Genomic DNA, 57,671 nt, shown 5'->3' on the forward strand with positions numbered 1-57,671 from the left:
AGACAGTATTGTATTTGCTTCTCGTTTTGCCACTATATCAGATAATCTTATTGATGTGGGGGTTTGTATTTGGGCAGTTTGATTTTTTCTGGGAAAAAGAAAAACAGTTTTTCAGGAGGATTTCAGGTAAAAGCAGTAAAAAGAAGGGGAAGTATCAGTAGTTTTTAGTTTCAGGTGTGAATTTTATCCAAAATTCCTGAATAAAATAAGCCCCAAGGAGGCGGATTGATTAAATTTGCGGATTGTACAGCAGTGAATAAGATTTAATAATGGCAAAAAAGAGAGGGACAGCCTTGGAGGAGCATGAGAAAAGAAAGCTCAACAAACAGAATCTGAGCAAATTGGGAGGTATTTTCAGGTTTGTGCTTCCATATAAATTCAATTTTTTTCTGGGGATGCTTTTTCTTGCATTTTCCAGCCTTACTTTACTCACCTTCCCTTTTGTAGCAGGTAAATTGATCGATGCGGCTTCAGGTGAAGAATGGCTTGTCACGGGGATCAACAACATAGCCTTTATCCTACTGGGAATTCTTTTGGTTCAGTCCATTTTCTCTTTTTTTAGGGTCTGGTTGTTCGCTAAGGTTTCCGAAAGGAGCATGCGCGATATCCGTATTGCCCTGTACAGACAGCTGGTCCAGCTGCCGATGACTTTCTTTGACAAAAGGCGAACAGGAGAGCTCATCAGCAGGATTACCGCTGACGTAAGTATGCTTCAGGATACTTTTTCCACTACTTTGGCAGAGCTTTTCAGACAGATCATAACACTGCTGGCAGGAGTTGTTTTCTTGATGTTTACCACTCCCAAGTTGACTTTGTTTATGTTGGCTACTTTTCCTGTTTTGGTCGTCATTGCGATGGTTTTCGGGAAGTTTATCAGGAAGCTCTCTAAAGAAACCCAGGATGAGCTTGCAGCTGCCAATGTAATCGTAGAGGAAACCTTACAGTCCATTATGACTGTAAAGTCATTTGCTGGTGAAGATTATGAATCCAACAGGTACAGTACTGGTCTCAACAGGGTGGTCAAAGTGGCCCTCAAGGCTGCTGGTTTCAGGGGAGCGTTTATATCATTTATTATTTTTGCGCTTTTTGGAGGTATCGTGGCAGTGATGTGGTACGGAGCCTCTCTTGTGGCTTCGGGTGAGATGAGTGTTGGAGACTTGGTGTCTTTCGTGCTATACACCACTTTCATTGGAGGGTCGATTGCAGGCTTGGGAGATATTTATGGGCAGATACAAAAAGCAATTGGTTCCTCAGAAAGATTACTCGAGATCTTGGATGAGGCGCCTGAGGTTTCTACAGCTGACTTTCAGCAAATACCGGTTGCAGGGGATATTGAGTTCAATAATGTAGCCTTTTCCTACCCCACCCGTCCTGAAGTGGAAGTATTGAAGTCGATCCAGCTGAAGATCAAGGCCGGTGAAAAGGTGGCTTTGGCCGGGCATAGTGGAGCAGGAAAGTCTACTATCGTCCAACTTTTACTGAAGTTCTATCCTGTATTGAAAGGGGAAGTGAAAGTAGACGGCAAACCTGTAAATGATTGGAATTTAAAACAACTGAGGTCCAATATTGGAATAGTTCCACAGGAAGTCCTCCTTTTTGGAGGAAGCATCCGCGAAAACATTGCCTATGCAAAACCCGATGCTACAGAAGAAGAGATAATTGAAGCTGCCAAAAAAGCCAATGCCTGGCAGTTTATCAGTCAGTTTCCTGAAGGTTTAGATACCAAAGTAGGGGAAAGAGGAATCAAGCTTTCCGGCGGTCAGCGTCAGCGTGTGGCCATTGCTAGAGCCATTTTGAAGGATCCTGCCATTTTGATTTTGGATGAGGCCACCTCTTCACTGGATGCTGAGTCAGAGGCTTTGGTTCAGGAAGCGCTGGATGAGCTTATGAAAAATAGAACTACCATCATCATAGCGCACAGATTGGCCACCATCAGAAAAGTGGACAGGATTTATGTCCTAAGCAATGGAGAGATAGTGGAGCAGGGAAGACACGAAGATCTGGCCATTCAGGAAGATGGGTTTTACGCGAACTTGGTCAAATTACAGTTTGCGGAGTAAATGTCGGGATTTAGCCTGTTCATCGTCTTAATTACTCATCTTATCTATCATGTTGATCGGAAGTAAATCAAATTTGCGTAGATCTTGTTTATAGAATTAATTCACCCACAAGTAATACAATGAATAGAATAAAACACCTTATGGAGGCCATAAGGCCTTACAGGGAGCAGCTGTTGGATCACCCGATTTACAAAGACATGACTTCGCTGGAGGATTTTCAGGTTTTTATGGAGCAGCACGTCTATGCCGTCTGGGATTTCATGAGTTTGCTTAAAGCCCTGCAGCTGAAATTGACAGGTATGTCCATGCCTTGGCGGCCTGCCGGAGATCCGAATGTAGCCAGACTTATCAATGATATCGTACTGGCCGAGGAAAGTGATGAAGATGGGAAAGGGGGATATTGCTCGCACTTTGAGCTTTACCTTAGGGCGATGAAAGAGGCAGGTGCAAGCACTTATGGAATTGATACAATATTGGAGCTTTTGTCCCAAGATTTGAGTCTTGAAGAAGCGATGGACAAAGTCAATATGCCTGCCGCTACTAAAGCTTTTCTGAAAGTAAATTTCTCATTAATTGAAAATGGAAAACCTCACCAGATCGCTGCTTCCTTTACCCTGGGAAGGGAAGACCTGATTCCTGATCTTTTCAGAAAACTGGTCAATGACCTCATTGCTTCGCAGCCTGAAGAGTTGAAGACCCTTGAATACTACTTTGAAAGACACATTCATTTGGATGAAGACCATCATGGCCCTTTGGCCATGCGTATGTTGGAATACCTCTGTGGTGAAGATCTGCAGAAATGGGAAGAGACACAAGCAGCTGCGATTGAAGCTTTGGAAGCAAGAAAGCAGCTTTGGGATGGGATTCATAAAGAAATACTGGTTGAAGTATCTTGAACAAAAAGAGGCTGTCTCATAAGACAATGCTTTAAAAAACCACCAAAATTTTATTTGTAATCAGTGAAACTTTGTGTCTTAGAGCCTTAGTGGCATTTTTAGCCACAAAGCCAATAAGTCACAAAGGAATTGACTCTTAAACAGAATTTTGTTTGGTTTATAAATCGGAAGATCAATTTATGATACAGCCTCCTTTTCTATTTAAAGGGTAGTTTTGCCAGATCTACGTTTCCGCCTGATAGAATGATACCCACCTTTTGGTCTTCGAAATGCTTTTTGTTTTTCAACAAAGCTGCTAAAGGCACAGCACAGCTGGGTTCAATGACGATCTTCATCCTTTCATAAATCAGACGCATGGCAGAGATGATTTCTTCATCTGATACGGTAACGATATCGTCTACATGCTTCAGGATAATTTCAAAATTCAGCTTCCCTAAAGAAGTCAATAAGCCATCCGCGATGGTTTTTGGGCCTTGCATAGGAATAAGCTTCTTGGCCTGAAATGACCTGAATGCATCATCTGCACCTTCTGGTTCACCAGCTATGATTTTAGTATCCGGCGAAAGGTAATGGGAAGTAAGCGCTGTTCCTCCCAGCAATCCCCCACCACCTACAGGAGCCATCAGGGCATCAAATGCGATACCCTCTTCCCACATTTCCAAAGCACAGGTAGCTTGCCCCTCTATCACATCATAATTGTCATAAGGATGTATAAAAGTGGCTCCGGTTTCCTTTACTACTTCATCCAGGGTAGTTTCCCTTGCCTGAAGGGTAGGTTCACATTCTATGATTTTTCCCCCGTATCCTTTTACAGCTTTTTTCTTGATTTCAGGGGCATTGGAAGGCATCACGATATAGGCTGGTATTCCGGCAACTGATGCCGCTCTGGCCAGTGCCGCGGCATGGTTGCCACTGGAATGGGTAGCTACACCGTTTTTCTTTGCCTCCTCTCCCAATTTGCTTACTGCATTGGCAGCCCCTCGGGCTTTAAAGGCCCCTACTTTCTGGAAGTTTTCACACTTAAAATACAGTTCTGCATCTGCGATTTCATTGATTGCTTGAGAGGTAAGTAGTGGGGTGCGGTGAATAAATGGCTGAATGCGGATGTGAGCCTGCTTTATTTCTATAAGGCTTGGATAATTAGTCATTGGATAAGGTTTAGCAGCACTAAGATAGGAAAATCAGGAGATGTTGAGGACATCAAATGGTTTTCCGGTTCAGCTTCTTTACTTATCTTGCGCACCATGCAAAATTCTCTTAGTAAGCTATTGGAAAATGTGGATACTTTCCCAGTGATGGGAGAGATTTTGGAAGAATACAATACATTGGTGTTGGATTTATCTCCCGCTAATCCTGATTTGGAAAAGCTGGACCTATCAGACACCAAAAAATTTGATGATTATGTTTTTGACCTGATCTCAAAAGCGAAAAAGAAATACGGAATTGGAGGTTATTTCGAACACAGGGCTATTTATAGCAGGAGTTCGGTTTTTGCTACTGATTTAGCAGACTTCCGGGATATTCACATGGGAGTGGACATTTGGGGACAAGCATGGACACCTGTTTTTGCTCCATTAGATGGGATTGTACACTCCTTTCAGGACAATGCAGGCTTCGGTAATTACGGCCCTACCATTATCTTGGAACATGAACTTGATGGTCAAAAGCTTTTTAGTCTATACGGGCATTTGGCCCTGGAAGACCTAAAGGATTTGCAAGTCGGCCAAAGCATCAGCAAAGGACAAAGGTTTTGTCATTTGGGGCCATTTCCAGAGAATGGAGATTGGCCACCACACCTTCATTTCCAATTGATGTGGGACATGATGGGGATGTTTGGGGATTTTCCCGGTGTTTGTTCCCATAGAGAAGTGGAAAAATTCCGCAAAATCTGTCCTGACCCTAATCTTCTTATACCTTTTTTGAGGTAAGGTTGGCCAAGGTGATCAGTCGGATTCCTTCCATAGTCAGATTTCGGTCTACTATTTCAAAAGTTCCTTCCAAAGATGTGAGGATAGTGGAAAGCCCACCTGTGGCGATGATACGGCAGGGAGTTCCGATTTCCTTTTGCATGGTCTCGAGCATTCCTTTTACCAGGCCTGTGTAGCCATAAAGGATGCCTGCCTGTATGGAATGAATGGTATTTCTTCCCAAGGCGGATTCCGGCAGCTTGAGCTCTACTTCCGGCAGTTTGGAAGTGTTCGAAAACAGCGCCTTGATGGCTGTTTTTAATCCAGGAACAATGTTTACTCCCATGATTTTTCCCTTTTTATCCACAGCGGTAAAAGTGAGGGCAGTACCAAAATCAACAATGATACAGGTGTCCGAAAAGCGTTCGAATGCAGCCGTGACATTGCACATAAGGTCGGTTCCTATTTCATTTGGTCGGGCTGTACTCACTTTTAGCTTATTGTAACTGGACCCCGAAATTAGAAAACCTTCTTTTTCTAAGTATTCCCTGCAAAATTTCTGTAGTGTGTTGTTGATCTCTGGAACTACTGAAGAGATTCCTATATGCTCGATTTCATCGATTTTAATATTGTTTTCGAGAAAAAAGAGCCTGATTTCTTTTTCAAGTTTGAGCAAGGAGAAGTCTTTGCTGGTCTCTATCCTGAATTCATGGATCCATGAATGAGCACTTTCATCATAAAAGCCAAAAACTATATTGGAATTGCCTGCATCTATGGCTAAAAACATAAAGTAGGATTTGAGTGGAAGCGGTTTGTAGTTTTCACCATTACCCAAATATAGAAATTGATTTTGTTTAACGCTTCTTAGGGCTACTCAAAACCTATATGAAATTTTTAAGATAAATATCCGTAATGGCTAACCAGGATTATGAAAATTCAATAAATCAGATTTTCATGCTCAACATTTCTTTATCAAATAAGACCGCTCAAACCATTCATTCAAGTAATTTTTGACAATTATTGATAATTTTAAAACATGTATACAATCAGAAAAGGAGAAATTGAAGACCTTCCAAGAGTATTGGAATTGGTCAATGAACTGGCAGTCTATGAAAAGGCGCCGGAAGAGGTTATCAACACAGTAGCAAAAATGGAGCAGGACGGATTCGGCCCAAATCCGGTTTTTGGGTTTTTTGTTGCCGAAAAGAATGAGTCGCGTGAAATAGTCGGGATATCCATTTACTATTACAGATACAGTACATGGAAAGGAAAAAGACTCTATCTCGAAGATATTGTGGTAACTGAATCAGAGAGAGGGAATGGGGCAGGTAAGTTGCTTTTTGATCAAACCATGCAAAAATGTCTGGATGAAGGGTGTTCTGGAATGACCTGGCAAGTGCTGGACTGGAATGAGCCAGCCATCAATTTTTATAAAAAATACGGGGCTGATCTGGATGGAGCATGGATCAACTGTAACCTGCAGGATTATCAGATTCGAGAAATACTCAAATGATTGCAAATGCAATAAAAAATATTTGTAATTAAAATAATCTTGTTAAATTTGTGTATGGTGTATTCATCTAAAAAATATTCATTTCCCTCACGACTTACCGAAAGTCAGGTTAACTCATCCTTTCAGGAGGGTAGTGAGGAGCAATATTTTTTCAAGCAAGATTTAGAATACGCTACAGTTGCAGAGCCGTCTTTGGTAGAGGAGCGATTTCGTCTATCTGAGACTATGGTTTTGTTTAATTACTTTCAATATACCCAAGCAGAAATTGCTGTATTGATGGAGGTAGATCCGAGTACATTGGTCCGCTGGAAAAAGGAAGATCGCTTATTGACTAAGTTGCTTACCAAAAGTATCAAAGACATGGACAAGATCGTTGCAAAAGGCATTCGCATATTTGGTACAGAAGAATTGTTTTCCACTTGGCTTCACACCATCAATGAGGCTTTAGGCGCTCAAAAGCCTGTGGATATCTTATTGCATCCACGGGGCATAGACTTAGTTGATCAAGCCTTGGATGCTATGTCTTGGGGGGCTGTATTTTGACTTATCCAAATTGAAATATTTCAGACTGATAGAAGATTTACCGGGAAGGATGCCATTGGGTTATGGTCCTGGGTCTGGCAGATGGAATCTTTATGGCACTCCAGTAATATATGCCTGCAGCTACACCTCTTTGAATTTCCTTGAATTACTGAGTATCAGAGGGCCGGTGGTGACACAAAGCCAATGGTCTTTGGTGGTTTTTGAAGTAAAAACTGAAGCTCCATTTGTGGATATCTCTGATCTTCCTGAAAACTGGGCACAAAAACCACATCCCAAAAGTACACAGCATTTGGGGAGCTACTGGGCACGCCAAATGGATACTGTAGCCCTTAAAGTTCCTTCATGCAGGACCCCTTTGGTCAATTACCCTCAGGAACACAACCTCCTTCTAAATCCATTGCATCCGGATTTTATGAAAAGGGTGGAATTATTGTCCATGGAGGCAGTAGGTTTTTTGGTTTGAAAATTTGATTTCAGCTCTTTGTGGATAACTATCTGCGGACGATGGTATTTTGTTTAAATTACCCCAAAAATTATAAACTTTATTGTCATGAAAATTTCATTGGAAAGACAGAGAATCTTGGTTACAGGTGCCTCAAGAGGTATTGGTAAAGGCATTGCTGAGCAGTTATCCACATCAGGTGCGGAGTTGTTGCTCCACTACAATCAAAACCATGCGGAGGCCAAAAAACTTCAGGAATCATTAGCTGGAAAGAGTAATCTGGTTCCCTGTGATCTTTCAGATCTGCAAAAAGTAAAAGGATGGCTAAAGGGACTGACTGAAACCTATGGCAAAATTGATGCAATTATCAACAATGCCGGTATAGCCATATCCATCCCTGACGATGCACCAACAGAGGATTGGACGGACGCTTGGTTGAAGACAATGAATGTCAATATCAATGCACTGGCCATCATTACTAAGGAGTTTATTGAACATGCTGTGAGTAATGGAAATGGAAGAGTTATCAACATTTCTTCTAGAGCAGCATTCCGAGGAGATACTCCGGACTACCTTGCTTATGCTGCCTCCAAAGCTGCGATAGTGAGTTATACACGATCAATTGCGCGGTACTACGGCAAAGCAGGAATCAAAGCATTTATCATAGCTCCAGGATTTACAAGGACAGATATGGCGCAGGATTTTATGGATCAGTACGGGGAAGCGTATGCGCTCAATGACATAGCCCTAAATGAGCTTACAGAGCCCAAAGATATCGCTCCTATGGTTGCTCTTCTCTGTTCGGGTCTGGCAGACCATGCTACTGGCAGTACCATAGATATCAATGCCGGTTCTTATGTACATTAATCTACAGGAGTAAATTTCCAAAGCCAAACCATATCCGGTAGATGTCTGTTATCTGTTTAAAAATATCACAGATGCCTTCAAGCAGTACGGACAGCTTTTCTCCCGAAATGATCCGGATTCTGAAAATCTTTGGAATCGGCTCCATACTTTTTGTGTTTGTCTTATCTTTTTTCAATGAGAAAAGAGCTGACAATAGTGGGGAGTTTGATTCAGTGCTTAGGGTTCCTGATTCCAACAGGATTTATTTCAAAAACCTGAGGGCACCGCAGTATGATAGAGAGGGGAGGGATGATGCCAAGATGAACCTGTACAGACATGGTAAAAGAACCAAGTCTGATCAGGCCCATTTTAATTTTATGATCTTGCTCAATAGGGTCAAAGATGAGGCTTATATTTTTGTTGAACCCTTTCCGGATGGGTTTCCTATTGTGATCAGGCACCGGCATCAGGAAACCGGAGAAGGCGGTGAAATAACCTTTTATGGTGGCGATAAGATGGCGCATTATGAATTTGCGCTGGAATTTTATCCGTTGGCGATAGAAAATACGTATTTTGAAATTAAAAGTGAGGAAGACTGGATTCCCCTTCTGGATAATGAAAAAGAAAGAGAGGCGCTAAGGGTGACTTTAGTAGACTTCTTCAGGCTCATCGATAACCCAAAATAACCGCTAAATGGAGCTTCGCAGAATAGATAATCTCTGGAAGTTTTTAGGCATCAAAAACAACCTTACTGTCAACTATAGCCTTCAGGAAGAGATGAGGTATACATTGATCAAAGGTGGCCTTGAACTTACCCATCAATTTAATCCCAAATTTTTAAAAAAATCCAACCTGATCATTCAGGAGAGAAACTTTAAGGAAAGCCTTCCACAGCAAAGGTTTCTAAGTCAAAAGCTGAGGTTTGGAATCAAGCCAAAGCTAAGCTCCCCGGTAAAGAATGCAGTTTTTTTCCCTAAAGAGCTATTGGATCTTCAGCACAGTTTTGACTTGGAAGTACAAAAGGATAAAAACGGTCATTTCAGGATTTCTCTTTCTCCTTTTGTTCCCAAAAATGTTTATGACATCCTGAATGCCGTCAATTTGATCAGTAGGACCTTGTGGGTCAAGAATTTTTTTGCAGAAGGTATCAGAAACTAAAAAAAGCCCCGGAAATAGATACACGGGGCCTTTTCGATTAAAACAGGATCTTCACGCCGGCAAGAAAGTTGGTTCCGGCCTGAGGATAGTAGAAGTTTTCCGTCACCAATTCTCTTCCAGTAGCACCCTCAGCCGGCAAAAAATAGCTGAAGGTATAGCCATTTGGTTCATACAACTGATTGAAAATATTGTTGATCAGTAAGGTGAATTCAAGATTTTTGACAAATCTCGGTCTCATGGCATAATTGAGTCTGAGGTCTGTGGTCCAGAAAGCGTCAAGCTTTCGATTTTCGTTCTGCGTATTATCCAAGTATTGGCTTCCTACGTATTTGTTGAGTAGACTGATTTCAAGATTTTTGATCGGTCGGTAGTCCAAGATAGCTGCACCGACGATGTTGGGAGAGAATGCGATATCTGTATCATTGTGGACAATTACCTCTTGAGTAAATGTTTCTGCGGCATAATCATCAAGATACTCCAAAAACTCCTCGATTTTATTTCTGCTGAAGGCAATGTTTCCACCTATGGTAAATTTACTGGAAAGTTGATAAGCACCTTCAAGCTCAATTCCTGCACGATAAGAGTTATCCACATTGTCTCTTACATAAGCACCTACATCGTTAAGTTGGCCTGTGAGTACAAGTTGGTCTCTGTAGTTCATGTAATAAAGATTGGCAGCATAAGTGAAGCCCGAACCTTGACCTCTATAGCCGGCCTCGATGTTCTGTAGGTTTTCTGACTGTGGAGCCCTGTCCACAATAGGGCTGTCAGTAAAGTCCCTTCTGACCGGCTCTCTGTTTGCTACGGCATAAGAAGCATACCAGGTTTTGTTGGGGTCTTTTTGATAGGTAAATCCAAATTTCGGATTGAAGAAGTTGAAATTCACTTCACCCGAGATATCCCTAAGGTCATTGTTGATTCCATCAAAGCTGTAGTCGATTCTTCGGTATTGGAGATCTCCAAAGAGGTAAAGTCCATCCAAGGCCTCATAAGTGGCTTTGGCGTAGATGTTATAGTCATCTTTGGTGGCTTTGTTGTCATAGTACCTGTCCCTGATATTCACATCGGCGGCATATTGCATCCAAATCAACTCTCCGAAATGGTCTCCATCATACCGATTGGCACCCCCTCCTATGACGGCATCCAGTTTTTTGTCGTCTGAGATGTAGTTAAGGGAGAAAACGGCACCATAGAAATCATTGTCCAGCCACCTTCTTCTGATGATGTCCATCCTGGCAATGCTTTGGTCTCCGATCACCACCGGCGGCAAGGCATAGTTGCTCAGTCTGTCATTTCTTCTAAACTGCTCATAAAATCCCCTTCCGTAGGTATAATGCAAAGCTGCATTGGCTTTCCAATTGGGGCCAAACTGCCCGGTATAAATGAGTTGATTATGTGTCTGCCTGTAGTTATCCACCTGATTGTCGTAGGTGTATGGGTTGAAAGTACGGTTGGTTTCAAGCAGTGCCTCAGGTACCCCTTCCCAGGCTTGATAGGTAACTTCGGCACCGGAAAAGACATTGAGTTTTACCACATGGTTTTCTCCATAGTAACCTCCGGAAAGAAAGTACGATCTCAAATCTGAAGAAGCACGGTCTATATAACCATCTGAAGTGATCTGTGAAAGACGGGCATCAAATGCCCATTTGTCATTGATTAGGCCTGAACCCACCTTGACCATGTGTCTTCTGGTATTGAATGAGCCAAATGAATTGTCCACTTCTCCATAAGCTTCTTCCTGTCTGGTGTCTGTCTGTATATTGAGGCTGGCACCAAAAGTAGCCGCACCATTGGTGGATGTTCCCACACCTCTTTGGATCTGAATGTTGTCCACAGAGGATGCAAAGTCGGGCATATTTACCCAAAAAACTCCATGTGATTCCGCGTCATTTAAAGGAATACCGTTGACTGTTACGTTGATTCTTGTCTGGTCGGAACCTCGGATTCTCAGTCCTGTATATCCAACACCGGCTCCTGCATCTGAAAAGCTGACCACAGAGGGTGTAAAATTCAGAAGAACAGGTATGTCCTGACCAAGGTTGAGCTTCGCTATATCCGACTTATCTACTTGGGTAAAAGTGGTAGGTGTCCTATCAGTCGCTCTGGTTGCGTATACGATAAATTCTTCCGTTAACAGACTACTTGACTGAAGTGTAATCTCTAGGTTTTCTGAGGCTGGGATGCTTACCTCTTTCGTGAAGGGTTCAAAACCCAAATAACTCACCCTAAGGGTGAAATTGCCGCTGGGGATATTTCTTATATTGAAATTACCATCCAGGTCTGTAGTAGATCCACGACCGGTTCCTGTAAGGATAACATTGGCTCCAACGAGGACTTCTCCGCTATTGTCTTTGACCACTCCTCGTAAATTGGATTGGGCTGTAGCAGTGAATGCCAATAGACAAAAGCTCAATAGGCATAAATAATGTTTCATGTTGATTTTTGATTCCGGAATTCCGGATTTCGGTTAAACATCAGAAAATCAAGGGGAGATTTTCGTTCATTGTTTACCCAAACCGAAGAATAAAGGAAAACAGAAGGCATGTAAAAGGGAGGATATATGCAACCCCAAAACTTGACTTTGAATTTCTTATACTTTGGTTACTCATTTCCCTTCGCCGGCACTACCCGGATCAGGTATTGTGGGTATGATCTCAGCCTGATGTATTAAGGCACCCCTCATGATCTTGGCCACAAAGGTAGTCTGAAAAGCGTATGAAGCAAAAAGTAAGGCCTCAGAAAATCTCTGTAAACAAAAAAAAGACCTGAATGGATTTTCAGGTCTTTTTGTGGGGGACTTAATTCAGTCCTAAATGTTTCAGGTGTCTTACATGCGAGGCGAATGCCAACCGCATTTTGGGATGCTCCAAGTAGTTGATATTATACTCTTCGCAGGTTTCTTTTATGATTTTACTGATGGCTGGATAATGGATGTGCGAAATGTTTGGGAAAAGGTGATGTTCTATCTGGAAATTCAAGCCTCCTATCATCCAAGAAAGGACTTTATTGTTTGTTGCAAAGTTGGCAGTGGTTTTCAGCTGATGTACCGCCCAGTCATTTTCCAATTTGTTGGTGGTTTCGTCAGGCATAGGAAATTCTGTTTCTTCTAAAGAGTGTGCAAGCTGAAAAACTACACTCAAACACAGGCCTGTCGCTATACCATAAGCCAAGAAGCCAATTAACCATGCAGAAAATCCAACTGTGTAAATGGGTATTGCCACGAATAAAACCAAATGAAGTGCTTTGAAACCCCAGAATACAAAATGTTCCTTAGCACTCATTTTGGCTATAGGAGTCTGGCCAACTTTTTTTGTAATGTATTTTTTGTAATCTGTAAAGAACACCCAATAGATGTAGAGGATGGAATAAACCATCAGAAAATACTTATGTTGGAATTTATGTATTTTATATTTTTTCTGGTTGGGACAAAGTCTCAGCAAGGGACGGGCATTCATGTCATCATCCACTTCATCTACATTGGTGAAGGAATGGTGTACTACATTGTGTTTGGTTTTCCACATGAAGACATTGGCACCAAGAAAATTAATCGTAACCCCTGCGAGTTCATTGACCCAGGATTTGCTGGAGAAACTTCCATGGGCACCATCATGCATCACATTGAAGCCAATTCCTGCTGCAAGTGCTCCAAGTAAGATGGCTTCAAGTAGGGCTATGGCCCAAAATGGTGTAAAAAAGACTAGATGAATGTACACTGCCATATAAAGCAGAACCATAAGAATGGCTTTGAAATACAAGTGGGTGTTTCCGGTGGGCTTGATGTTTTTCTGGGAAAAATAATCTTTTACCCTGCCTTTCAAATCTGAATGAAAGGAGGATGCTGCATTAAATCTGGGGGGACGCATTAAATGTAATTGTAATTTGAAATTTGATGATAATGAATGGAAAACAAGCTGGGCGATCGCTATACATTCTTATCAAAGATAGGGAATTATTTCCCATTCAAAGTTTTTTAACACTTATTCCATTGATTAGTAGATGTTAAATTACCTTAAAATTGTGTCGATAAAAGCAGTAGATGAGGTTTTTCTTTGTGTAGGATTGCCAGAAATGATTTTGAAAGGGATTCCAGTCTGTACAATGTGATTTTTATAAACCTCAAAAAAATACTTTCTCATTTGAGGATCAGGATGCTCCCGCTGTGGGTCGGCCTCCCATGGCATGTCAATGTCAGTCAGTAAATAGAGGTCATAACGTCTTTTTTGGATCTCTTCAAGTATCCATTCAGAGACTTTTTCATATTTGTGCTCACTCCAAACTTTGATCACCTGTAGGTTTGTATCACAGATCAATAAGCCTCTGGCATCTTTTGCTTTTTGGTCTTCAAGCTCTATTTGTCCTCTGCCTATCCTTTCCAGATCCGTGTATTCATATGGGCGATCCAGTTTCTCTATGTATTCCCGAGCAAATTCAGGGACACATGGACATCCATAATATTGGGCCAAATCCTTGGCTAAAGTGCTTTTCCCGGTAGATTCAGGGCCTATAATGCCCACTTTTCTAAGCATAGGCCTTTTCTTCTTTTTTGGCAGTTTTGACCCATTCTATTAGACCAATTGTAGCTAGGACTGTAAAAAACAAAAACTGGAAAGATGTCAAGGTAAGACCTTTGTAAAAATACAATGGTACAGAAACAATGTCAGTAATGATCCATGCAATCCAGTTTTCCACCTTTTTCTTAGCCATCAGCCACATCCCTACAAAGGCCGAAGCAGTGGTAAAGGAATCCCAATAAGGAACATCGCTGTCAGTAAAATTTTCTAAAACTAAATAGAGAGCAATATAGGACATGAAAAATAAGCCTATTGATTGAAAAATCCCTTTTTTGCTCAACCAAGTAACCGGTAATTCTTCCCTCTCGCCGGGAGGACGGCTCCACAAATACCAGCCATACACAGACATGCCAAAGTAGTAAGCATTGATGCCCATGTCTGCGTAAAGCCTATATTGGAAGCATAGGTACACATAAATCAGCGTGCTGACCATGCCTGTGGGAAAGACAAGGATATTTTTTTTGATGGAATATATCACACTGGCTATTCCAAAAAATACGGCCACACCTTCCATCCAGGTCATTTCTGCTATGCCTTCCTCAATCCCACTCCAAATCCAGTTCAAATCCATCTTATTACTTTACCTCTAATGACCTGCAATTTTACATTTTGTTTAGCTATCCTCTCTGGGTTTGGGGTATTTTTTGATTTCAAGTAGATTTTCAGGAATCAGAAATTCTCTGGCTACTTCCTGAATCCTAGCTTCATTGATGGCTTCAATGTGTTCGGATGCTGTATTGACTTTGTTCCAGTCAAGATCATGTTCACGAATGGCTATCATTTGTGCAAGCCAATAATTATTTCTTTTTAGATTTTCCTCCAGAGCTATTCTTCTTTTTTCTTTGACCTTTAGTAAATCATCTGTTTCAGGTCCGTTCTCAGCTATTTTCCTGATTTCCTTCCAGACCGCATCAGTAAGTTCTTCTACCATATCAGGGCTGCAAGGAAAGCTGACTGAAAAAGTGAATTGTCCTACAGGTACATGGCTAAGGCTGCCCCTTGCACCTACGCCATAGACCCCACCGAGCTCTTCTCTAAGGTTCTCAATAAGTTTGATCGTTAGGATCTCGCCCAAATAGGTGATGTCACGGGCTTTATCCCTTGAATAGTTTGTTTCCCCTGAAAAGAAAAGAATCACCTGGCTTTTTTCATCAGTACCGATATGCAAACTTTCAGACCTTCCACGTGGAGGCCTTATGCCGAGATCCTTGCTTTCACTCAGATGCACTGGGTCAGAAGGGAGTGTGGCAATATAGGTTTCCAAAAGTTGTTGAAATTCCTCGAGGTCAATGTTTCCGGCAAAAAAGAATTCAAAGTCAGCAGCATTGTTGAAGCGCTCCTGAAAGATTTCAAGCCCTCTATTGATGTTGATATTATCCAGTTCCTCCGGATCAAATATGCCCATGGCTCTTTTATTTCCATTGGCGATGATCATGTTCAGTTGCTTGGAGAATTGGAAGTCAGGATTCCCCTGAGCACTTTTAAGCTGCGTTTTTTGGTTGTTGAGGTAGATTTCGAAAAGCTCCGGATCTTTTCTTGGCTGGGTAAAATAGAGGTGAATCAACTGCATGGCCACTTCAGACTGTTTTGGGGAAAATGATCCGCTAATGTCCTGTTCGTAAGTGCCGATATTTGGAGTTACTGAAACTGTCTTTCCGGCCAGAATTTTTCTAAGGTCACTCGGTGAAAAATCTCCCACACCCATTATGTTGACCATTACGCCGGCATAGCTGGCTGAGTAATGGTCCTCATCAGGATATACAGAAACGCCCCCTTTGCCTCGAATCGAAAAAACAATTTCATCATTTTTGAAATCAGTGGGTTTTAAAAATACAGTAGCTCCATTGGAAAGCTGTATTTCATGTACTCCGGCTTCTTCTATATGTTTTTGGTTTTGAACAGGCTTCGGAGTAGGGGGTATTCCTATCAAAGATTCACTCAACTCTTTTTCTGTATAGGGCAAAAGCTCCATCCTATCCGCCTGCTTAAATAAATCCAAGACTGACTCCTCACTTGGGAGCTGGTCTTTTTGATCTTCCGGTGCGCTGATGATAATCACCCTGTTCTGCTCTGGGACCAATTCATCGGCAAGCGCATTGATGTCTTGCAATTGGATTTCTGGGAAGATTTCCTGATAAAATTCGTATTTCCAAGCTTCTCCCTCAGCAAAATTTCCTTTGAGAAAATGATTGACATATCGTCCTACAATACTTCTGGACTCGTTTTTGTCCATTTCCTTATAAGCCCTTTCGGAGGCATTGAGCAGGGCACGTTTGACCCTGTCCAACTCTGCTTGCGTAAAACCATGAAGGGCTACCCTTAGGTTTTCCTGAATCAAGGCCATGATACCATCTTCAATTTTATCTGGGGATACAGCTGCTGAAGCACTGAAATAGTCCATACTCCTTACATAGTTGCCATAGCTGGTACCTGCATAAATGAAGGGAGCATCAGGTTTTTGTCTGATCTCATCCAAGCGCTGGGTAAGCATTCCGGCATACATCAATCTGATTAGGTAAGCTTTGAAATCTGCTTTGGTCTCAAAACGGAGCGGAGGGTGCTTATAAAATAACTGTATTTGTATGCCCGGGGCTTCTTCATCGGTCACAATACTGACAAAGGTCTCCTCATGATCTGGAACCTCAAAAGTTTTCCGCTCCGGGTATCCAACCGGATTTTCAAGGTCTTCGAAGTATTCTTTTATCATAAGTTCTAACCTCTCGGGATCTGCATCGCCTACAGCCACTACCGCCATGTTGTTGGGGCGGTACCAGTCTCTGTAAAACTGTCTTAGCGTTTCATGCTCAAAATTTCTGATCACCTCCATATCACCTATGGGCAATCTTTCTGCATATTGACTTTGATATAGCAATTTGGGAAGGAATTGATCCCGTAGCCTTTGGGAATATCCCTGGCCGGTTCTCCACTCTTCTATAATGATGCTTCTCTCAGCATCTATGTCTTCTTCCAAAAGGGAAAGTCCTCCTGCCCAGTCCCGAAGAACCTGGAAACCACTTTTGAGCTTATCTTCGTCCTCAGAAGGAATGGGTAGGATATACACTGTTTCGTCAAAACCAGTATAGGCATTGAGGTCCGCTCCAAAGGAAACCCCTATGGATTGCAAGTATGAGATAAGCTCGTTTTTTTCGAAATGCTCACTTCCATTAAAGGCCATGTGTTCGGTGAAGTGTGCAAGGCCTCGTTGGTCTTCCTTTTCCAGTACTGAACCTGCATTTACAGCCAGCCTTAATTCCACCTTATTGGCAGGTTTGGGATTTTGTTGGATGTAGTAAATAAGTCCATTTGCCAAAGTCCCTTTTTTTACCCTAGGATCCAGAGGGACTTTTTGGGAGAGGTCGGTTTGGGGGAAGGTGAGAAAGGGGAGTAATAGAAGAAATAGGGAGGGGAGAATAATTTTTTTGTTGATTTTCATTTTCCGAAAGAACTGCTTGAAGCTAACAAATTAGTAAAAGCTGATTGATTGAATTTAGTTTTCTATGAGAATACCTGAACATCCTTTCTTCATGATCGCCTATCATTAAAAACCCTAAGTTGATCCGCTCTTGAGTAGCAGCGGAAATTGGAGAATAAACAATGAAGTAATAGGTGCTTTTCATAAGTATAATTTGGTAAACTAACCAAAACAAACATTCCTAATCGCTGCTTAATTCAAATTCCATATCCTCCTTAAACATATCTGAAATATTCAAGGTTGGTAGGATAAATTGTTCAAAACCGGATTTATCAAGTTTGGCATGAAGAATTCCCCTTGCTGTTCCAATTGTCAAAACAGTTAAGTGCGTTAAGAATCCTTTTGGGATAGTTATTGTGTTTCTTTCTTTGTTTTCGAATTTTAAAAAATCTTCTTCTTCTATTGAAAAACCACAAGATACTTTCATGATGATGAAAGGGTTTTCTTGGCATTTAAACATTAGGGAGAAATTCACAAATACTGCATGTTCAATAGGGTTTATTCCAAAACCATAACCAGTTTCTATTCCTACATTTTCTTGTTCCTTGTAGCAATTTTTTATAGTCGCAAACTCCTCAGTCGAGATAGACTTGATTGCAAATTTTATGGATGTGTTTGCCATAGTTATGCTGCCATTGAGAAACTACTTTCTCCAGTTACAACTTCACTTTTTTGATTCAATTGGTTTGGTCCAACCATTACTTTTTTGAATTCAGTAGAGATTGGGTGAAGTTGATTTATAATCTCCGACTTCTTAAATAAGAATTCATTTTGCTTCATGAAGTTGTTGTAAAAAACAGCCACTTGTTTTTTTACTTTAACTTCATCAGGTTTTAATACTTCAAAAAGGCTCTCACCTAAAACCGACTCTATCTTTGCGATACTTTTCAGTGTGAAGTTATGAGTTCCCTGCATCCATTTACTGATTTCGGATTCTTTTTTACCCATTAAAGAGGCAAGGTCTCTTTGGGTTTTGCCTTGCTTTTCCAATAGTTCATGGATTTTATTAGCCACATCGAATGAGTGGTCAACAAAGCGTTTCACTTCATCACTGATTTGGATTGATTCAAAGATCTTACTCATATTGGGTTTCATGGATTGATATAAAATGAAAGATCACCTTCTATTTCTTTTTCTCGGAAAGAGGTTTGGTCATTTTCATTCTTCATTTTTAAAATAAAAGCAACAAGATTCATCAAATTGAAATGAGGTAATGCATCTGGGCTATTTTGAACAAGCTTAGATGACTTAATGCCTCCATTACCGAGAATTACAATTGCATCTGATACACGTAAACAATATAATCTCAAATTAGATTTTGGTGGTGGTATTGGCAATGCGTTGGCTTTTCTTTCGGGTCTGAAATATCTTTCAAGCGCTCCAAATTCTCTTCCGATTTTTTCAATCCAATATTTAATGGTTTGAACATCTTCTAGGTATTCCTTTTCGTTTATGAATCGTAAAAAGAATTTATCAGTTTCGCAAAACTCTTCTCCAACTTCATGAATTGAATAGAATTTTGTTTTTTCAAAACTAATATATTCCTTTATTTCAAAGTAACGCTTCACTTTTAAGTTAAGTTTACAAATGTATGTTAAAAATATTTATCTAAGCAAATAATTTAGCCATTTATGATCAATGGTAAGTTTCATTAGATTCCGCTGCCATCCCCAATTCCTCTTTTTTATTTCGTTGCCCCATGCCTCAATTTCATGTTGCGTAATCTTCACATGATTTTCATGCAGAATGTTTGCTTTTGCTTCTTCATTGTCAAAAAATCTCCATTCTGCTTTTGTCTGCAGTTGATTTATTTTAATTCTTGAATGAGTTTCATTTTTCACATGATGAACTCAGGTTGAAATAAAAAATAGATTTACCTAAGGGTAATATAACAATAGTTTGTTATGATTAAAACTAAGGTTAATTTTTTAAATCTCAAAAACCTAATAACTCTTGTCAGCCGACCAAGCCACTTACAACTCCCCCAATTTCCTCCCTTTACTTGTTTTGGCTTTGAAGCTTTTGGGACTGCCAATTACCTGGGAATTATAGATCCCTGCATGTCCACTGAATATATAGGCTAGTACACAGGCCACTCCAATAAAAATCCCGGGCTCCGCGCCAAATAGCTCTATTCCCATCAGCGTACAGGCAAGAGGCGTATTGGTAGCTCCGGCAAAAACACCCACGAACCCCATTCCGGCCAATAAGGCCATAGGAAGCGGAATTACCCCGGAAAGGGCATTGCCCAAAGTCGCGCCTGTGTAAAACAATGGCGTTACTTCTCCTCCTTTAAATCCTGCCCCTAAAGTAAGGGAGGTCATGAAAATTTTTACAAATGAATCATACCAAGGGAGGTTTTCAGTAAAAGCATCCACGATGGTCGGGACACCAAGACCAATGTATTTGGTGGTGCCCATCGCCCAGACCAAGAGGGCTACCAGCACTCCACCGATTACAGGACGCAGAGGTGGGTATGAAATGTAGTTTTTGAATAATTTGGACCAGATATGTGTGGCTTTCGCAAAAATTCTTCCTGCCAATCCAAAACATATTCCTGCAGGAATAATCCACAGCAAGGTGGGGATGTCCAAACCTGGCACCGACAAAATTTCATAATGGGTGTGATGGACATTCCAAAATTCTGCGCAGGCATAATCGGCCACATAGGCTCCAAGAAAGGCAGGCAGGATAGATTCATAGCGTATTCGGCCGACGACCAGCCATTCCAAAGCAAAAACAGCTCCCGCCAATGGAGTTCCGAAAACTGAGGAAAATCCGGCAGCAACACCAATGGTGATCAGTATTTTCCGGTCTTCTTTGGTGAGTTTGAACCATTTGGTAAACTGATCTGCGATGGCGCCTCCCATCTGAACCGCTGTGCCTTCCCTTCCTGCCGAACCTCCAAAGAGGTGGGTGGCTATGGTTCCAAATAAAACCAAAGGAGCCATTCTCAGGGGGATTGTTTTTTGCGGGTTGTAAAATTCCTCCAAAAGCTGATTGTTTCCTTTCACCACAGATTCACCGAATTTGTGGTAAGTCCAACCGATTATCAGCCCTCCAAGGGGCAATAAAGCGATGATCCACAAGTTGGCTTCCCGGTAATTGGTCACGAAGTCCAGCGCGACTAGGAAAAAGGCTGAAGCCGAACCGGCCAGAAATCCCACCAAACTAGCAATAACCAACCATTTGACCGTGAAAATACCACTTGGAAAAAATTCTTTTTGAAAAAAATCTTTTGCTTTTAATTCTCCTAATATCCTCTTCAACATATACAGTAAAGGTCTAGATTTTGAAAATAATCCGTTGAAGTAGGAGTCATCAGCTTGTTCAAAAAAGCGGTTGAAGGTGGCACCCCATCACCTAATATCCTGACAAAAATAGCTTTTCTTGCCTAAAACCATAAAAAAACTGCGGTTTTTTATACATTCTCAAACAAAGCCATAACTTAAGGATTGTTATTAAATATGAAGAAAGCGATGAAGCATATTTTGATTACCGGTGGTTCAGGACTCATAGGAAGGAAAATCACCTCACTTTTAGAAAGAAAAGGATATGAAGTGGCTTGGCTGAGCCGAAGCGGGGGAGGTAAATCCCAAAAGACATTTGTCTGGGATATAGATAAACAGGAAATGGATGCTGAGGCCATAGATTGGGCAGATGCCGTTATCCACTTGGCGGGTACTAGTGTAGCCGATAAGAGATGGACTGCCAAAAGAAAAAGAGACATCCTGCAAAGCCGAACCATGTCCACGGCTTTGTTGAGAAATTACATTGAAAAATCAGGAAAGAGACCTGAAGTATTTGTTTCTGCATCTGCTGTAGGTTATTATGGATTCAATACCGGGGATAAATTGATGGAGGAGAATAGCCCGGCGGGTGATGATTTTTTGGCACAGGTGGTCATAGCCTGGGAAGATGAAGTGGAAAAAGTCAAGAAGTTGGGCTTGAGGACGGCCATGTTGCGGATAGGGATCGTGCTTGCTAAGGAAGGTGGGGCATTAGTAGAGATGCTTAAGCCTCCAGTTGCTGCTCCTCTTGGCTCGGGGCAACAATGGATGAGTTGGATTCAAGTGGAAGATTTGGCCAGAATGTTTGTTTTTGCCTGCGAAAGTGAACATGTAGAGGGGACTTTCAATGCAGTAGCTCCCAGCCCAAGTACCAATGCACAGGTCACAGAAAAGGCAGCAAAAAGAAAAGGGAAGCCTTTTGTCAATATAGGAGTGCCTTCATTTGCCCTAAAGATCATTTTAGGTGAAATGGCCAATATGGTCTTGGGAGGCAATAAAGTTTCGGCAAAGAAAATCAGGGAAACAGGATTCGAATTCCGGTATCCAAGTTTGGACGAAGCATTGGACAAAACATTTGCCCAAGGAGAGGACAAGCCTTCTTCACGCGATTCACTTGCCCATTGATCAGAGGTGGAAAATTGATAAAAGCTAGCCTAATACTGTCTAGCTGACCTTTTACCTACCAAAAACCAGAGCAAAGTACCTAAGAGGGGAAGGAAAATGACGACCAGGATCCAGACAATTTTCTCATTTCCGGGACCAAAATTACTGGTCAGCACATCATAAATGGTATATGCATAAATCAACAATCCAATAATGCCTAATCCAAACATGTTTGAGGGGTTTTAGTGTCTGTGAAATATAGTTTTTCTTTTAAGTTTTTTCGCAAAATGGAAATACAGAAAGGGGCCAAATGGGTGGAAAAATAAAACAATGGCCACTAAAAGCATCCGGTCAAATCTTTGGATAGCAGTATTTTTGGACAAGTCCAAAAGTGCCCAAATCGTAAGTAGGCTATAAAGTACAGCCAAAACCAATACCATACCCATCATAATAATTGTGTTGTGCTTCTTATCAAATTCCTGCTATTTTAGCAGTTATCGAAATTAACGGATTTTTTAAGTTAAATACAACCAAACGACATTAAAGCTATGAATACAAGACTATTTTCCTTAGTCACCTTGATGCTGCTGATCCTCGGACAGGCTAATGCACAGAACAAGTTGAGTGATTACTTGCCAGAGGGTTATACATATGACCCCAGTGTTCCTACACCAAAAGAAGTCCTAGGTTTTGAGGTAGGGGACTGGCATGCTACCCACGATCAGGTGGTCAACTATATGAAAGCAGTGGCAGAGGCTTCTGACAGGGTGACTTTTGAAATCATTGGGAGGACTTATGAAATGAGACCACAGACGGTTTTGACCATTACTTCCCCTGCAAATCATGGAAGGATTGATGAAATCAGGGAGGAAAGAAAAAAACTGAGAGATCCTGATGCATCAGTGGACTTGGAAAATATTCCTTTGGTGATGTGGGCGGGGTATTCTGTCCATGGCAATGAACCCAGCGCGGTCAACGCTGCCCTTTTGGCAGCATACCATTTTGCAGCAGCCAATGAGGTAGCAGATGATTTGGAAAACATTGTCATATTGCTGGATCCTGCCATGAATCCGGATGGGGTAAACCGCTTTGCTTCTTGGGTAAATACCCATAAAAGTTACACCTTAAATGCAGATCCTAACAGCAGGGAGTTCAATGAAGCTTGGCCTAGAGGAAGAACCAACCACTACTGGTTTGACCTCAACAGAGATTGGCTACCTGCACAACATCCGGAGTCCAGAAACCGGGTGGCCAAATTCCAGGATTGGTATCCCAATATCCAGTTGGATCACCATGAGATGGGCACCAATTCCACTTTTTTCTTTCAGCCCGGCATTCCGGCCCGAAACCATCCTTTGACACCCAAAAAGAACTTTACCTTGACTGAGAAAATCGGTCAGTATCATGCTAAGTTTTTGGACAAAATCGGCTCCCTGTACTACAGTCAGGAAAGCTTTGATGATTTTTATTACGGCAAAGGATCTACTTATCCTGACGTTCAGGGATCAATAGGGATTTTGTTTGAACAGGCTTCTTCAAGAGGGCATGTGCAGGAAAGTATTTACGGTCCTTTGACTTTTGCTTTTACTATCAAAAATCAGTTTGTGACCACACTTTCTTCCTTTGAGGCAGCAAAAGAAATGCGGGTGGAGTTGAATACCTATATGAAGGATTTTTACAGACAGGTAAAATCAGAGTATGAAGAAGATTCGAACAAGGCCTATATTTTTGGGGCCACTGAGGATGCAGGTAGGACATTTCACCTTGCAGATATGATACTTCAGCACGACACAGAAGTGTTTAGCCTTCAGGAAGACATTACAGTCAATGGAGTTGAATTCAAAAAGGACAAGGCTTTTATTGTTCCTCTCAATCAGCCACAGTACAGGTTGATCAAATCCATGTTTGAGACGAGGACAACTTTTGAAGACAGTCTTTTCTACGATGTGTCTGCCTGGACTATGCCTATGGCTTTCAATTTGGATTTTATGGCGCTGAGCAGTAGGATTTTGAACTTGGCTAGTGTGGAAAAAGTCTCCAAGGGGCTTCAGCTACAGGAAGGAAAAGTGATAGGGGAATCAGGAGCGTTCAGTTATATTTTTGCTTGGGGTGAGTATTATGCTCCCAAGGCACTTTATGCCTTAATGGATAAGGGTTACCTGACCAGAGTCGCCCATGAGGAAATCACCACACCCGAAGGGGTAAAGATGGGAAGAGGCAGTATTTTGGTTTCCAAAGGACAAAGTAAAGTCAGTGATGAAAGCTTCTTTGAGGATCTTCAAAGCATCGCCAAAGAAAGCGGAATAGAAATCCATGCCATCAGCACAGGGTATACCAAAGGGGTGAATGTGGGATCGCCCAGCATAGACGTGCTTGAAAAACCTGTTGTCGCTATTTTTGTGGAAGGTGGTGTCAGTAGCGCTGAAGCCGGAGAAACCTGGCATTTGCTGGATCAGCGTTTTGAGATTCCGGCTACCTTATTGCCTGTAGACAGGTCAGGGTCTGTAGACCTGAGTCGGTACAACGTCATCGTTATGCCCAATGGGAATTACAATTCTCTGGGAAAAAGCGGTGCTGATAAGTTGAAGGATTGGGTCAGCAGTGGAGGAACATTGATCGCCAGAGGATACGCTTTGACCTGGTTGAACAACAATGGAATTGGTTCTTTTTCTTTCAAAAACTCCAAAGAGGAAGACACAGATACCATTCAGAAAAGCTATGCAGATTACAGCAGGGCTACTGGCGCAAAAGTGACCGGAGGAGCCATTTTCAATGCCAAACTGGATATAACCCATCCCATAGGATACGGATACACCAAACCCGAGCTTTACACTTTCCGCAATGGAAACCTTTTTATGGAGCCGGCAGGGAATCCTTATGCCAATCCTATGGTCTATACTTCCTCTCCTTTGGCCAGTGGCTATGTCCATCCGACCAATCTTGAAGAACTTAAGGATACCGGAGCCATCAGATTGGCAGCGCAGGGCAGGGGTAAGGTCATTGGTTTTGTAGATAATCCAAATTTCAGGGCTTTCTGGTTTGGTACCAATAAGTTGTTTATGAATGCCATGTTTTTTGGACAGACGATCAATTCAGGAACTGCCAGGTAGTTAGGATTTATAGAAATGAAAAGCCCTGCAAAATCCATTTGCAGGGCTTTTTTTATGTTAACCTTGGTAATGTCTACTTTAAAACACTTCATCAACTATTCAGCTAGACCTTTTATTGATATCCCAAGCTTGCAATCAACCCAAGACCTGCATACTCTTTGGCATCTCTTTCGTTGAAAACAACTCTCTAATTTGAAAAAAATGGCCTGTGGAAGAACAGGCCATTTTAATTTTAAAATGTAAAATCAGGCAAAGGAATGATCTTGCCTCCCTCCATGGCAGATTCATGGGCCAGAATTCCCACACAAGTGATGTTGGCTGATTCTTTGGCATTAGGATAAGGATCCCTTTCATCTATCAGGGCACTCACAAATTCATGCACCAAGTGCGGATGTGACCCTCCATGTCCTGCTCCTTGTATAAAGGACAGGTGTTGGTTGTCATCAGAGTCGTACACTCCGGCGGTGGTGAATGATGCGATTTCATCTGGTAAAAGATGGGCATAATCAGGAACCTTCACCCGTTCTGGGGTTTCACCGGTATGAATGACAGGTTCTTCATGTTCGATCAAAGTCCATTCAAATGATTTTTTGGATCCATAGACGTCAAAGCTCTCTCTGTACTGTCGTGCTGTGTTAAAAAGTGAGCGGGTGACTTCTGCTGATAGATCTGAATCTTTCAGCTTGATATGACAGGTTTCTATGGCAAATGGAGATCCGTATTTTTCAATAAGGTTTTCGTCAATTCTTCCAGAGCCAAAGCAGGAGACGTATTCAGCCTTAGCTTTCGGCAGGGCCAAAACAGGGCCAACACAGTGGGTAGCATAATGCATAGGAGGCAGGCCTTCCCAATACCCAGGCCATCCGGCCATTTCTTGCTGATGGCTTCCTCTGAGGAACTGCAGCTTTCCGAGTTCTCCTTTTTCGTACATTTCCTTTACAAAAAGAAACTCACGGCTATATACCACAGTTTCCATCATCATGTAGGTGAGGCCAGTTTCCTGACAGGCTTCCACAATCTGACGGCATTCGTCTACTGTGGTGGCCATTGGTACCGTACAGGCTACGTGTTTTCCGGCCCTTAGTGCTTTGAGTGACTGTTCTGCATGTGCCTGAATGGGCGTATTGATGTGGACAGCATCAATGTTGGGGTCCTTTAACAGTTCGTCGTAATCTGTATACCTGACCTCTACTCCAAAGGCATCTCCGATTTCGTTGAGTTTTTGTTCGTTTCTTTGGCAGATGGCATACATGTTGGCATTGGGGTGCTTTTGGTAAATGGGGATAAATTCAGCCCCGAAACCCAGTCCAATGATGGCGATGTTGATTTGTTTTTTACTCATGTGTATTGTGGTTATTTTGATTAATGATCAGCCCAATTTTTCAAAAACTTCAGGCCTTCTTCCGCGAAATAGTCCTGGCTCTTGGCCAGTGGTTTCCAGATGCACACAGCATCGGCAAGTTCCTGTACATGTGGTGTAAAACTCTCTATAGAGACTACTCCCTGATAATTTACAGCTTCCAGCCCTTTTCTAAATGCCTTCCAATCGGTCATTCCGGTACCTGGTATTCCCCTGTGGTTTTCCGAAACCTGCACATGGATCAGTTTGTCTCCTACCATCTTGATGGCTTCTTCCAGGTTTTTTTCTTCAATACTCAGGTGAAATCCGTCCATCAGGACTTTAGCAGCAGGATGGTTGATGTCATGGACAAGATGCATGAGCTCCTCAGTGGTATTGATCAGATCTGATTCAAACCTATTGAGGGATTCAATGGCAATCACTTGTCCTTCAGCTTCAGCGATCTGACAGACTTTATGAAGATTGGTTACAGCCAGGTCCCATTCTTTTTTCTTCTGCTCTTCGGATACCTTTCGGGCTTTTCCTACAGCAGAATACATAGGGCCTGCTACAAATTTTGCCCCCAGGGTATTGCTGATATCAAAGCAATCCCTTAGGTAATCGAAGCAGTTTTGGTGAAAAGTGGAATCCTCGTGGGTAAAATCCCTGCTTGGTCCGAAAGCCCCACAGATGACAGCCTTGAGCTCCAATTTTTCCAAAGCATGCTTGACGTCTTTTATATCGATGAGTGCAGGATCTTCCACAGGTATTTCTACTGCTTCAAAACCCATTTTTTTGATTTTTTCAAAAAGGCTGATGGTGTCTTTTTGGAATGGAGAAGTCCACAGCCAGGTACTTACTCCAAAACTTACATTTAATGACATTAAACTAGGATTTATTCTACGATCATTTTTCCATTCATAATACTCCAGTGTCCCGGTACGGTACAGACAAAAGGATACTCTCCCGGTGTGGTAGGTGCAATAAACATCAGTGATTCCATATTGTCGGGATCCACCAATTTGGAGGAGGCAATGATTTCCGGAATTTCAGGAATATAATGCTTCTCCACTCCTCTTGGGTCTCTTGCCATTTCATCAGCAGCTTTCCCCAACTTCTCCAATGATCCCACTTTTCCGATCAGCAGGTTGTGTTGCATAAAGTCTCTGTTTTCAAAATCTATGATAACTGGCTGTCCGGCTTTGACCTTGAAGCTACTCACGTCATATTTCATCTCATGGGGAATGACTCCTACTTTTACGATGACAGCATTTTCTCTTGTGATACTTGGTTTCTCACCTTCATCCTCGGCTGCTGTTGGCCTGTCGAGTTCAAGTTCCGGATTGATAAAACTGATGAAGCTTTCTCTGGCCATTCTTCCTCGTAGCCAAGATGCTCCTTGATAGTCTCCTACCTGATTTTCTCCACCATAATCATTGCCCACACGTACATAGGATGGGTCGAGGTCCTCCGGAAAGAGCCCCTTGGTTTTTGTTTCCCCGATTTTTTCCCCAGCAATGAAGAGCTCCATTTTCCCGTCTTTGAGCAGGTTGGCATAGACTGCAAAAAGACCGCTTTGAAGCCCTTTTGGTGTAGCTACCTTAAAAGATCTTCCATCCTGTTTGATTACCCAATTCAGCACATCGTCTTTTGCATAAAGCACATATCCATTTTGCTTGTTCCCTTGGGCGACAATCACCCCCTCGAGTCCGTCAGGACCTTTGGCCAGTTCAGCTCTGATATGGATTTCTTTACCCTTGATACTTGGAGGGAATGCTATAGGCGCCCGTCTGTCGAGGTTGTATTCTTCTTCAACCAAGCTCTTTGCAATCCTATCCGTAAGAGTGAGAACAGAATCTGCTTTGCCACGAGGCATCAATTCTGCCAACCTTTCTTCAAAGTAGGAAGGGTTGTTAAGTACTCCTGCAAAAATCACCTGACGGAGGTAGCTGTCTTGGGCGTTGCTTTCATCTTTACTGGCGGTGAAAAGAAACTCCGCTGTTGATTTTGAATCTTTTATCAGGGCGATTTTCTGGAATGCGGCTTTTCTGACATTTAGATCTGTATCCTGGTGGATTTTGGAAGCCTCGATTTTCTTAACACTTTCTTCGGTTGCAGGCAATACATCAACTGCGGCTTTTCTCACTCCAGCAGAAGGGTGGTTTAGGGCTTTTTGAACAACCTGAATGCTTCCTCTATCAGAACCATCTAATTTTCCCAGTCCATGAAGGGTCCACAAAGCATGAATGGCAGGGGTATTCAGGCCAAGCTCGTCTGTTTTTCTATCTTCTATGAGTTTGTAAAGATCCTTTACAATTGAAGTGTTTTGGTTTTCCACGATCAGCCTTTGGGCGGTAAGCCTCCAAAACATGTTGTCACTTTTGAGTCCGGCTATCAGGTCTTTATTTTTGTCTGGGGATAAAGACATGCTTTTATAATCATCATTGCCTTTATAGACAAGTCTATAAATCCTGCCATGCTTGGCATCACGCAATGGGTTGATGTAGGCATTTCCAGGACCATTTTCAAAACCCTTTGGAGTGGGATTGTGCTGAATAATAAAATTATACCAATCAGCCACCCAAAGTGCACCGTCAGGACCGACCTCTGCATGTACTGGTGAAAACCATTCGTCTGAACTAGCGAGGATGTTGAATCCGTTTTTTTCTTTGAATCCCGAACCTTCTTTTTCTATGATTGCATTATGCAATACCCTGCCTGTGGGCTCGGCCACAAAGGCTATCCTATTCCAGTATTGTTTGGGGAAATTACGGGCTGTATAAAAATTGTGACCTGCAGCAGCTGTGTAGCCACCATGAAAATCCACTTGCCTGAGTGCAGGTGTTAGGTGTGGCATGTCATAGTGGCCGTCTATACCGTACACGGCATTGTTCATTCCTCCGCTGATGGGCCTTTTGATGTATTCATTGCTCATAGCCAAAAATGCACTGTGCTGTCCATTTGCGGTGGAAATGAAAACATTGAAGTCCTCTGTGAACCCAAGACCCCAGGTGTTGTTACTCGTGGACCCCATGTATTCCATATTTTTCCAATCAGGGTCAAATCTGTAAATTCCTTGTGAAAAACTGAATTCTTTACCGTCAACCTCACCTTTGAATCCAGCATACCCCAGTACTCCCCAGATTTTGTTATCAAATCCATATTTCAGATTGGAGGGCCCTGCATGGGTGTCACTTTTTCCCCATCCTGTAATGACTGTTTCTCTTAGGTCTGCTTTGCCATCCCCATTGGTGTCTTTGAGAAAAATAAAGTCAGGTGCCATGGAGATCAGAATGCCCCCGTTGACGGCAACCAGACTTGTAGGGATATTGAGCCCTTCAGCGAACACCGTGATTTTATCAGCCTTTCCATCTCCGTTGGTATCTTCCAGGATTTTGATTCGGTCATTTCCGCCTTCCTGCCTGACTTCATTGGGATAATCTTCTGTTTCGATGACATAAAGCCTGCCTTTTTCGTCCCAGCACATTGCCATAGGGTTGACGATATCCGGTTCAGAAGCAAATAGTTGTAGCTCAAAACCAACCGGTACCTGAACCAGTTTCATGGATTCTTCCGGTGAAAGTGGCAGCTGAAATCTTGGAGCAGGATCTCTTCTTTCATAATTTGGGATTTCGGCATCTCTGAATTCAGGCTGGGGAATATCAAATGAGGCTACCAAGTCTGCTGCCTTATCTCCAATGGCCCAGAGGATCCCATTGGTGAGCAGTGTGTGAAATTCCGGTTTGGACCATGTTCTTTCATCATGGCCATAAGCTGTATAAAATACCCTTCCTTCTCCTTCATTTCTGATCCAGGTCCAAGGTTCTCTGTGCCCATCTTCCTCCCTTTCCATCAGTACAGTCATGTCAGGATTGATCTGACTGTGGATGTAGGTTTCGTCCCATGTTTCAAAGACACCTACTCCTTCCATAATAGGATGATCAGGAGCAATGATATCCACTGTAAAATCGCCGGTGCCATGGGATTTGAACTGTCCGCCGACTGCCTGTACATACCAGTCCGAATTTCTGAAGCAAAAAGAAGCAGAATGGATGGGTATAAAACCTTTTCCACTCTGTACAAATTTTTTCAATGCCGCTTCCTGAGAAGGAGTGATATGGTCATGATTGGCATAAATGGCGACCCCATCATAATGCATAAGGTTGTCGTCATTGAGGTCATCCGGATCAGATGTATAGGTGAAGTTGATTCCTTTTTGAAAGAGAGGCCGTGCCAGATAAGGCAGGAGCTTTTCAGAATCATGGTGCTTGCTGTCATGACCTAGGAAAAGGATTTCAGCTCTTCTTGGTTCATCTTTTAGAAAGCTTTGTTTTTTTTCGGTACCACAACCGATCAGTGTGAGGGCAATCAGCAGGAACATTCCGGCTGTTTTGATGGACTTTGTCATTTGGGGTTTTTCAGTTAATCATTTGAGAACCTTAATTTCAGCCTTTTTACCTTCTTATTCTCCCTGTTTTTTGATGGATTATGACTGTATTTTGATATGTTTTCGATTTAAAGTGATTATTTTGGATAAAATTAGCTAAGTAATGAAGCATCCATTACAGAAATCAAGGATTCCGGAAAGCAGGGCATTCCTAGTAAAAGAACTCAAAGCCCCCTATTTTGACAAGGACTGGCACTTTCATCCTGAATATCAATTGTTTTGGGTGATGAAGGGAAAAGGGACCAGGTTTATAGGTGATCAGATGAAGCCTTTTAAGGAAGGAGATCTGGTCCTGACCGGGCCAAACCTTCCACATTTATGGAGAAATGACCAAGAGTATTTTGACAAATCATCCGGTCTGGAGACTCAAGGGATTGTGGTATATTTTCCTGATGATTTTCTGGGGGATACCCTTTGGGCAAAAGAGGAGTTTGAGGATGTCAGAAATTTGTTGTTGCGTTCTGCCAGAGGATTGGAGATCCATGGGAAGACCAACCGAAGGATTCAAGTGATGATGAAAGAATTGATCCGGGAAAGAGGAGCAAAAGGGATGGCCAAATTTTTGGAGATTTTGGACACCATTGCGCATTCGGAGGAATGTGAGGCGATTACCGCAGCCGGTTACATCAATACCAATAAAGAGTCCGAAAAGGACAGAATGAGTCAGGTGTATGAATTTGTGATGGAAAATTTCAGACAGAAAATCCTGCTGGCAGAAGTAGCCGCCATAGCCAATATGACCGAGAGTGCTTTTAGCCGGTACTTTACATCGAGGATGAACAAGTCCTTTTCAGAATTTTTAGCAGATGTGAGGATTGGGCATGCTTGTAAGCTGCTGCATGAAGCAGAAGCCAGTATCAGTCAGGTATCCTATGAGAGCGGTTTTCAGACCCTTTCCAATTTCAATAGGCAATTTAAGGAAAGGATGGGAGTGACACCGATGGTGTATAGAAGGGATTATTTGAAGACATTTAGTTAAAATACCTGCTTTGTCGGGTTAGAAAATGACAAGAAAAAACCTGCCAGGTTGTTTTTTTGAAATGATAAAAAACATATCTGTTTGGGCTTATAAACCTGGCAGGTTTGACCTAGTTTGCTAATTTGACAAAGTAGGAATAGAAATTTTGATTATGCACTTAGACCCGAAAGCACAAAGAAATCACAACGAGAAATAATGTTTTTAACCCGCTAGAGCACCAACATAAATCTCGGTTAGTGGAGACACTAACCGAGGCAGGGAAATCAGATAATCCTATCCTGGCCGCATTATTTCAGGCCAGATATTAGCCAAACTTGAGCCTGTTGGTGGAGACACCAACAGAGGTAGAAACACTGAGGACTATGTGAAAACTTTGTGGCCTTGAGTCTCTGTAATAAACATTAATCAGCAGTTCCTGATTTGATCAATGAGCCAAAGAAGATGGCATTGAGGTACAGTTTGTTGGTGCCTAGCCAAATAGCTCTGAAGTTGGGACTATCCACAAAAGCTATTACTTTTCCTTGCCCTAAGGTCTTCACTTGCAGTGCAGCTGAGCCTTTGGCAAATTCAAGGTTTTCGGGATGGATATATCCGCTGGCCAGAGGATTCTCTGTATATATGAGTGGATTGGAATATGGGTTTTCCGCTGGTTTAAGGTATTGGTTGTCATTTCTGAAGCTGAAAATTTCAGACTTAGAATATCCGTATCCCAGTGGATGGGTAGTATCCAATTTAGCATTGAAAATGCTTCCTCTGGTGAGTCTAGCTCCCGTGTTTTTGACAAAGTCCTCGTAAGGCTTTACTTCTTTTTTGTTTTCCTCATCTTCTTTTCTAAAATCGAAAGAGACAATTTTGTGCTTGTCTATCACTGAAAGGGCATTGCCTCTTGCGATCAAAGTGCCACCGGAAGAAATCCAGTTTTTCAGCTTACTGAAGTCTTTCTCATCCAGATTGGTATAAGTGCCGTTTGGCATAGCAATCACAGTGTACTTACTCAAATCGGTAGATCTGATCCTTTCAGTAGGCAGCAAAGTAATGGCCATATCCATCCTTTGGTCCAAAAGGTGCCAAATCTCACCGGCTTCAAGGCTGTTCACACCTGTACTTACCAAAAGGGCAAGCTTTGGCTCCTGAAGAACATCTATGTTGGGAGAGCCAAGATTGATCCCCCCTGTAAGCCCGCTCGAAATGCCGTGAACAGTAATGCCATTTTCTTCTGCCAGCTTTTTAAGGTCATTGTACAATTTTGATCGGGCATCATCTTTTGCATCTCTTTTGGTACTCACGATGATGCTTCCTTTTTGTAATTCTTTGTCTTTTCCAAGTTGGAAAGGCTCATGTGCTACCCTTACCAGATGACCATCTTTGAGCATTTGATAGGCCAGTTTAGGTGCATAGTAGTCACTCCACTCAAAAGCAAAAGCGAGGTCTTTTTCTTCGGCAAGCATTTCGCCATTTTTGGGCTTGTCTTCTTTTTCCAGTTTGGTGACATTGGCCACGTTCAGAATCCTGCTGCTCATGGCCATGTGTTCTAAGTTAAAAGACATAGGCATGGACCAGGCAGAGACATCATAGAACAGGCTGTCCTGAAATTCTGTTCTGCTTTCGAAAATTGCCCGGATCAAATTGTACTGAGCCTGCTTGAGAGGAACGATGTACGATTTTTCTTTATGAAAATCCACACTGTTGATTGTGATATCCTCATTGAGTTTGAATACTTCAATGTCATGCTGAAGGATCATTTCTGCCAAATGAAAACTTCTTGCAGCATCGTCTTTACTGCCGAATATGTAGGCTTGATTGCTGTCGGAAGAAGCTTCCCTGATCGACTCCTTGTAATAATCGTGCATGAACTTCACTATTTCTTCCCGCATTTCTACTGCGGCATCAAAGGAACTGAGGCTGGTTCTGAATTGATTTCTTATGGTAAAGGAAAAAGGAAGAGGACCATAATCACTTTCCTGCAAGTGACCTCTTGAAGATGCCTGCTCAAAAAGAATTCCTATAGACCCTTGTATGTCGGGATAGGTGGAACCATATCCAAAATAATATTCGTCAAAACTCTCTTTGGTATGGTACAAAGAACCTATTTCATCCAGTGCTTTTGCATGGTACTTGGCTATTCTATCGGTCAGTTCTATATTTTTCTTTGGGGTCAAAGGGTGATCTCTGCTGGGGATTCCCGGTTGGAAAAAGTATGTGGAGTTGGTTCCCATTTCATGGTAATCCAGATAGATGTTGGGTAACCAATCCTGAAAATGTTTGACCCTGTTTTGTGATTCAGGGTGCTGTACCAGAAGCCAGTCCCTGTTTAGGTCAAACCAATAATGATTTCCTCTTCCACCAGGCCAGGCTTCGGAGAGTTCTCTGTTTTCTTTATCTCCATTAAGATTGTATGAGCGGTGAGAATTGACCCATGTGGAATATCGGCTGTAACCGTCCGGGTTCAATGCCGGATCTATCATGATGAGGATGTTTTCCAGATCTTCTTCTATTTCATTTGCAGCTACAAAATGGTAGGCGGCTAATATAGCGGAATTGATGGCGCTTGCCTCATTTCCATGCACAGAATAGCCTGCAGCCATTATTAGTGGCATGGATTTGTAGTCGATGGCTGCATCTGGATCTCTTAATTTTTTCCTGTCACTTTTGATCTGATCCAAATTGGTGATATTGCCCGGAGCACTGACAGTAAGGACTGCTTGAGGTCTTTTTTCATAGGTAAGGCCTATGGTCTCAAAGTGGGCTCGGGGAGAATTTTCTGATAATGTTTCAAAATACCTCAGAATCTGCCCGTAATCAGCATTCCATTCTCCTACCTGAAATCCAAAGAATTCTTCTGGAGTAGGGATATTTTCGTTGTAAGAGTATTTTTCCGGCAGGTAATAAGATAGCGGAATATCAGCAGTGAGTTCAGGGCTTCTTTGGGCCCAAGCTAAGTTGGCACTGAGCAAGAGGCAAAGACAAAGGGTAAATGAATATTTCATGATATGGTCGGGTAAATGATTGCGACCACAAAATGCATCAGAAGCTTCTAAGAGAAAATACCCTTGGTGTAAAAATTTGAATAAAAAAGGGAACCGTTCGGCTCCCTTTTTCTCAAATATATTTAGGTTTTATTCTACTGTTACTGATTTGGCCAGGTTCCTTGGCTGATCCACATTACAGCCTCTCATTACCGCAATGTGGTAAGAAAGCTGCTGAAGCGGAACTACTGCAATTAATGGAACAAATGCTTCTTCTGTTTCAGGGATTTCGATGACATGGTCTGCCATTCCTTTTACTGCAGTATCACCTTCGGTGACCACCGCAATGATCTTTCCTTTTCTGGCCTTTACTTCCTGAATATTGGATACCACTTTTTCGTATGAAGAATCTTTGGTTGCAATGAATACCACCGGCATTTCTTCATCAATCAAGGCGATAGGCCCGTGCTTCATTTCAGCTGCAGGGTATCCTTCGGCGTGGATGTAGGAAATTTCCTTCAGCTTCAAAGCGCCTTCCAGAGCCACAGGGAAATTGTATCCCCTACCGAGATACAAGAAGTTTCTGGCATCTTTGTACTCTTTGGCGATTTCTTTGATTTTATCATTGAGCTTCAAAGCTTTTTCTACTTTAGATGGAATGGTTTCCAACTCACCCAATAGCTGCATGTACCTGTTTTCAGGTAAAGTACCTCTTTTGTACCCCAGCTTCAAAGCCATCATGGTGAGTACTGAAATCTGGGCAGTAAAGGCCTTGGTGGAGGCTACTCCGATTTCCGGTCCGGCGTGGGTGTAAGATCCTGCATGGGTGGTTCTTGGGATAGAAGAACCTACTACATTACATACGCCGAAAATGGTCGCTCCTTTGGATTTGGCCAGTTCGATGGCAGCTAAAGTATCAGCTGTTTCACCTGATTGGGAAATGGCTATGATAAAATCCTTATCACTGATGACAGGATTTCTGTACCTGAACTCAGAAGCATATTCCACTTCAACAGGGATTCTGGCAAATTCCTCGAAAAGATATTCAGCCACTAAGCCTGCATGCCAGGAAGTACCACAGGCAGTAATGATGATCCTGTCGGCATTTTGGAATTTGTTCATATAATCCCTTAATCCTCCAAGTACCAGCCTGCCGTTTTGTGCATCCAGTCTTCCGCGCATACAGTCAGCGATAGAACGCGGCTGTTCGTTGATTTCTTTGAGCATGAAATGTTCGTAACCACCTTTTTCGATGGCTTCGAGCTCCATTTCGAGCTGATTGATGTAGGGGTTCGTTTCTACGTTTTCAATCGTCTTGATCTGAAGTTTACCGTCACGGATAACTGCAATCTCATAGTCATCCAAGTAGACGACCTGATTGGTGTATTCAATGATAGGTGTTGCATCGGAAGCAAGAAAATACTCGCCTTCACCCACTCCTATGACCAAAGGTGAACCCTTTCGGGCCGCTATTAAAGTGTCAGGTTCTTCCTTGTTCATCAATACAATGGCATAAGCACCTACAACTTTGTGCAGGGCCAATCTTACCGCCTCTTCGAGACTACAGTCATTGTTGACATAGATGTCTTCGATGAATTTGATGAATACCTCTGAATCAGTTTCTGAGTGAAACTTGTACCCCTTATTGATGAGGTCGGTTTTTAGTGTGTCGTAGTTTTCTATGATCCCATTGTGGATCATAGCAAACATCTCATTGGAAGAATAATGAGGGTGAGCATTGACGTCATTAGGCTCTCCGTGTGTGGCCCATCTGGTATGCCCTATTCCTATTTTGGACTGTAAGCTTTCTTTGGAAGACAGGTGGTTTTCCAATTCTGATACTTTTCCTTTTTTCTTGTAAATGCTAAGACCTTCAGGGTTGAGCAATGCCACGCCGGCACTGTCATAACCTCTGTATTCCAGCCTTTTGAGTCCTTTAATGATAATGGGCAAAGCTTCCTGCTGCCCTACGTAAGCTACGATTCCGCACATAAGTAAAAATTTTGAAAATCAAATCTAAAGTTTTTTTATAAAACCTAACAAAAAACAGTCCGATAAATCCACTTTTAATAAAAAGTGGTATCGGACTGTTTGACTTTTTTAATAATTAAAATTTACATTTTTTTTATAAAAATATATGATTATCCGCTTACTTACTAGTAGAACCTAAATAATGGAACAAACCTATGATTTCAAGCCAATATCAATGAATATCCAATATCTATTAGTATCGGGTTAATCTAGGATCTTATTTGATTTGGTTAGTGGTATAATTGCAGATATGCATATAAAAATAAAACGAAAAAATAGTAAAATAAAAAAATAAAAATATATTTGTATCGTTTATAATATTTATTATTAAAATCTATAGCACTATGAAAAAAATTGTTGTTTTATTGTTGATAGTAGTATGTGGTTGTCAATTAGACAATTCAATAGATACTACTTTTGATAATTCTGAAACCCATGAAGAATCTATTCTTTCAAGGGTGAAATTTTCAAATTCCAGATTAGTTGTAAAGGATTATGAGACTTTGAAAGAATTAATCAATTATGTAAGCAGTATGTCACCTTTGGAGTATAGGAGGTTTGTCAATTCGTTTCCTTCCTTTGAAACAATGTATGATTTGTATGATTTATTAACTGATCTAGAGAATATTGAATCCGATAAATTATTTGATAATTATCAAAAAACTGGAGTTTTTCCAGAAGTGATTCATCCTGAAATACCAATTAACAGTTCAAAAACGTTGGAATATTTGGATTATTTATATTTTTATGATGATGGAGGGTTTATACCATATGCCAGTACAATAATTCCGCTAATAGAATTGGTGCTTAATAATAAAGGAGAGATTATAATTTCTGATGAATTAGTGACTTTTTCAAAATCAAAATTTCAAAATTCTAAATTGAATGAAAATATTTCAATAAATAGACTTGAGAATACTAATTCATTAAGCCCAGTAACGATCAATGGAACCGAAACAAATGGAAATAATAGAATTACTTATTCAATTTTATTTGAATCTCCGATTTCTTCTAGTTTTATAAGATTATCAGGAAATGTTTTAGTTCGAAATTGGAGAAAAGGCTTTTTTGGTTGGAATACAAGAAATACAAAAAGTCTCAAAATTGAAGGTAATCTCAGATATAATGTTGAACTGGGAATATCAAATTTTCCTTGTGTGGAAGAATGTAATTATCCTGGGTGTACACCTGGTAATGTCTGCGCGGTAGCCCAAAGGCTTAATAGTAATTATAATGACTTAGACATAAGTTCAAATGGTAATGATGTAAAACAATTATCATTTAATTTTGTCTTGCCACAACATGGTAATTGGACTGGATTTGTTACATCAGCGACTAATCGAAGAAATTTTTCAACAAATTTAACATTACGAGGTCCCAATCAGCTCTCAGTTAATATACCACATTTCAGTAGTCCATTATTTTAATCCTAGCACAGGGTTATATTAAAATCTTGTCAATTTAACGTATGGAAAGCTTGAAAACTTAAGAAGTGAAATTATTGAGAACCGGCCTGAAAAATATCTAGGCTGGTTTTTTTATTTGGATTGCTCTAAAAAAAGATCAATACTATTAACTTTTGAAATTTTAATCCTTCCCACTATAATTAATCGATTTATTAGAATCGCTTCCTGTTTGTTGGCCGAGGAAGTTGGGCAATAGGTTGTTAGGGCAGTTTTTAAGTTCAACTAGGTCAGAGATCAATTATATTTTTGAAATATGATTATCCGCTTTCTTACCAAAAGAACCTTAAAAGTGGTATAAATCTATGAATATCCAATATCTATTAGTATCGATTTGGTCTAGGCCCTTTTTAAATTAGCTAAGACTAATTACTGATATATTTTACAATTAATGTAGTAATTGTTTAAAATTAACTTAGCTTACTTCCGAGAACCATTTTATACTCAACTCTAATGTAGATCTTTTTTATCTCGTCAATAATAGTCAACAGTTTTAAGCTTTTATTCTTTAGAAATATATAGATCCCAAAAGACAAGCTATTTAATTAGAAAGTTTCTGGTAAGTTTAATTTGTTTAGATAGTAATATAAATTAAATAAACAAAATTAACTCGTAATCCTGATTTTTAGGTTGATTAAATATTTACGTAGTTTTTATTCCTGAACTAATATCAATTCCATGGATTTTCGCCTCCATAGTTACTGTTCTTTACTATCCTTGTGGAATGCTTTGTTCCAATTATATATTTACCAATTTTATCCTTAATGTGGTTAAAAAACCCTAGTAGTCGAGTAATAAATTCTGAGTTTTACATCATTTGAATTGAATATGAAACTTTGAAGATTGCGTCGGTGCTCATCATTAATAGCTACATTTCCTTGTACTACTGTACGATAAGATGACCATAATAGCAGGTCTTGACGCTGAAGGCTTCCTCTTTTGATAGCTGCTACATGAGTAGTCAATGTTTGTCTGTAATTTTTCTCATCTGAAAAATAGGTTAATAATGCTGGTTGTTGGCTTGCGTTTGCAAATGGATTGCCAGTATTTGGATCAAATTGAATTCCATTATCAGGCTGGACAGAAAGTAGTAAACCATTGTCTGAATAAACTAGCCTATTAAACTCATTTGTATAGGCCATTTCCAGAAATTGAGGTGGTCTTTTTGAATCCACATTCCCTATCAAGGGACCAATTTCCAAGGTTACCTGATTGAAGGTAACACTTTGTAAAGTATCTAAAAACTCTTGTAGAGGGCTGGTGTCTATTTTTACCAGAATACCTGTATTATTCATTCCTCCAACTTTATTACCTAGATCGTAGGCAATCCAAGGTTCATTTAAACCTTCAGTGGGGGTACCCGACGGGTTTCTTTCCACTTGATTGAAATGTCTTGCTACGTTGTTATTGACTCCCGTTGCTATAGGATAGGCTCTGGAAACTGTATCTTCATCATTTCTATAGAAGAATACTAGACCAGTGTTATTGCCAGGTTGAAGAGAGAACGAAGAGTTGTCCCCTTCTATTCCAGTGAAAACGATTCCAGGTAAATATTCCCGAAAGGAGAAGATATCTTGAAAGGATGTACCACTTTTAAGGTCTTCAAAAACTTTTTTTGTGAAGTCGCTTTCTGCGGAAACTGTAATGATAGTATCCTGACGGGCAGAAAGGTTCAATTTTGCCTCCAAAAATGGTTCAGGGTTATAGTCGAGATAATTGAAATTGTAATAGTTTATATCTCTTATCTGCTCTTCCAACAAATGGACCCGTATGGTTTTTTCAGAAGTCAAATCTTCGGCAGATACTGAGCGAATATTGAAATTAAACTTAACGGAGTCCAATACCGCCGTGCTACTAGGTCTAGGTACATCTCTATTGAAAAATAATCTAGTATAAGAGGTACCTGTGGTAACTCCAAAAAAATCACTTTCATCAACACCAAATACAAATCTATTTGGATTAGTTGTCAAAAGAGAATCCTGCAATACAACAGAAGCAGAAAGTGGGATCTCTACAAAAGAGACCCCTATCTGATTATTGTTTGGGTCCAGCTCCAATCCAATGGTGGATGGGTCCGAACAGGAACTTGCAATGGTAAATGAAATGAACAGACCTAGAACCAGCTTAGCCGGCAAGGTCAGTATAGATGTTGTAGTAACTTTCAAAAAGTTGTTCGTCTTCTTCGCTGTTAATCTCACACTTCTTGTCTTTAGAGCACTCTTCAATGAGTTGGCTTAGGTTTTCTGATATTTCGTCGCTCTTGATGACTACGTCGGCATATTCCATTCCTATTTTCAGGAAGCCTTCGAAGTCTTTGGATTTTAGAGGGGCAAGGATGGCATCATCAATGTCCACCATTTTTACCTTCTCTAATAAATCGTCGCCAAATTTATGGTTAAATCCTGTATTGTAAATAGCAAATACGGATTTGGTATCCTTAAATAAAGGCTCGTTTTTGTAGGTGGTCTTTAGATACAAAGGAATCAAACTGGTCATCCAGTCATTACAGTGTACCACGTCAGGTGCCCAACCCAGTTTTTTGACAGTTTCAATTACTCCTTTGCAGAAGAAAATGGCTCTTTCGTCATTGTCTTCGTAGAATTTTTGTTGCTTGTCATGGAAAACGCTTTTTCTCTGGAAATAGTCTTCATTGTCTATGAAGTATACCTGAAGTTTGGCGTTTGGAATGGAAGCTACTTTGATTATCAATGGCTTCTCTTCCTCTCCGACTGCAATATTAATCCCAGAAAGTCTGACAACCTCATGAAGTCTGTTTTTTCTTTCGTTAATTAATCCAAATCTGGGAACAAGAATACGGATTTCCATTCCTTTTTCCTGCATAGCCTGAGGAAGTGCTCTTACGAAGTTGGCTACTTCGGAAGTTTCTAGAAAGGGATTGATTTCGCTTGCAACGTAGAGGATACGGAGTTTTGACATATCTTGTTGATTTTTGTTATGGAATAAAATACGTACAAAGTTACAAAAAAAATCTCGGAAAGCCATTGTATTTCTGGATTATAATATAGTTTTGCCTCTATTTTACATTCCAAAAATACAATAGAGTGAAAATCCTCCGGACCAAAGAGGCAGTCAGATTATTTCTTTCAAATTTGCCAAACAACCAAATATCTATTGGTTTGGTTCCTACAATGGGAGCTTTGCACAAAGGTCATTTGGATTTGGTGAAAAAGGCGAGAAAAAATTCTGACTTAGTCATAGTTTCAATTTTTGTAAATCCAACACAATTCAATAATCCTGAGGACTTTGCCAAGTATCCTCAAACTTTGGACAAAGACGTGGAACTATTGAAGGAATCTAAGGTGGATTGTCTCTTTTTGCCTGAATTAGAGGAAATTTACCCGTCCAAACCCCGCCTATCTTTCAAATTTGAGGGTCTTGATGATGTGCTAGAAGGGGAGTTCCGCCCTGGACATTTCAGTGGTGTCGGGATTATTGTAAGCAAGTTGTTAAATATTGTTAAACCCCATAAAGCCTACTTCGGACAGAAGGATTTACAGCAGGTCGCCATCATCAGACAGCTTGTTGCAGACCTCTCTATGGATGTGGAAATCATCACTTTGCCAACTATAAGAGAAGAAAGCGGGCTGGCCTTATCTTCCAGAAACATGCGCCTCAGCGAGATGGATAAAGTGCGTGCCTTGATCCTTATCCAGTCGTTAAATAAAGCAAAAGAAGAACTTTTGTCCGGCAAGAACTGGTTAAGCATTCGAGATAAAATCAGTATGGACTTTGCTCATGAAAATATTGATCTCGAATATCTGGAGCTGGTCCATACCTATACCATGGAAAAGCTGGATGCAGTAGCTCCTCAAGTTCCCTGCTCAGTCTGTATTGCCGCTTACGTTTCCGGAGTGCGGTTGATAGACAACGTTAGCGTAATAGAAGCCTAAAAAGAAATATACTACCACAATGCATATTCAAGTATTAAAATCCAAAATCCATAGGGTGAAAATTACCCAAGCCGAACTTCATTATGTAGGAAGTATCACCGTGGATGAAGATCTGATGGATGCTGCCAATATTATAGAAAATGAAAAAGTGCAGATCGTCAATATCAATAATGGAGAACGTTTGGAGACTTACGTCATAAAAGGTGAGAGAGGCAGTGGAATGATCTGTCTCAATGGGCCCGCGGCAAGAAAAGCACAGGTGGGTGATATCGTTATCATTATTTCTTATGCCTCTATGGACATAGAAAGTGCCAAGAAATACAAGCCGGTGGTCATTTTCCCTGATGATCACAATAAATTGATATGAGGTGAGGCTGACCACAAAGCAATGGATTCAGGTAATACTTTCCATGGCGATAGCCATTTGGATTTTCTGGTTTTTGTATAAAGACATCAGTTTCCGGAGTTTACAGAATGCATTGCGGGAAACCTCGCTTTTTTGGATGTTGGCCTCAGTGATCATTTCTTTGCTTGGATTTTATTTAAGGGCATGGAGATGGAAGATTCTGATCATAGCCTCTGAAAAGAGCGAACTGAAAACAAGTGTTACATTCGCAGGGCTGATGATAGGTTACCTGGCAAACCTGCTTGTCCCTAGGGCCGGAGAGGTTGTAAGGTGCGGAGCTGTGTCAAAAATGAATGACAACCAGGTCGGGACCTTGGTAGGTACTGTGGTGGTGGAAAGGACCATAGATTTGCTTTTTATGTTGTTGACCGTCTTTCTGGGCTTCCTGCTGGAGAGAGAAATGTTTTTGAGCTTAATTTCTGACTTGGTATCCACCGAATCTTTGCTGAACAAACTGCTAGGAATGCTGCCTGTGGTAATAGGGGGTGGCTTGATTACCGTGATCTTTCTCTATTTGCTTTTTCAGAAATACCGTGAAAGCAACTTGATAAAGAAAGTACGGCACTTTATAAGAGATCTCGTTTCAGGGATCTTCAGTTTAAGAAAAGTCGAAAATCAGTGGGGCTTTTGGGGGAGCTCAGTTGCGATCTGGGTGATTTATTATATTACCATGATTTTTGTGGCTTGGGCCATTCCATCTACTGCCAGTTTGTCACTAGGAGCAATCCTGATGGTCATGGTAATGGGAAGTATTGGCATGTTAGCGCCAGTTCAGGGGGGTATTGGTACCTTTCATGCATTGGTGGCGTTTATTTTGATGGCATATGGCTTGAGTAATGAAGAGGGTAAGATCTTTGCAGTAATTATTCACAGTGTTCAGGTTCTGACCGTTGTTGTACTAGGGATGGCCTGTTTGGGATATTTCTTCAAAATTACTTCGGATAAGACATCCAAATCTTTATAAATTCGTAATTCAAATAGCAAAAAAAATAAACCATGATTATACTGATTGTAATTGTATTCGCCATTTTAGGTTTTGTTGTTAGCCAAAGGCTAAAGAGCAAATTCAAAAAATACTCACAGACTTCTCTGAAGGCCAATCTTTCAGGAAAGGAGATTGCCGAACTGATGTTGGCAGACAATAATGTCGGAGACGTAAGGGTAGTATCCGTAGAAGGTCAGCTGACAGACCATTACAATCCGGCCAACAAAACTGTCAATCTCAGCCCGGATGTATATTATGGTAGAAATGCCGCCGCAGCTGCGGTAGCGGCTCACGAATGTGGGCACGCCATACAGCATGCTACTTCTTATGCCTGGCTTAACCTGCGCTCGGCTATGGTTCCAGTTCAGAATGCCAGTGGTAAGATATTGAATGTAGTTTTGATTGCGTCCTTGTTTGGTGGAGCCTTTATAGGTCTTCCTTATGAATTGATAGGCTTTATCATAGTAGGCGCTTATGGAATAATGACCCTATTTACTTTGGTGACCTTACCAGTAGAATTTGATGCAAGTGCCAGGGCATTGGCTTGGGTGAGGGAAAGAAATGTGGTGACCCCTGAGGAATATGGTATGTCCAAAGATGCGCTGAAATGGGCAGCTATGACTTATGTAGTGGCCGCATTGGCTGCATTGGCAACCTTAGCTTACTACATTATGATCTTCTTTGGGAACAGAGATTGATCTTAGGAAACTAAAAATCAAAAATGAGTTTACTTTAAGGGGCAAGAAATTGTCCCTTATTTTTTTTGTCGCTATATTCCGAACCTAAATGATTAAACCCAAATATCAATATGCATTTTGACTATACTGAAGAGCATCTGACAGTGCGGGATGCGGCAAGAGACTTTGCGCAGACAGAGTTGTTACCGGGAGTGATAGAAAGGGATACTGAAGCCAAATTTCCCCATGAGCAGATCAAAAAAATGGGAGAGTTGGGCTTCATGGGAATGATGGTGGACCCCAAGTACAATGGTGGTGGAATGGACACGGTTTCCTACGTCCTTGCTATGGAGGAAATTTCCAAAATCGATGCTTCGGCTTCGGTGTCTATGTCTGTCAATAATTCCCTCGTATGCTGGGGGCTGGAAAAGTATGGTTCGGAAGAACAAAAACAAAAATACCTGACCAAGTTGGCTACAGGTGAACTTATCGGTGCTTTTTGTCTTTCGGAGCCTGAAGCTGGATCTGATGCCACTTCCCAAAAAACAACAGCAGAATTGCAAGGAGATCATTATTTACTCAATGGTACCAAAAACTGGATCACCAATGGCAATTCAGCAAGTGTGTATCTTGTAATAGCCCAAACTGATCCCGAGAAAGGTCACAAGGGTATTTCGGCATTTATTGTAGAAAAAGGTTGGGATGGATTTGTGATTGGCAAAAAAGAAGATAAACTAGGTATCAGAGGTTCGGATACCCATTCTTTAATGTTTACAGATGTGAAAGTGCCTGTAGAAAATAGGATAGGAGATGAAGGTTTTGGATTTAGGTTTGCGATGGAAACCCTGAATGGCGGACGTATAGGAATAGCTGCCCAAGCTTTGGGGATAGCTTCTGGTGCATATGAGTTGTCATTGGCCTATTCGAAGGAAAGAAAGGCCTTTGGAAAACCCATCAGTCAGCACCAGGCCATACAATTTAAACTCGCAGACATGGCTACTCAGATTGAGGCTGCCAGGCTTTTGGTATTGAAATCAGCTTGGCTAAAAGATCAAGGGAAGGATTATGCAGACGCCAGTGCCATGGCAAAGCTATATGCTTCTGAAGTAGCGATGAACGTGACAGTAGAAGCTGTGCAAGTTCACGGAGGTTATGGCTATGTAAAAGAATACCATGTAGAAAGAATGATGCGAGATGCAAAAATCACTCAGATTTATGAGGGTACCAGTGAAATTCAAAAAATAGTCATATCGAGAAGCATTTTAAGATAATATCGATTTCATTAATTTATGGGGCATAAAATCTAGTTTTTATGCCCTTTTTTTATTCTTTTTAATTTTTTATTTAATAATTCTGCTTGTATTTGGAAAATTATTATAGTTTTGGGGTAAAACCTTAATCAACCTCAATCATGGAATATTACAATAAAGTCATTGAATCAGTTGGTGTCCGCTTTTTGAGAGGAAATAATTACAGGATTGAGAAGCCTGTTACCGTCCTGGACTACCATGATCCTGAAAATACGCTTATTTTACTTCATCAAGGAACACTCAAGTTTGGAGAAGATCAGGAACTGGTCAATGAGGGTGAAATCCTGTTTATTCCTGCAAACAGGAAATCATCTGTTTCCTTTGGAATGGCTTCCAAAAAGAATGAGGTCAACAATGAGGCTTATTTGGACAACAAAAGAAAATACCTGCAAACTATCAGTTTCAGGGATATCAAAAATTCCGAGGAAGACTGTATCACTTTGGTGACTTTTGAAGCCAAGGTTTTTGATGTGGTCAATTTCTTTCATTCTTTAGGAATTCCACCATTTGCCATCAGGTTCAATGACAGGATCGCGACCATTGTAGAAGATATGGTCAAAGAAACCGAACAGAATACCCCAGGTAAAGAGAGGGTAATGAAAATCCACACTGAGTTGTTGGTGATAGAAATAGTAAGGCATATTCTTAAGAACAGGTTGTTTATGGAGGAGCTTTCTACCAACAGCACCTACTTCAAAGATCCAAGGTTGATTGATCTTTTCAATTATATTAAGAAAAATATCGGTGGTGACCTTTCCAATAAGGTGCTTGCCAAGGTTGCCAATGTTTCTGAGGATTATGTAGGTCAGTACTTCAAGATGTTGACTGGAATCAATCCACAGGATTATATAGAATACCAAAGAATGGAAGCAGCTGTAGAGCTTCTAAGAACTTCTAAGAAAAGTATCAGGGATATCGGCAAAGAAGTTGGATATAAGGATACTGCTTACTTCTGTAGAAGATTTAAAATGATGTATGGATTGCCTGCTGGCAAAATGAGAAGAAGAGAATCTCTCATAAACGTCCAGAGTTAATTGGGACAATATAAAAAAATCCGCTGTGATTTCTCACAGCGGATTTTTTTGTCTTCTTTCGGGAGTGAATATCAGGGAGACTTAATCTTTAAGCACTTCACATCGGTCATAGGACGGATCGATGTCAATAAATACATCCTCTTTGGCTCCTACAAACCAAGTACTAAGGATACTTTCTTCTTTTTTCCTCCTGGCAGCAGCTTTTAGCTTTTCATAATCATCGTCCATATTTGCCCTGTGGGCAGGATATCTCTCTTTGTAGTACAATACGCGTACTTTGGTGCCTTCTCTCTCGTCTTCAAAGCGCATAGGGGTGGTGATGGTTCCCACTTTCATGCTATCCAGTGTGAAATATAGAACAGGATCCTCCAGTGTCCTTAAGGTAAGTCTGTTGGATTGGTTTTGTGGATCTGAAAAGAAACCTCCATTATCAGAAGTAGGCCTATCATCTGAATGTTCTTTTGCAGCTTTTGAAAATTCAATCTTTTTGTCAATGACCTGTTGTCTCAGACTATCTAAAAATTTCTCAGCCCTTTTGATATCGTCCTCAGAAGGCATAGGTCTTATTAGGATGTGTCTGGTATTGAAAGTGTTTCCTCTTCTTTCCAAAAGCTGAATCATGTGAAAACCAAACATGGTTTCTATAGGCTCACTGATTTCTCCTGGTCTTAAGCTCAGGGCAGTAGCCTCATATTCCGGGGCAAGTTCTCCTCTTCTGAAAAAACCCAGTTCCCCACCTTGGGCTGCTGAACCCGGGTCTTCGGAGTTGTTTCTGGCCAATGTTTGAAAATCTGCCTCTCCGGCATCTATCTGTCTTCTGAATTCACGCATTTTGGCTATTATATCATCTTTTACATGCTGTGATACTTCAGGCTTCTTTACAATCTGCCCTACGGTCACTTCTGCGGAAAAGAACGGTAGGGAATCTCTTGGGATGCTATTGTAAAATTTTCTGACTTCAGCTGGAGAAATGGTAAGTCCTTCGGTGATTTTTTGCTGCATTTTCTGAACGATCAGTTGCTCCTTTAGCTGTTCTTCAATTTCACTTTTCAGTTGGTCAGCAGTCTTGCCATAGACTTCTGCTAGGATATTCTCATCTCCACCAAATTGTTGCATGACCATGCTCAGCCTTTGATCGGCCTGGAACATTACCTCTGCATCCGTCACTGTAATAGAGTCAAGGTCTGCCTTGGCTACCATCAGCTTATTGATCAGCAGGGATTCGAAAACCTCACATCTGGTGGGGGCTTCAAAACCCTGTTGGGATTGGGCTACGGCTTCAAGATAGGCCAATTGAACATCAGATTCCAAAAGAATGTAATTGTTTACTTTGGCTACAATCTTATCCAAAACCTGCCCGGATGTAGGCGTGGGAGTAGTAGCTGCAGGCTTTTCCTCTGATGTCGCCTCCTGTGCCTTCACAGCACTGATACCAGATGCAAAGATTAGGGCTACAAAGAGGTATTTTAAATTACTCATAAATTTTAAACTCATTTCTTTCAAGTGCACGATTGTAAATTTCTTTTTGAAGTTGGTCTATCATGGCCACCCTTCTTTTATTTAATAGGATTTTGGAAATCTCTTCTCGGACAAATTCTACCGGTGGGATCTGATCCTGCAATTTGTATTCCAATATCCTGAAATGGTACTTGTACCTGTCATCTTCGACGCTGATTTGCGAATTGCTCCTCAAAAGCCCCACTTTGTTAGGGTGATCGGATAAGGGTGTATTCAGGATAATGTCCTCAAACCTGATCCAGGTGGAATCTTCAAGAAAATAATTCGAAGCATGCTTCAGGGCTATTTCCTTAATGGCTTCCGACTGCGTTCCTTCCCCTTGCTTCAGGAGTCTTTCCAAGGGCTGATTTTGATTGCTTCCCTTTTCCATTTTGAGAAAATTGCACCTTACGATGATTTCTTTGAGGGCAAAATTTTCGCTATGGTCACTATAATACGCCTCTATTTCACTGGCCGGTATATTTTCATCCAGATTCTTTTCCAGATATGACTTTTCAAAATCGTATACCATCAGGCTATACTTATAATCAAGCAGCTTTCTGTTGATTTCATTTTCGTCAAAAGCCATAGACTGGGCGGCTTCCCTGATCATGAGCTGTTTTCGGACCCATGACTGGACATACCTGTTGACGAGCGCAGTACTGTCTGTAGAGCTAAGTCCGCGTGATGATAAAATCTCAATTTCCGATAGCCTAAGCTTTGTTCCTTCTACTTCGGCAATGACAGGGTTGTCCTCATCTTCCTCTTCTCCGGATCTGAACTTGAACAGATCGCAGGAGGATAGCAGAAGGACCAACAAGGAAATGCCGACCTTAGTCTGCCACGACCCTATCGTAGATTCTTTTCTTTTCATCCTCGTTGATTTGGACTTGGTAGGCCTCCTTCAAAGAAGCTACCAGTTTTTTGTCCAGATGCTCTTGGTAATCCTGGACTACCTTTCCTCTTGTCTCATCAAACTTTTTGGGTCCTGCAGGAACCTTGTTCCCGATGACGACAAAAGTTGTTTTATTGTTGTGCTTAAGTTCTTGAAAACTTTTAGACAAATCTGCTTTTGACAATATGGGATGGCTCTGGATTTCATAAATCCCCTCTTCCATGGAGAATGCCAAAGGATCATCCAAAAGAAAGGTGTTTTCCAGCCTGTCAGCCAGATCACTTTTATAAACTTTATCTGAAAGGAAGCGTCTTACTGCTGAAGTTTTTTCTTCTTTGGCCATGCTGACTGTAATCGCCTCTGCCCGCTCTTGCCAAGTGTATCTGTCTTTGTGGTTTTCATAAAACTCTATCTGACCATCTTCGTCTTGTAAGGCCTTTTGCCAGACCTGATCATTCATCAGGGAGAATAGAAGTATTCCATCCCTGTACTCTTGTAACAGCAATCTGAACTCTTCATTGTTTGCGGTCAGGTCTTTTTCTTCAGTTTCATTCAAGGTTTGTGCTACAAATTTTTCAAAAGCAGTCTCGAATGCATTTCCGCTTTGGTACCTGATTACAGCTCTATCTGAATCCAGAAAATCTATGAAATCGGATACTTTTGAAGGCCCATAGCTTGTTTCAAATAAGATGCTGTCCATCAATTGGTTTTCCTCAAATTTCTTTCTGGAAACATTGATATCTCTATCAAAGAGGGGTTCAATCTTATCCGTTACTGAGGTGTTTTCAGTAAAGTCGTATCTTGACTTTTGTATGGCTGTCACTTGGGATTGGATAAGGTTTGACCTGCTGTCTCTGAGTATCCTTGACTTGATCTGGGCTTCCATATCTTCGAAACTGGCTATGGGTTTTTTGTCCTCCAGTCTGATGATATGAAACCCGTAGGGTGTTTTGACAGGAGAAGATATTTCGCCAATCTCTGTCAGACCGAAGGCTACTCTTTCAAACTCAGGAATGACAGATCCCAAGCCTAACCATGGCAATTTACCGCCTGAGTTTTTGCTTCCTACATCCTCAGAATACAGTTCACACACTTCTTCCCAGACACTTTCTGGTTTTTGAAGTTCAGTATATATATCCCCGACTTTTCGAAGTGCTCTTTCTTCAGATACTGGGTCCCCCGACTGGCTCCTTACCAGAATATGGGATACTCTGATTTCTCCGGGATTGGGTTTTCTATCCTCCAACTTAATGATATGATAGCCGAAATTGGTGAGGACTGGGTCGGAAATTTCTCCTACTTCCAATCCGTAAGCAGCATCTTCAAATTGGTAGACCATCTGCAAGGCGGTGAAATATCCAAGACTTCCTTTATTGTCTTTGGCCGAAGGGTCATCAGAATGTTCTAAAGCAAGCTGATTGAAATCAGCACCCTTTTCAGCCTCTTCTTTCAGCTTAAGGGCCATCCTTAGTACAGCCACACTGTCATCATGACTTGCATTGGCCGGAAATTGCAGAAGGATATGACTGGCTTTTACCACTTCATTCATCCTGTTGTAAGCTTTTTGCAGCTCGCCTTCACGAAGCGAATTTTGGATAAGATAGGGTTTGATCAGATCCTGTTTGAAGACATCAAACTCTTTGCGGAAATCTTCCAAAGTATCAAGGCCGATCTTTTCAGCTTCTTTTACTTTTAGTTTGTAATTGACGAAAAGGTCGAAATTTTCCTGAAAATCCTCAGGACTGAGCTTTTCACCTTTATTTTGAAATTCCCTGTTTTTGGATAAAAGATGCAAAAACTCTTCTGCAAAAATTTCCTCGCCTTCGATAGTCAAAAGCGGTTGCCGGATTTCCTCCTTACTTTCTTCCTGGATAAGGGTGGTTTTCGGACTACAGGATAAAACTAAAACTAATATTGAATACCAGAAGTACTTTTTATTCATATGATATGGCATGCCAATTTCTACTGCAATGTTACAAATATAAATGAAGAATAATGGTCAAATGCCCATAATCAACATTTAATTAACAATTATTTGGATTCGAGATTCTTAAACAGTCTGCAGGTGTTTTTGGTGCCATTGGATTCAAATTCTATTTTATCCATGATCTTTTTGACCAGCATGATGCCCAGCCCACCTTTTCTTTTGGTTTTGAGGACATGGTCAATATTGGGCTCCTGGTATTCCAGTATATTGAAGCCCTGTCCATAATCTTTGATTTCAAAAATGATGGTACCATTTTGCCTGTTGACATCCAGTTCTATAAATTCGGTAGGATTACATTCATGACTGTGAATGATGAGGTTGGCACATACCTCTTCCACAGCAAGGATCACTTGCAGACTATCTATTTCTGACAATGGGGTATGCCTTAGCTTTTCATCTAAAAATTGCCGAAGGTTTACCAATTGGTCTGTATTGCAATATAGCCTAAGCCTTTTCTTCATTTTACTTCTTCTAACGCCTCTTCCTTTGACTTCTTGATATTCATAAGTTTATCCAATCCCAGGATAACAAATACCTGATGCACTTTTTCTTTCAAACCGAATATGATCATTTTGACATTTCTTTCCTGGAAATCTTCAAGGTAGGACATAAAAACCCCCAATCCGGCAGAAGAAATATATTCCAGACCAGAAGCATCTACCAAAATAACAGTGGCACCCTCCTCGGACAATTGCTGGATACTGCTGTCCAATTCTACAGAGTTACTGGCATCTACTTCTCCTTCCAAAAGCAAGATGTCATGGTTATTTTCTTTGATATTTTTGATTTCCAGCATGTCTGAATATACGCTTTAAATGTGGTTTGGTTCTTATTTAAATTTGATCACGACCATAGAGTAATCATCGTCCATAATGGCTGTTTTACCAATGAACTGATATACATCCGAAATGATTTTTTCCTGGATTTGTTTTGGAGAGAGATGACAATAAGATTTGAGTACGGTTTTAAGCCTTTCGTAGCCGAACTCTGTACCGGATTCATTTTTTGCTTCTATGATACCGTCAGTGTAGAGCAACATGACATCACCTTGTTGAAAAACAAAAGTTTTTTCATGAACATAATTGTCAAATAGTCCGGACCTGAGTATTCCAAGCCCCATGCCGTCTATACTTAAATAATCACATTCATTCTGTGCACTCTTGTAATATAGTGTAGGGCAATGACCGGCTCTACTGTACGTGATTGTTTTTTGATCTGTATCAATGATATAAAACGAGGTAGTGATAAAGTGGTTTTTTTCCAGGCATAGGCCCAGAGCGGAATTGGCTTTTTTGATAAATTCTGCCGGACTTGGATTCAACTGTACCAAACTATGGAAGATGCCTTTCATCTGGGACATATTGAAAGCTGCTGAAGTACCTTTCCCTGATACATCACCTATGATTATAGCAAACTTACGGGGACCGAGAGGATAGGTTTCATAATAATCCCCCCCGACTTCATCAGCTGCTACAGAAAATGCCGCGATCTCAAAGGATTTGTCATGATGGAGGGTTTTGGGCAACAAGCTTCTTTGTACCCTCTGCGCAATTTTGAGTTCCTCTTTGTACCTTTCATTTTTGATGGCTTCATTAAGCAGACGGTAGTTTTCCACAGAAATACAGGCTTGGCCTACAAATGTGGAAATAATGTTGACCATTTCTTTGTTGAATCCGTCTTTTACTTCTTTGACAAGGTATAATCTACCTAAGGTTTTTTGGTTGATTACCAGAGGTACTACAAGAGCGGACTTGTAAGGGTTATGTTCTATCCTGCCCTGATAAATTATGTTTTCATTTCCTGTTTTTTCCCAATCAAAATTAGAAAAAGGTTTTAGGGCATTGATGTGGCGGTATAGTTGGTGTGTACTGTCTTTTTCTACAAACCTTTCATGGAGAAAAAAGGACTGACCTTCAGGGTCTTTGATCTCTAGCCATCCGGCATCTGCATACGCTGCACTCATGCTGGAATCGATCAGGATATCCAAAACCTGGTTTTCATTTTGTCCAGGCTTGATAGATTGACTTAGGCGTTGAAAATTAATGGCTTCGATGAGTTTTTGTTCAAACACAGAGGAAGTTGGTAGATTGAACAAAGTCACTAGAAAGCTGAAAAGCGAGTAGAAAAAAACAAAAGAAAACAGACCGATCAGAAATAAATTGTCTGTTAGATTGACTAAAATCAGATCACTTTCACTGTAGCGGAGGATTTGTCCAAACAAATAAGCTGTAGATAAAATGATAATAGCCAGAAAGAGAATCGATTTCCATTTTTCTTTAAAGGTAAGATAAGGTATCCATTTAAGGTTAATGGATAATGAAATGGAAAATACAGTGAGGATAACAAGGCCGAAAAGGAAACTGTAATCCAGGGAATTTTTATTGAAAAAAATAAAGAACATACTGACCAAAAGCAGAATTTCGAACAACTGCCATTGCTTTACCACGTTTTTGGATTTTTGGTACAATATAAGGTGCTTCCAGAGCAGGCTGCACGAAATCAAAAAGAGCGTGATCAGGGCAAAGTTGACATGATAAAAGAAATTCTTGAGCAAAAGGTCGCTGGCAAGTTTGGATTCTCCCAAAAGGGAATAAAAGAAACCTATCAAAATGGATACCCCTGATGCGACCAATCCTGTGGAAGCTCCCCTCCAAATGAGATTGAGGAAATCATTGTCCTCACTTTTGGAAATGGTATAATTATAGAATAAATATACAGTGATAAAAAAAATGATCTCCAGAACAAAGGAAACATCAGGTGAAACACCGGATTCCATCTGGTTGATAATGCCAAAAATCCTTGTAATGTCTACAAAAAGCAATGCCAGCCAGGTCAAGATAGCGACCAATAAGCTTACTTTTCCGATATTTGGATTCGGGAGTTTGATCATTTAAAAGAATGATTCGCAATAATACCAAAACTAACTTAATTTACCTGATGGCGTTTATACCACGGGTTCTAAATATTTGTTAATATCTAAAAAAAAAACTTTATGCGCATTGGATTATCGATTTCAATATTGTTTTGTCTTCTTCTTTTAGGATGTTCTTCTTCCGATATCAATAGGCTATTGCAAGCAGCGGGAGGTTCTGCTCCACTCACCCAGCAGGAAGTTTCGCAGGGATTGAAAGAGGCATTGATCCAAGGAATCAGCAAGGGTGCCGATAAAGCATCTGAGACTGATGGCTTTTTCCGAAATGATATGATCCGGATTCTTCTCCCGGAGGACGCCAGAAGAGTGGAAAACACCTTGAGGCAAATGGGGCTGGGTTCGGAAGTGGACAGGGCTTTGCTGGCCATCAACAGAGGTGCGGAAAATGCAGCCAAAGAAGCAAAGCCGATTTTTATCAACGCCATTAGACAACTGACCATTCAGGATGCATTCAACCTGCTACAAGGCAATCAGGATGCTGCCACTTCTTTTTTGAGAAGAACCACTGAAAGCCAACTGATAGAATTGTTCCAGCCCAGAATAGAGGAATCTCTCAATCAAGTAGGCGCTACTAGATTTTACGGTGACATTGCCAATACCTATAATGCCATACCTCTTACAAATAGACGAATAGACCCGGATCTCAATGCCTATGTTACCGAAAAAGCAATAGACGGGCTGTTTTTACTGATTGCAGAAGAAGAAAAAAGTATACGGGAAAATCCACTGGAAAGAACTTCTGCCCTCATGAGAAGGGTATTTGCAGCACAGGATTGATCAGAGAAAGACGACTTCTTCAATGACGTTTTTTCCGAACTTTTCATGGATGATCTGGAGTACTTTGGATCTGTTCATGGAAAGTTCTTTTTTGATAGGTCCTGAAGATATCTTTACAAATAGTTTCTTGTTTTTGATGTACAAAGAGTCGGTCCTGGAGGCCACTGTTTTTCCCATCAGTTCCGGCCAGGACTGAATAAGGTGTTTTTCTTCAAATGTATCCTTGAGTTTGTAAGCCTGAAGCAATTCCTCAAATGCCTCCTTTAAAGGTGCAGCCTCTTTTTTCCTCGCGCTATAATCCCTGTACTTTTCCTGCATGTTTCAAAAGTAATACATTCAAGCGACAAATAAGGATGCGGCAATACCATCTGCGAGAAATCTTCCCTTTTTCTTCAAAACAATCTTTTCCCGGTCTACTGAAATCAATCCTTGGTTATCCAGTTCTTTCAAAACCGAACCTTGCAATTCCAGAAGGTCCACCTTAAAGGCAGACTTGACATAGCTTAAGTCTATTCCCCAAATCGTCCTCAAAGAAGTGAGTATGTATTCATTACAGATATCCAATCCTTCGAGATTTTCGATTTCAAAAGGGCTTAAACCGGATTTCAGTTTTTTGATATAGACGGGGTTATTGGCAATATTGGAGCCCCTTAATTTACCATCATAGGAATGTGCTCCAGGCCCTACGCCTAGGTAAGGCTTGTTTTTCCAGTAGTTGGAATTGTGGAGGGAAAAATGGTTTTCTTTTCCAAAGTTGGAAATTTCATATTGTATATAGCCTGTGTCAGTACATCGCTCCATGAGGGTTTCAAACTGCTCTGCTACAAAATCTTCATCTGCTTCTAGAAATTTGCCTTTTTCCTTCCAGTTCCCCAGGGCAGTCTTTGGTTCTACAGTAAGGGCATAGCTGCTGATATGCCCAGGATCGAGCCTAAGTGCTGTTTCCAAATCCCTATTCCAAATGCTGTGGTCCGGATGCGGGAATCCATAAATAAGGTCAATGGAAAGTTTGTCAAATCCGGCAGATTTGGCCAAATCTATTGCTTTTAGCGATTCTTGGGCATTGTGGGCACGGTTATAAAACTCCAGGACTTTCTGGTCAAAGCTTTGAATTCCGATACTCAGCCTATTAAAGCCCATGGCTTTCCAATCAAGAAGCTTTTGGGGATTAAGATCGTCAGGATTAGCTTCTAAGGTAAGTTCTTGGATTTTGGTATCGAAATTTTTGTGAATACTGCCCAGAATTTTATCCAGATCCACAGATGATAAAATAGAAGGAGTACCGCCTCCGAAATAGACGGTTTCTATCTCAGGATCTGATGATAGGAAGTTTTTTCTGGATTCCAGTTCCAGACATATTGTGTCCACCATTTCCTCCCTAAGCCGCAGATTGGTGCTAAAATGAAAATCGCAATAGTGACAAGCCTGTTTACAAAAAGGGATATGGATATAGATGCCGGACAATTTTTATACTTTTAGCCCACAAAGATAAAAGAAACCAGAGAGCTTGCTTTGAAAATTTTATTTACCACCATATTGCTGCTCATTCAATTCAACCTGCTGGCTCAGGATAGGCTGTGGGTTAAATATCAGGTTAGTGGTGATCTGTCCAGGCAAGACACACTGACATTGGGCAGCGAGCATGAGTTGGAGCAGTTCCAAGCGGAGCTTTTGGGAGAATTGCATCAAATGGGTTTCCTTATTCCCCAGCTTGCCAAAGAAGCTGTAGGCAAGGACTCTACCATATTATTTATACAAACCGGCAAGAAATATGAGTGGTACCAACTGAACCAAGGGAATTTAGAAGATGCGCTCTTGGTCAAGGCTGGGGTGGACGCCCGCTTGTTTGCCAAAAGGCAATTTAATTATTCGGAGTTAAGCCGGGTTTTTGAAAGGGTCTTGGATGTTTCCGAAAATGAAGGTTTTCCTTTTGCTTCTGTAAAACTTGAAAATGTCACTGAAGAGGATCAGAAAATAGCAGCAGAACTTTTTTATGAGTCTGGACCATTCATCAGTTTTGACACTCTTAAAGTAACAGGCAATTCCAAGATCAATGAAAAATTTCTTTCCAAATACCTTCAGATCATGCCTGCTACTCCTTTTTCCCAAAAGAAAATCGACAATAGCATAAGGCAGATCAATGCGTTGCCTTATCTGCGCTGGGCAGGAGAGCCGGAGCTGAGCTTTCAAAACGAAGAGGCTACGCTATACCTGCCACTCGATGACCGTAAAATCAACTCTATCGATGGGATCATCGGTTTTCTTCCCAATGAACTCGAGGGTAGCGGACTATTGATCACTGGGCAATTTGATCTGCTATTGTACAATGTGGCAGGCCGGGGGCGAAACTATGAGCTGCACTGGCAAAGGTTCAACCAGTTTTCCCAGAGTTTACAGGTGTCTGCTTTAGAACCTTTGGTGTTGGGATCCAATCTGGATGTTCAGGCCTCTTTTTCTTTGCTAAAAGAGGACAGTACTTTTCTCAATCGGGATTTCAGATTGGATTTTGGATACAGGCTGGAAAGAGGAGGTTATCTTCGGTTTTTCACCAGACGTCAAGCGGGGGACTTATTGGGGGTGACTGAAAACATTAGGTTTCCGGAGGTGGGTGATTTTCGGTTCAACAATTATGGACTTGGATTCGAAAAGTCCTGGTTGGACGATATTTTTTTTCCGAGGAGAGGCACTTTTGGGAAGTTGGAGTTTGCCATTGGCAACAAAAACATCCTTTTGAATACTGCTTTGCCAGCTGAACTGTATGAGGATTTGGATCTCAGGAGTTTGCAATATTATGTTCAGGGCTCATTGGAAAAGTACATTTATAAAAATATCAATTGGGGTCTGTACAGCAGGCTTACCGGTGGGTTGATGGAAAACCCTAACCTTTTTGTCAATGACCTTTACAGACTCGGGGGGCTCCGAAGTATACGTGGCTTCAATGAAAACTTCTTTTTTGCCAATAATTATGTATATTTTAATTTCGAGCCTAGGTATTACTTTGATACCTATTCATATTTTATGATTTTTGCGGATGTGGGAAGGCTTGAAAACAGGGTACAGGATTTGCCTGTGGATTTTCCTTATGCGTTAGGATTGGGATTTAGTCTGGAGACCGGTAATGGT

50 protein-coding genes and 2 riboswitches (2 of these 52 only partly in view) are annotated in these 57,671 nt (G+C 41.1%); of the genes, 22 read left to right on the forward strand and 28 right to left on the reverse strand.

Translation table 11 applies throughout. From position 1 onward, the window contains the following. The 3 genes from EGN73_RS07625 to EGN73_RS07635 all read left to right on the forward strand — a co-directional run. Window positions 1–161, forward strand: partial view of a DUF6787 family protein gene (locus tag EGN73_RS07625; RefSeq protein ID WP_219287976.1) — the final stretch only. It extends 181 nt beyond the left edge of the window; 161 of the gene's 342 nt are visible here — the last part of the coding sequence; its start codon lies off the left edge, out of view; its stop codon occupies window positions 159–161. Window positions 162–269: 108 nt separating this feature from the next. Next, window positions 270–2,060: an ABC transporter ATP-binding protein gene (locus EGN73_RS07630; protein WP_219287978.1), complete on the forward strand. Its 1,791-nt coding sequence runs from the start codon at window positions 270–272 to the stop codon at window positions 2,058–2,060. Window positions 2,061–2,179: 119 nt separating this feature from the next. Continuing rightward, window positions 2,180–2,956 carry a DUF3050 domain-containing protein gene (locus EGN73_RS07635; protein ID WP_219287980.1) on the forward strand — a complete coding sequence of 259 codons (777 nt, stop codon included), beginning with the start codon at window positions 2,180–2,182 and terminating at the stop codon, window positions 2,954–2,956. Window positions 2,957–3,153: 197 nt separating this feature from the next. On the opposite strand, the gene EGN73_RS07640 is transcribed toward EGN73_RS07635, so the two are convergent. Continuing rightward, the gene (locus tag EGN73_RS07640) at window positions 3,154–4,104 is read right to left on the reverse strand and encodes a pyridoxal-phosphate dependent enzyme (protein WP_219287982.1); all 951 of its coding nucleotides are present in this window, start codon (window positions 4,102–4,104) and stop codon (window positions 3,154–3,156) included. A 96-nt stretch (window positions 4,105–4,200) separates the two neighbouring features. On the opposite strand from EGN73_RS07640, the gene EGN73_RS07645 reads away from it, so the two are divergent. Continuing rightward, window positions 4,201–4,884 (forward strand): peptidoglycan DD-metalloendopeptidase family protein, encoded by a 684-nt coding sequence (locus EGN73_RS07645; RefSeq protein ID WP_219287984.1) that lies wholly within the window; start codon window positions 4,201–4,203, stop codon window positions 4,882–4,884. Here the strand turns inward: EGN73_RS07645 and EGN73_RS07650 are convergent. Beyond that, on the reverse strand, window positions 4,865–5,650 hold the full coding sequence (locus tag EGN73_RS07650; RefSeq protein ID WP_219287986.1) for a type III pantothenate kinase: 786 nt from the start codon (window positions 5,648–5,650) through the stop codon (window positions 4,865–4,867). The two genes, EGN73_RS07645 and EGN73_RS07650, sit on opposite strands and share 20 nt — an antisense overlap. A 249-nt stretch (window positions 5,651–5,899) precedes the next feature. Here EGN73_RS07650 and EGN73_RS07655 point away from each other — a divergent pair, with 249 nt between their 5' ends. The 6 genes from EGN73_RS07655 (at window position 5,900) to EGN73_RS07680 (ending at window position 9,365) form a co-directional block, all read left to right on the forward strand. Next, a complete protein-coding gene (locus EGN73_RS07655; RefSeq protein ID WP_219287988.1) occupies window positions 5,900–6,376 on the forward strand; it encodes a GNAT family N-acetyltransferase in 477 nt (158 codons plus the stop codon). Between the two features lie 54 nt (window positions 6,377–6,430). Next, complete coding sequence (locus EGN73_RS07660) at window positions 6,431–6,919, forward strand: antitoxin Xre/MbcA/ParS toxin-binding domain-containing protein (protein WP_219287990.1); 489 nt, start codon at window positions 6,431–6,433, stop codon at window positions 6,917–6,919. A 10-nt stretch (window positions 6,920–6,929) separates the two neighbouring features. Further along, window positions 6,930–7,382, forward strand: a complete 453-nt coding sequence (locus EGN73_RS07665; RefSeq protein ID WP_219287992.1) for an RES family NAD+ phosphorylase — start codon at window positions 6,930–6,932, stop codon at window positions 7,380–7,382. Between the two features lie 87 nt (window positions 7,383–7,469). Next, window positions 7,470–8,228, forward strand: coding sequence for an SDR family NAD(P)-dependent oxidoreductase (locus EGN73_RS07670; RefSeq protein ID WP_219287994.1), 759 nt, complete (start codon window positions 7,470–7,472; stop codon window positions 8,226–8,228). 71 nt (window positions 8,229–8,299) lie between these two features. After that, entirely contained in the window at window positions 8,300–8,893 is a 594-nt protein-coding gene (locus EGN73_RS07675; RefSeq protein WP_219287996.1) for a hypothetical protein, read from the forward strand. 7 nt (window positions 8,894–8,900) lie between these two features. Then, complete coding sequence (locus EGN73_RS07680) at window positions 8,901–9,365, forward strand: hypothetical protein (protein WP_219287998.1); 465 nt, start codon at window positions 8,901–8,903, stop codon at window positions 9,363–9,365. Between the two features lie 37 nt (window positions 9,366–9,402). Here the strand turns inward: EGN73_RS07680 and EGN73_RS07685 are convergent, their stop codons facing one another. The 10 genes from EGN73_RS07685 to EGN73_RS07730 all read right to left on the reverse strand — a co-directional run bounded on the left by EGN73_RS07685 (window position 9,403) and on the right by EGN73_RS07730 (window position 20,680). Then, the gene (locus EGN73_RS07685; RefSeq protein ID WP_219288000.1) at window positions 9,403–11,799 is read right to left on the reverse strand and encodes a TonB-dependent receptor; all 2,397 of its coding nucleotides are present in this window, start codon (window positions 11,797–11,799) and stop codon (window positions 9,403–9,405) included. A gap of 159 nt (window positions 11,800–11,958) precedes the next feature. Beyond that, window positions 11,959–12,055: riboswitch (TPP riboswitch) on the reverse strand. A gap of 108 nt (window positions 12,056–12,163) precedes the next feature. Then, window positions 12,164–13,228, reverse strand: a complete 1,065-nt coding sequence (locus tag EGN73_RS07690) for a fatty acid desaturase family protein (RefSeq protein WP_219288002.1) — start codon at window positions 13,226–13,228, stop codon at window positions 12,164–12,166. 141 nt (window positions 13,229–13,369) lie between these two features. After that, window positions 13,370–13,891, reverse strand: coding sequence for an AAA family ATPase (locus tag EGN73_RS07695; RefSeq protein ID WP_219288004.1), 522 nt, complete (start codon window positions 13,889–13,891; stop codon window positions 13,370–13,372). After that, window positions 13,884–14,507 (reverse strand): nicotinamide riboside transporter PnuC, encoded by a 624-nt coding sequence (gene pnuC / locus EGN73_RS07700; RefSeq protein ID WP_219288006.1) that lies wholly within the window; start codon window positions 14,505–14,507, stop codon window positions 13,884–13,886. The genes EGN73_RS07695 and pnuC overlap by 8 nt, the downstream gene beginning before the upstream one ends. Before the next feature lie 42 nt (window positions 14,508–14,549). Continuing rightward, complete coding sequence (locus EGN73_RS07705) at window positions 14,550–17,369, reverse strand: M16 family metallopeptidase (protein WP_219288008.1); 2,820 nt, start codon at window positions 17,367–17,369, stop codon at window positions 14,550–14,552. Window positions 17,370–17,589: 220 nt separating this feature from the next. Further along, window positions 17,590–18,030: a hypothetical protein gene (locus tag EGN73_RS07710; protein WP_219288010.1), complete on the reverse strand. Its 441-nt coding sequence runs from the start codon at window positions 18,028–18,030 to the stop codon at window positions 17,590–17,592. 2 nt (window positions 18,031–18,032) lie between these two features. Next, a complete protein-coding gene (locus tag EGN73_RS07715) occupies window positions 18,033–18,503 on the reverse strand; it encodes a helix-turn-helix domain-containing protein (RefSeq protein WP_246611503.1) in 471 nt (156 codons plus the stop codon). Beyond that, the gene (locus EGN73_RS07720) at window positions 18,500–18,976 is read right to left on the reverse strand and encodes a hypothetical protein (protein ID WP_219288012.1); all 477 of its coding nucleotides are present in this window, start codon (window positions 18,974–18,976) and stop codon (window positions 18,500–18,502) included. The genes EGN73_RS07715 and EGN73_RS07720 overlap by 4 nt, the downstream gene beginning before the upstream one ends. A 36-nt stretch (window positions 18,977–19,012) precedes the next feature. Continuing rightward, window positions 19,013–19,249 carry a hypothetical protein gene (locus EGN73_RS07725; RefSeq protein WP_219288014.1) on the reverse strand — a complete coding sequence of 79 codons (237 nt, stop codon included), beginning with the start codon at window positions 19,247–19,249 and terminating at the stop codon, window positions 19,013–19,015. 132 nt (window positions 19,250–19,381) lie between these two features. Next, the gene (locus tag EGN73_RS07730; protein ID WP_219288016.1) at window positions 19,382–20,680 is read right to left on the reverse strand and encodes a voltage-gated chloride channel family protein; all 1,299 of its coding nucleotides are present in this window, start codon (window positions 20,678–20,680) and stop codon (window positions 19,382–19,384) included. Between the two features lie 33 nt (window positions 20,681–20,713). Then, window positions 20,714–20,781: riboswitch (Fluoride riboswitch) on the reverse strand. Between the two features lie 106 nt (window positions 20,782–20,887). Between EGN73_RS07730 and EGN73_RS07735 the strand changes: the two genes are divergently transcribed. Further along, window positions 20,888–21,823 (forward strand): TIGR01777 family oxidoreductase, encoded by a 936-nt coding sequence (locus tag EGN73_RS07735; RefSeq protein ID WP_219288439.1) that lies wholly within the window; start codon window positions 20,888–20,890, stop codon window positions 21,821–21,823. 29 nt (window positions 21,824–21,852) lie between these two features. Here EGN73_RS07735 and EGN73_RS07740 read toward each other — a convergent pair whose 3' ends face one another. After that, the gene (locus tag EGN73_RS07740; protein ID WP_219288018.1) at window positions 21,853–22,032 is read right to left on the reverse strand and encodes a PLDc N-terminal domain-containing protein; all 180 of its coding nucleotides are present in this window, start codon (window positions 22,030–22,032) and stop codon (window positions 21,853–21,855) included. Window positions 22,033–22,350: 318 nt separating this feature from the next. Between EGN73_RS07740 and EGN73_RS07745 the strand changes: the two genes are divergently transcribed. Continuing rightward, a complete protein-coding gene (locus EGN73_RS07745; RefSeq protein WP_219288020.1) occupies window positions 22,351–24,912 on the forward strand; it encodes a M14 family metallopeptidase in 2,562 nt (853 codons plus the stop codon). A gap of 232 nt (window positions 24,913–25,144) precedes the next feature. Here EGN73_RS07745 and EGN73_RS07750 read toward each other — a convergent pair whose 3' ends face one another. From EGN73_RS07750 to EGN73_RS07760, 3 genes are read right to left on the reverse strand one after another with little or no spacing between them, the layout of a single operon-like run. Further along, a complete protein-coding gene (locus EGN73_RS07750; protein ID WP_219288021.1) occupies window positions 25,145–26,254 on the reverse strand; it encodes a Gfo/Idh/MocA family protein in 1,110 nt (369 codons plus the stop codon). 20 nt (window positions 26,255–26,274) lie between these two features. Then, window positions 26,275–27,135 (reverse strand): sugar phosphate isomerase/epimerase family protein, encoded by an 861-nt coding sequence (locus EGN73_RS07755; RefSeq protein ID WP_219288023.1) that lies wholly within the window; start codon window positions 27,133–27,135, stop codon window positions 26,275–26,277. An 11-nt stretch (window positions 27,136–27,146) separates the two neighbouring features. After that, the gene (locus EGN73_RS07760; protein ID WP_425515022.1) at window positions 27,147–30,632 is read right to left on the reverse strand and encodes a PVC-type heme-binding CxxCH protein; all 3,486 of its coding nucleotides are present in this window, start codon (window positions 30,630–30,632) and stop codon (window positions 27,147–27,149) included. Between the two features lie 169 nt (window positions 30,633–30,801). Between EGN73_RS07760 and EGN73_RS07765 the strand changes: the two genes are divergently transcribed. Beyond that, window positions 30,802–31,677 (forward strand): AraC family transcriptional regulator, encoded by an 876-nt coding sequence (locus tag EGN73_RS07765; protein ID WP_219288027.1) that lies wholly within the window; start codon window positions 30,802–30,804, stop codon window positions 31,675–31,677. 401 nt (window positions 31,678–32,078) lie between these two features. Here EGN73_RS07765 and EGN73_RS07770 read toward each other — a convergent pair whose 3' ends face one another. Together EGN73_RS07770 and glmS are read right to left on the reverse strand one after the other, a co-directional pair. Next, on the reverse strand, window positions 32,079–34,664 hold the full coding sequence (locus tag EGN73_RS07770; protein WP_219288029.1) for a M14 family zinc carboxypeptidase: 2,586 nt from the start codon (window positions 34,662–34,664) through the stop codon (window positions 32,079–32,081). A 129-nt stretch (window positions 34,665–34,793) separates the two neighbouring features. Continuing rightward, a complete protein-coding gene (glmS, locus tag EGN73_RS07775; RefSeq protein WP_219288031.1) occupies window positions 34,794–36,635 on the reverse strand; it encodes a glutamine--fructose-6-phosphate transaminase (isomerizing) in 1,842 nt (613 codons plus the stop codon). A gap of 383 nt (window positions 36,636–37,018) precedes the next feature. On the opposite strand from glmS, the gene EGN73_RS07780 reads away from it, so the two are divergent. Beyond that, a complete protein-coding gene (locus EGN73_RS07780; RefSeq protein WP_219288033.1) occupies window positions 37,019–38,101 on the forward strand; it encodes a hypothetical protein in 1,083 nt (360 codons plus the stop codon). A gap of 806 nt (window positions 38,102–38,907) precedes the next feature. Here the strand turns inward: EGN73_RS07780 and EGN73_RS07785 are convergent. Together EGN73_RS07785 and EGN73_RS07790 are read right to left on the reverse strand one after the other, a co-directional pair. Then, window positions 38,908–40,302, reverse strand: a complete 1,395-nt coding sequence (locus tag EGN73_RS07785; RefSeq protein WP_246611504.1) for a DUF4270 domain-containing protein — start codon at window positions 40,300–40,302, stop codon at window positions 38,908–38,910. Continuing rightward, a complete protein-coding gene (locus EGN73_RS07790) occupies window positions 40,262–41,074 on the reverse strand; it encodes a glycogen/starch synthase (protein WP_219288035.1) in 813 nt (270 codons plus the stop codon). Before EGN73_RS07790 ends, EGN73_RS07785 begins: the two co-directional genes overlap by 41 nt. Window positions 41,075–41,199: 125 nt before the next feature. Between EGN73_RS07790 and panC the strand changes: the two genes are divergently transcribed. The 6 genes from panC to EGN73_RS07820 all read left to right on the forward strand — a co-directional run bounded on the left by panC (window position 41,200) and on the right by EGN73_RS07820 (window position 46,460). After that, a complete protein-coding gene (gene panC / locus EGN73_RS07795) occupies window positions 41,200–42,048 on the forward strand; it encodes a pantoate--beta-alanine ligase (RefSeq protein ID WP_219288038.1) in 849 nt (282 codons plus the stop codon). Between the two features lie 19 nt (window positions 42,049–42,067). Next, complete coding sequence (gene panD / locus EGN73_RS07800; RefSeq protein WP_219288040.1) at window positions 42,068–42,415, forward strand: aspartate 1-decarboxylase; 348 nt, start codon at window positions 42,068–42,070, stop codon at window positions 42,413–42,415. Between the two features lies 1 nt (window position 42,416). Then, window positions 42,417–43,418, forward strand: a complete 1,002-nt coding sequence (locus EGN73_RS07805) for a lysylphosphatidylglycerol synthase transmembrane domain-containing protein (RefSeq protein WP_219288042.1) — start codon at window positions 42,417–42,419, stop codon at window positions 43,416–43,418. A gap of 32 nt (window positions 43,419–43,450) precedes the next feature. After that, the gene (locus tag EGN73_RS07810; protein WP_219288044.1) at window positions 43,451–44,137 is read left to right on the forward strand and encodes a zinc metallopeptidase; all 687 of its coding nucleotides are present in this window, start codon (window positions 43,451–43,453) and stop codon (window positions 44,135–44,137) included. Between the two features lie 110 nt (window positions 44,138–44,247). After that, window positions 44,248–45,387, forward strand: a complete 1,140-nt coding sequence (locus EGN73_RS07815) for an acyl-CoA dehydrogenase (protein ID WP_219288045.1) — start codon at window positions 44,248–44,250, stop codon at window positions 45,385–45,387. 140 nt (window positions 45,388–45,527) lie between these two features. Continuing rightward, complete coding sequence (locus EGN73_RS07820) at window positions 45,528–46,460, forward strand: helix-turn-helix domain-containing protein (protein ID WP_219288047.1); 933 nt, start codon at window positions 45,528–45,530, stop codon at window positions 46,458–46,460. Between the two features lie 81 nt (window positions 46,461–46,541). Here EGN73_RS07820 and EGN73_RS07825 read toward each other — a convergent pair whose 3' ends face one another. From EGN73_RS07825 to EGN73_RS07850, 6 genes are all read right to left on the reverse strand, one after another. Continuing rightward, the gene (locus EGN73_RS07825; RefSeq protein ID WP_219288049.1) at window positions 46,542–47,939 is read right to left on the reverse strand and encodes a peptidylprolyl isomerase; all 1,398 of its coding nucleotides are present in this window, start codon (window positions 47,937–47,939) and stop codon (window positions 46,542–46,544) included. Beyond that, window positions 47,932–48,831, reverse strand: a complete 900-nt coding sequence (locus EGN73_RS07830) for a peptidyl-prolyl cis-trans isomerase (RefSeq protein ID WP_219288051.1) — start codon at window positions 48,829–48,831, stop codon at window positions 47,932–47,934. Before EGN73_RS07830 ends, EGN73_RS07825 begins: the two co-directional genes overlap by 8 nt. Further along, the gene (locus EGN73_RS07835) at window positions 48,791–50,794 is read right to left on the reverse strand and encodes a peptidylprolyl isomerase (RefSeq protein ID WP_219288053.1); all 2,004 of its coding nucleotides are present in this window, start codon (window positions 50,792–50,794) and stop codon (window positions 48,791–48,793) included. The genes EGN73_RS07830 and EGN73_RS07835 overlap by 41 nt, the downstream gene beginning before the upstream one ends. Window positions 50,795–50,883: 89 nt before the next feature. Then, a complete protein-coding gene (locus EGN73_RS07840) occupies window positions 50,884–51,300 on the reverse strand; it encodes an ATP-binding protein (RefSeq protein ID WP_219288055.1) in 417 nt (138 codons plus the stop codon). Further along, window positions 51,297–51,635, reverse strand: a complete 339-nt coding sequence (locus tag EGN73_RS07845) for an STAS domain-containing protein (protein WP_219288057.1) — start codon at window positions 51,633–51,635, stop codon at window positions 51,297–51,299. Before EGN73_RS07845 ends, EGN73_RS07840 begins: the two co-directional genes overlap by 4 nt. Window positions 51,636–51,668: 33 nt before the next feature. Further along, entirely contained in the window at window positions 51,669–53,729 is a 2,061-nt protein-coding gene (locus tag EGN73_RS07850; protein WP_219288059.1) for a GAF domain-containing SpoIIE family protein phosphatase, read from the reverse strand. A 102-nt stretch (window positions 53,730–53,831) separates the two neighbouring features. On the opposite strand from EGN73_RS07850, the gene EGN73_RS07855 reads away from it, so the two are divergent. Continuing rightward, on the forward strand, window positions 53,832–54,548 hold the full coding sequence (locus EGN73_RS07855) for a DUF4197 domain-containing protein (RefSeq protein ID WP_219288061.1): 717 nt from the start codon (window positions 53,832–53,834) through the stop codon (window positions 54,546–54,548). Here the strand turns inward: EGN73_RS07855 and EGN73_RS07860 are convergent, their stop codons facing one another. Together EGN73_RS07860 and hemW are read right to left on the reverse strand one after the other, a co-directional pair. After that, window positions 54,549–54,866, reverse strand: coding sequence for a DciA family protein (locus tag EGN73_RS07860; protein WP_219288063.1), 318 nt, complete (start codon window positions 54,864–54,866; stop codon window positions 54,549–54,551). An 18-nt stretch (window positions 54,867–54,884) separates the two neighbouring features. Next, window positions 54,885–56,012, reverse strand: a complete 1,128-nt coding sequence (gene hemW, locus EGN73_RS07865) for a radical SAM family heme chaperone HemW (RefSeq protein WP_219288065.1) — start codon at window positions 56,010–56,012, stop codon at window positions 54,885–54,887. A 48-nt stretch (window positions 56,013–56,060) separates the two neighbouring features. On the opposite strand from hemW, the gene EGN73_RS07870 reads away from it, so the two are divergent. Beyond that, window positions 56,061–57,671: the 5' portion of a BamA/TamA family outer membrane protein gene (locus EGN73_RS07870; RefSeq protein WP_246611505.1), read on the forward strand. Its footprint extends 96 nt past the window's final position; only the first 1,611 of its 1,707 coding nucleotides appear in the window; it begins with the start codon at window positions 56,061–56,063; its stop codon lies beyond the right edge, outside the window.

It is taken from the genome of Arthrospiribacter ruber (assembly GCF_019343195.1).
In the GTDB taxonomy this organism is placed as follows: Bacteria; Bacteroidota; Bacteroidia; order Cytophagales; family Cyclobacteriaceae; genus Arthrospiribacter; species Arthrospiribacter ruber.

Coding starts and splice junctions, on each gene's coding strand:
- EGN73_RS07710 (WP_219288010.1), bottom strand. CDS start 18,030: ATGGCAAACACATCCATAAAATTTGCAATCAAGTCTATCTCGACTGAG.
- EGN73_RS07815 (WP_219288045.1), top strand. CDS start 44,248: ATGCATTTTGACTATACTGAAGAGCATCTGACAGTGCGGGATGCGGCA.
- EGN73_RS07745 (WP_219288020.1), top strand. CDS start 22,351: ATGAATACAAGACTATTTTCCTTAGTCACCTTGATGCTGCTGATCCTC.
- EGN73_RS07690 (WP_219288002.1), bottom strand. CDS start 13,228: ATGCGTCCCCCCAGATTTAATGCAGCATCCTCCTTTCATTCAGATTTG.
- EGN73_RS07825 (WP_219288049.1), bottom strand. CDS start 47,939: ATGAGTAATTTAAAATACCTCTTTGTAGCCCTAATCTTTGCATCTGGT.
- panD (WP_219288040.1), top strand. CDS start 42,068: ATGCATATTCAAGTATTAAAATCCAAAATCCATAGGGTGAAAATTACC.
- EGN73_RS07810 (WP_219288044.1), top strand. CDS start 43,451: ATGATTATACTGATTGTAATTGTATTCGCCATTTTAGGTTTTGTTGTT.
- EGN73_RS07670 (WP_219287994.1), top strand. CDS start 7,470: ATGAAAATTTCATTGGAAAGACAGAGAATCTTGGTTACAGGTGCCTCA.
- EGN73_RS07645 (WP_219287984.1), top strand. CDS start 4,201: ATGCAAAATTCTCTTAGTAAGCTATTGGAAAATGTGGATACTTTCCCA.
- EGN73_RS07675 (WP_219287996.1), top strand. CDS start 8,300: ATGCCTTCAAGCAGTACGGACAGCTTTTCTCCCGAAATGATCCGGATT.
- EGN73_RS07850 (WP_219288059.1), bottom strand. CDS start 53,729: ATGATCAAACTCCCGAATCCAAATATCGGAAAAGTAAGCTTATTGGTC.
- EGN73_RS07755 (WP_219288023.1), bottom strand. CDS start 27,135: ATGTCATTAAATGTAAGTTTTGGAGTAAGTACCTGGCTGTGGACTTCT.
- EGN73_RS07835 (WP_219288053.1), bottom strand. CDS start 50,794: ATGAATAAAAAGTACTTCTGGTATTCAATATTAGTTTTAGTTTTATCC.
- EGN73_RS07780 (WP_219288033.1), top strand. CDS start 37,019: ATGAAAAAAATTGTTGTTTTATTGTTGATAGTAGTATGTGGTTGTCAA.
- EGN73_RS07640 (WP_219287982.1), bottom strand. CDS start 4,104: ATGACTAATTATCCAAGCCTTATAGAAATAAAGCAGGCTCACATCCGC.
- EGN73_RS07740 (WP_219288018.1), bottom strand. CDS start 22,032: ATGTTTGGATTAGGCATTATTGGATTGTTGATTTATGCATATACCATT.
- EGN73_RS07830 (WP_219288051.1), bottom strand. CDS start 48,831: ATGAAAAGAAAAGAATCTACGATAGGGTCGTGGCAGACTAAGGTCGGC.
- EGN73_RS07655 (WP_219287988.1), top strand. CDS start 5,900: ATGTATACAATCAGAAAAGGAGAAATTGAAGACCTTCCAAGAGTATTG.
- EGN73_RS07730 (WP_219288016.1), bottom strand. CDS start 20,680: ATGTTGAAGAGGATATTAGGAGAATTAAAAGCAAAAGATTTTTTTCAA.
- EGN73_RS07650 (WP_219287986.1), bottom strand. CDS start 5,650: ATGTTTTTAGCCATAGATGCAGGCAATTCCAATATAGTTTTTGGCTTT.
- EGN73_RS07840 (WP_219288055.1), bottom strand. CDS start 51,300: ATGAAGAAAAGGCTTAGGCTATATTGCAATACAGACCAATTGGTAAAC.
- EGN73_RS07845 (WP_219288057.1), bottom strand. CDS start 51,635: ATGCTGGAAATCAAAAATATCAAAGAAAATAACCATGACATCTTGCTT.
- EGN73_RS07765 (WP_219288027.1), top strand. CDS start 30,802: ATGAAGCATCCATTACAGAAATCAAGGATTCCGGAAAGCAGGGCATTC.
- pnuC (WP_219288006.1), bottom strand. CDS start 14,507: ATGGATTTGAACTGGATTTGGAGTGGGATTGAGGAAGGCATAGCAGAA.
- EGN73_RS07705 (WP_219288008.1), bottom strand. CDS start 17,369: ATGAAAATCAACAAAAAAATTATTCTCCCCTCCCTATTTCTTCTATTA.
- EGN73_RS07680 (WP_219287998.1), top strand. CDS start 8,901: ATGGAGCTTCGCAGAATAGATAATCTCTGGAAGTTTTTAGGCATCAAA.
- EGN73_RS07750 (WP_219288021.1), bottom strand. CDS start 26,254: ATGAGTAAAAAACAAATCAACATCGCCATCATTGGACTGGGTTTCGGG.
- glmS (WP_219288031.1), bottom strand. CDS start 36,635: ATGTGCGGAATCGTAGCTTACGTAGGGCAGCAGGAAGCTTTGCCCATT.
- EGN73_RS07715 (WP_246611503.1), bottom strand. CDS start 18,503: ATGAAACCCAATATGAGTAAGATCTTTGAATCAATCCAAATCAGTGAT.
- EGN73_RS07760 (WP_425515022.1), bottom strand. CDS start 30,632: ATGTTCCTGCTGATTGCCCTCACACTGATCGGTTGTGGTACCGAAAAA.
- EGN73_RS07770 (WP_219288029.1), bottom strand. CDS start 34,664: ATGAAATATTCATTTACCCTTTGTCTTTGCCTCTTGCTCAGTGCCAAC.
- EGN73_RS07685 (WP_219288000.1), bottom strand. CDS start 11,799: ATGAAACATTATTTATGCCTATTGAGCTTTTGTCTATTGGCATTCACT.
- EGN73_RS07790 (WP_219288035.1), bottom strand. CDS start 41,074: ATGTCAAAACTCCGTATCCTCTACGTTGCAAGCGAAATCAATCCCTTT.
- EGN73_RS07860 (WP_219288063.1), bottom strand. CDS start 54,866: ATGCAGGAAAAGTACAGGGATTATAGCGCGAGGAAAAAAGAGGCTGCA.
- EGN73_RS07820 (WP_219288047.1), top strand. CDS start 45,528: ATGGAATATTACAATAAAGTCATTGAATCAGTTGGTGTCCGCTTTTTG.
- EGN73_RS07660 (WP_219287990.1), top strand. CDS start 6,431: ATGGTGTATTCATCTAAAAAATATTCATTTCCCTCACGACTTACCGAA.
- EGN73_RS07735 (WP_219288439.1), top strand. CDS start 20,888: ATGAAGCATATTTTGATTACCGGTGGTTCAGGACTCATAGGAAGGAAA.
- EGN73_RS07635 (WP_219287980.1), top strand. CDS start 2,180: ATGAATAGAATAAAACACCTTATGGAGGCCATAAGGCCTTACAGGGAG.
- EGN73_RS07855 (WP_219288061.1), top strand. CDS start 53,832: ATGCGCATTGGATTATCGATTTCAATATTGTTTTGTCTTCTTCTTTTA.
- EGN73_RS07695 (WP_219288004.1), bottom strand. CDS start 13,891: ATGCTTAGAAAAGTGGGCATTATAGGCCCTGAATCTACCGGGAAAAGC.
- EGN73_RS07630 (WP_219287978.1), top strand. CDS start 270: ATGGCAAAAAAGAGAGGGACAGCCTTGGAGGAGCATGAGAAAAGAAAG.